The sequence below is a fragment of the Bacteroides sp. AM41-16 genome (genome assembly GCF_003603495.1).
Lineage (GTDB): Bacteria > Bacteroidota > Bacteroidia > Bacteroidales > Bacteroidaceae > Bacteroides > Bacteroides uniformis.
Genome location: NZ_QTNE01000018.1, coordinates 1 through 57,671, shown reverse-complemented (window position 1 = coordinate 57,671; position 57,671 = coordinate 1). Strand labels below are relative to the sequence as shown.

The following is a 57,671-nucleotide window of genomic DNA, read 5'->3' as shown; positions in this document are numbered from 1 at the left end:
TGCAAAACGGATAACCGGGAAATTAATACGTACCGTCGGCCAGTCTCCGTTTGTATTGATATACCCCTTATTGGCTGCATCTTCATACTTAAAGGGATCCATGTATTTATTAATCATAAAACCGGATTCAATATCCGAGCTTGAATAAAAAGCACGGGATTCACCCAAGAATTGAAATTCCTGACCATACTCTAAAACCGTACGAACCAAACGGTCATTACCAGCTCCGTCTTTCAACATCTCTTCGTAAATATCATAAGACGGCTTGTTCTGTCCCCAGCCATTATATTGTCCCCAGCCTTTGTTCTCAAGGACAACTCCCGGAAACTCCGAACCGCCACCTTGAGAGCCACCATTTCCAGGAATAGTCCAAATATACTCTTTATTCCACCATTTAGAGAAATCAGAAGAGAACAACTCTTCATAAGTACCGGCTAAATCACGTCCGTAAGCAGTTTCCAGTTCATTGACCATACTGATTACATTTCCCCATTGTGTAGCATCCCAAGTTGCCCAATAAGCATAAACTTTAGCTTTAAAAGCTACTGCAGCCGCATCGTGCGCGCGTCCTCTATCATTATCTCCATACTCTTCAAAACGGGGCAAATACTCTATTGCCTTGTCCATATCCGAGATAATCAATTTATAATTATCGATGACCGAAGCTTGCTGAGGAGGAATAGAATTGTCATAGCCACCTTCAAAATCTTCATAACGGACAAAAGGTACCCCTTGTGTATCAAGACCGTAACGATAAGCGATCAAGAAATGAGCCCATCCACGAGTGAAGTAAGCTTCACCGAGACTTCTCTTTTCAATATCACTCAAAGTGGTGCTTTTCCCTTTCTTAAGCAACTCTTGTATTACCCAGTTGGAACGTGCCATCACTTTGTACATAGTATCAAAAATAGTACGCAAAGGGGATTCGTCTCCTGTATATTTCAATGTAGCAAGTGTTGGAAAATCACGGGTCTTTCCCCACACAACGTCGCACGCGGCACCTTGTTCCCAAAACAGTTCGCGTCCATATACAGCTTCCTGATGAAATCTTTCATACAATGCATCTACAGCATCAATAGCCTGCAGGTCATTGGTAAAATAAGTCGTTGTAGTAGCATCTCCCTCTGGTTGCACATCAAGGAAGTCACTGCAAGAACTCATAAGCAATGTGGCAGACATCGCAAAAAATAATATATTTTTTTTCATAATCATTCTTCTCTATTAATTATTAGTAAGTCAATTTTACACCAACAGATAATACGCGAGATACCGGATATTTCAAAGCATCCCAGCCACCACATTCAGGATCCATACCAGAATATCCAGTGATAGTAGCAAGATTTTCACCACTGAGGTACACAGACAAACGGCTGTTACGGTCATTCAAATGAGACCACTTGCGGAATACATCGCTTAAATCATAAGAAAGGGTTACATTCTTCAAACGCAGATAAGAAGCATTCTCCAAATACCAATCAGATGCAGTCGTAAAGTTTCCATTCGGGTCATTCTTTGACAAACGAGGAATATCAGAACCGGTATTTGTAGGACTCCAAGCATTCAATATCTCGCTGGAACGGTTAAAGTTTCCTTCTACATCACTCAACAGCATGTACTTTCCTACATATAAAGCTTTTGCTCCACCTACTCCCTGGAACATGGCACTGAAAGAAAGTTTTTTCCACGTCATTCCCAATGTAAAGGCAAAAGTCGTCTTCGGAGTCGCACTACCCATATACTGACGGTCTGCATCCGTAATTTTACCATCGCCATTATGATCCACAAACTTCAAGTCACCAGCCTTGGCATTCGGCTGAATACCTACCCACTCTTTTTCACCATTATCATTGGTCACATATGTTCCATGTTTAGCATTCCACTCGGCAACTTCTGCATCACTTTGGAACAAACCATCTGTCTTAATCAAGTAGAAGGAATTCAGAGGTTCCCCTTCCGTACTCTGCATCATATAAGGGATGCTACGGAACCTTTTATCATTAGGCCACAAACCCGGATTGCCATCCGCATCCTTCACACCTATATCTGATACCCAGTTCTTTAAATACGAGAAGTTACCCGATACGAAATAAGAAAGGTTTTTGTTAATCTTATCGCTCCAATTAGCTTGAATCTCAAAGCCACGGTTACGCACTTCACCTTGATTGATTAACATGGCATCGAGTCCCATAGTAGAAGGCCACCCCATTGATTGTGTCTGAATCAAATTGAAAGTACGTTTATCAAAATAGTCTAATGATACCGACAAACGGTTTTTAAACATCTCAACATCCAAGCCCAAGTCAGTCTGTTCTGAAGTTTCCCAGGTCAAATCAGGATTTAACGCAGAGCCGTTGTAAATCAAAGTATTCCAGATATTATTTGCCTCAGGACCATATTGTGCTTGTTCTGTCCACGAGCTTTTCTTCAACAAAGCAGACTTATAATTAAGCCCTATAGAGCTCAAATTACCTACACGCCCCCAAGAAGCACGCAATTTCAGCAAACTGATAAAATCACTCTTCTTAAAGAATTTTTCATTAGATATTTTCCATCCAAGGGTCACTGCAGGGAAATCACCATAGTTATTTTCCTTAGGCAAACGTCCAGCATAATCACGACGCCAAGATGCAGTAGCAAAATAACGGTCATTATAAGAATAAGCCAAACGGGCAATCAACGACACATTGGCATCAGGTCCAGTCAAATAGTCAGATGCTGTCACTGATCCTGCATACGCCATGTATTGTAAAAATTCCGATTCATCCGCAAAATCCTTACCCGTCACTTCCAGTCCACGCGTTTCAGAATGATCTGCCGTAGTCGAGAACAAGGCACCAACCGTATGTTCACCGAATGTCTTATCATAAGTCAGGGTATTTTCCGTCTTCCAAGCATCTCTACGGTAAGTAGTTTCTTGAAGATTATTCGACAAAGCCGGTTTACCTACTTCATCACGAATAGGATTGAACTTCTTGTAATGATTAGTCTTCATATTATAAGTAAAACGACTCGTAAACTTCAATCCAGGAAGTACATTAGCTATCTCCAAGCTGGTAGTGCTCCATATGTCACTTATCTTGTCATACAAATTCTCTGCTTCCAATAGACGTACCGGATTTACAGCATCCCCGTGGATATCAGAGAAATTCGAACCATATTTTTCAATATAGGCAGGATCTTCCGTAGTCACACCACCATAACTTCCGTCCAACGGATTATAGACAGTGGCACTTGCCGGCATGTAGATAGCCGAAAGGATAGGTCCTGTATAAGCATCGTTATCCGTAGCTTTGGAACGTTGGGTAGTGTTCTGCCATACAAAATCCTCACTGACGCTCACCCACTTGTTCAGCTGCATTTTACCATTATAACGTAATGTAAGATTCTTCTTGAAAGTATTAATCAAAACACCTTCATCATTATCGTAAGCAAAAGATATACGATTTGAAAAATTATCAGAACCTACATTCAACGCTACGTTATGACGTTGGTAGAAGGCAGTGCGGAAAATCTCATCCATCCAATCAGTACGAGTCGTACCTATCCATGGATTTTTGGTAACATCCCAACCGACTGGAAGCGAAAGTCCTGCATTTTGATGAGATATCTTACGCATCTCAATCTGCTGCTCCGCATTCAGTGGTTCTATCAAATTGGTAGCCTGACGAATACCAAAAGTGCCGTCATAAGTCAACGAAGGAGCACCTTGTTTCGCTTTTTTGGTAGTTACCAACACAACACCACCTGCACCAGACTGTGCGCCATAGATAGCAGCAGAAGCAGCATCCTTCAAAACAACGATACTTTCAATATCATTCATGGATGAGATAGGTGCACCGGGAACACCGTCCACAACCCAAAGTACATTGTCTCCATCTTGTGAGCCTTGACCACGAATCACAATGTTAGGAGAAGAAGTTGGGTCGCCACCATCGGCCGTAATGGTAACACCTGCCAGCTGTCCCTGCAGCATGCCTTCGGTAGAAGTTACCGGGCGAGCAGCCAATTCTTCAGTATTACTTACTACACCCACTGAAGCAGACAAGTCCTGCTTACGTGTATTCGCACCATACCCTAATACAACAACCTCATCCAGAAGTTCTGTATCCTCTTTAAGCACAATTACCATTTGTTTTTCTGCCACTGGTACTTCCTGAGTCACATAGCCGACAAAACTGATTACCAATACGCCGTTTTTATCGGCCGAAACATTAAAGTTTCCGTCAACGTCCGTAATCACTCCATTAGTCGTCCCCTTTACTAACACATTGGCACCAATCACAGGTTCGCCAGTCTGATCCTTTACTGTTCCTTTCACAGAAATCTGCTGTGCATAAGCACCTGCCGACAAGAACAGTCCCAACAATAGGGTCAGAATCGTTCGATAGATTCTAAGATTTACTTGTTTCATGCATTCAAAATTTAAAGTTTATAATATAGAAAATTATAATTCCGCCACAAAGGTCAGAAAGCAGAATTACATAGTTATTACAAAAGGAACAATTCCCTAACAGTCCTTATTTATGCGTAAAATAATATAACTGCAAAATATTTATTATTTTCAATCAAACCGTATAGGGATTATTACTCAAGAAGAGCGGCAGCACCCAATAAACTGGAATCCTTTTGATGCGAAGCCACCACACTCACATTATCCGATATAATCTTGTAGGGAAAACTTTGCATTGTTTGTTCCATAGCATTTTTAAAGAAAGGAAAAGCCGATACAATACCGCCTCCTAAAACAATAGCCTGGGGAGCATAGGCAAAAAGAATTGCCTTTATAAGATTACCCAAATGCCTCCCAAACTCTTTCCAAATCTCCAATGCAGCTTGTTCTCCTTGCTGGGCTTTTTCAGCTACTACCGCACCGGTAGTGCCATAACGTTTAAACAAGAAACTACTGCAATAATGTTCAAAATCAGAGTCCAAATAAGGAAATGAGCCTATCTCACCGGCTCCCATATATTGCCCACCATACAAACGACGGCCAATGACAACGCCAGCTCCAATTCCGGTCCCAATAGTAACGCCTACCATGTTGGTATAAGATTTTCCTTCGCCGTATAGGCTCTCCCCCAAAGTGAAACAGTTGGAATCATTATTAATGGCAACTGCCACCTTGAATTCGTTCTCCAAAATCTCCTTCAAGTGTATTTCTTTCCAAGAAGATATATTTGCTACATTATATACAATTCCTTTCTCCGGATCAACAATTGAAGGGACACCGATACCGATACCATCTACCTGCTCATTCATCATATTCCGAATAAGCTGGGAAAGCTGGTTTAGCACAGTAGAAGCATCTTGCTGAGCTAAACATGGAACCGACACTTTATTCAAGCAGTTCCCTTTTTCCACTTGGGCTATTCGAATATTGGTTCCTCCTAAATCTATTGACAGTTTCATAGTATATAACATTAAGGTGTTCAACATGTGCAAAATTAAGAAAATGCTTTTTTTTCAGTATTCCCAATTGCGCATATAAATCTTCATTTTGCGCAAACATTACTGTCAATCAAATATTCCACCAAATCTTTTCCTCCAGGTTCACTGACAAAATCGATAAAAACAATACCGCAATTCCGGCTATTCTTTTGTTTTAAATAGTCAGCAATAGGCTTGTTCACCTTATCAGCAAAGACTTTAGGGGTTCCCAAGGGCAGCCCCGTCGCACTTACAAAAGTAATTCCCCACCGACGTGAGGAAACCGGCTCAGCAGACATCCCTTCAATATTACGGACACAAACCCCTACCTTCTTCCCGGCCTCCTCACCCGATTCATATTGATATTCATCTTCGAGCAAAGCCACTCCTTCCTTACCATCTTTATTGCGAAGAGTGAGCAGGCAAGTACTGTCATCCTCCCAACCTACACATGCTGCTCCAGGATAATTATCCATAGCATGATCCCTATGCAGGAAAAGAATCTTTCCACGGCAATCTTTCAGCGTCAGTTCAGGGCGAAAGTCCATCACGAAATAACTTTGATACTCAGGGCTGCTTAAAGAAACGGACAGCAGAGAAGCATAATCCCGCAATTCTCCCCCTTCCTTTTTCAAGGAAACAATCAAAGTCTCAGAAGGATATGTTTGCAGAAAGTGTATAAAAGCAGGTAAAACATCATCTTCCCAATATATATCCTGAAAGGCATGACTGTGAAACACCCCCAGTTTATTACCCTTCTTTTCCAAACGGATATCGAAAGCACGGATGCCTTGCCGTAATTGAGCAGGAATATCTGTTGCTTGTGTTTTCAACATATGCCCTCCTTTGATACTACCGCTATCGTGTGAACCAGGAATAGAAATCTTACATATAGGAAGCGTATCATGGAGAATCCTCATCCACTCAGGCCGCAGTGCAACCTCATCCCGCGCCTCCGCACAAGTATCCCGCAATCTGGAAGCTGTAGCACAAACCGGAGCATTCAATAGAAATATGGTCAAAGCTAATACAACAACTGTTCTTAATCCGTTTCTCTTCATAGTATATTGCTTTTAAGTTTACTGCATGCAAATGTAGAGAGTTCATTCTTTTCCCTCATCCTAAATTGCGTATTTAGTTCTTCATTTTGCGCAAACATCGAAAGCAACATATAGTAACATCTGAGCCAAACGTAATGTACCTTTTCATTACATAAATGTACCTAACGAAAAATGCCATACATTCTCCGTACTGCGTATCTCATCCCAGACGAAGCCCTCCCAAGAAAAGGATTTCAACTCCTCAGGACACTCCAGACGGTTCTTGACAATAAAACGCGTCATCTCTCCGCGACACATCTTGGCATAGATAACGACAGTCTTCGGCTGTCCGGCCTTCCAAACTTGAAACTCGGGCGTAATAACACGCACCTCTTGCTCCACCCGCTTCCAGTCGAACAAATCTTTCATTTCAGCACTTGCCAAATTAATGAGAACACCGCCACAGTTTTTAATTTCCTCTATGAAGTAATCCGTCAACAAAGGCTTCCAATAATCAAACATGGATATTCCACCTTTTTCGGGCAAACGGACATCTCCTTCCAAACGATAGGGTTTGATACCGTCCAGCGGGCGAAGCAACCCATAAAGAAAAGAAGTGATACGTAGATGTTCTTGCGCATAACGAAAATCCTCCGCTGAAAAATCTTTCGGAAGAATGCGTTTAAAAACAGCTCCCGTGTAGGCGCAAACGGCTGGCATCGAACGATTCTCCTCCGAACAGAAATCATGAAAACGCAAACGGTTCTCGGCAGCAATTTTGGTATTCACCCGAAGAAGCCTTTCCAATTCGGATACTGAATACTGCGACATTTCCAACGCATTCCGCACAGCCTCCGTTTCGAATTTCGGGACTGTGACTTCGGGCACGACAACAGAGCAGCGCGCTGCCATGGTCTTTGCACAAGAGATAAAAACAAGCATAGCGATATTTTTTAATGGATACAAAAATAAAGTTTTTTAGTGGAGAATACATATACTTATAAAGTTTTTCCGCAGAATTCACCTCCGTTTCAAGAGTTTTTCATACCTTTACACCTTGTTGGAGAAAAGTGCACGTATTGCCCCCCTCTACTCCCCCAACATCTTGAGATAGAAAAAGAAAAAATAATATATAAAATGACTCACAAATGGAATTATCAACCCATTACACCCGAACAGGCAGAAGCAAGCCAACAACTGGCCCAAGAATTGGGAATTAGCCCAATATTGGGAAAATTGCTGGTGGAGCGGGGAATAACAACGGCAGCGGATGCCCGGAAGTTTTTCCGCCCCCAACTACCGGACTTATACGACCCATTCCTGATGAAGGATATGGATATAGCCGTAGAGCGCCTGAACAAGGCAATGGGAAAGAAAGAGCGCATTCTTGTTTATGGAGATTATGACGTAGACGGTACCACGGCTGTGGCATTGGTCTACAAGTTTATTCAACAGTTCTATTCGAACATCGACTACTATATCCCCGACCGTTACAATGAGGGGTATGGAGTTTCAATCCAAGGAGTAGACTATGCCGCAGAGAGTGGTGTAGGTTTGATTATTGTATTGGACTGCGGTATCAAAGCCGTCGAAGAAATCACATACGCCAAGGAGAAAGGCATTGATTTCATCATCTGCGACCATCATGTCCCCGATGATGTACTGCCCCCTGCTGTAGCCATTCTGAATGCCAAACGGGAAGACAACACCTATCCTTATGAACATCTGTCCGGATGCGGTGTAGGCTTTAAGTTCATGCAGGCATTTGCCCTCAACAACGGTATCGAGTTCCATCACCTTATCCCTTTACTGGACCTCTGCGCCGTCAGTATCGCATCGGATATTGTCCCCATTATGGGTGAAAACCGCATTCTCGCCTACCACGGTTTGAAGCAGTTGAACAGTAATCCCAGCGTAGGCCTGAAAGCAATCATTGATGTCTGCGGACTGACGGACAAGGACATCACCGTCAGTGACATTGTATTCAAAATAGGTCCCCGCATCAACGCCTCCGGACGTATCCAGAACGGGAAAGAAGCTGTTGACTTGCTTACTGAAAAAGATTTCTCTCTTGCCCTGGAGAAAGCCGGACAAATCAACCAATACAACGAGACACGCAAGGACTTGGACAAGACCATGACCGAGGAGGCCAACAAGATTGTAGCTGACCTGGACGGACTTGCCGACCGACGTTCCATCGTATTGTACAATGAAGACTGGCATAAAGGCGTCATCGGCATCGTAGCCTCCCGGCTGACGGAAATCTATTACCGGCCGGCAGTAGTACTGACACGTACGGATGACATGGCAACCGGATCTGCCCGTTCCGTCTCCGGATTCGATGTCTACAAAGCCATTGAATACTGCCGCGACCTTCTGGAAAACTTCGGAGGTCATACCTACGCCGCCGGTCTTTCCATGAAGGTGGAAAATGTACCGGCCTTTATCGAACGCTTCGAAGAGTTCGTATCACAAAATATCCTGCCGGAACAGACATGCGCCGTCATCGACATCAATGCCGAGATTGATTTCAGAGACATCACTCCGAAATTCTTCAGCGACTTGAAGAAATTCAATCCATTCGGACCGGACAATGCCAAACCCATTTTCTGTACGCACAATGTCTATGATTATGGTACCAGCAAAGTCGTAGGCCGCGACCAGGAACATATCAAGCTAGAACTGGTGGATAATAAATCGAACAATGTAATGAACGGCATCGCTTTCGGGCAAAGTTCCCACGTACGCTTCATCAAGACCAAACGTTCCTTCGACATCTGCTATTCCATTGAAGAGAATACCCATAAGAGGGGTGAAGTGCAGTTGCAGATTGAAGACATAAAGCCGAACTGAAAGCCTCTCCCCTAACCCCTCCCCCACAGGGAGGGGAATAAGAATAGTCTCCTTATATTAAGGAAATGATGAAAATTGGTTGATGCTATAAGATTAGTAATCACTACTATTAGCATAGAGAAGGAAAGAATATCAATTCAACGATAAGAAGTAGCAAGAAAGTTCAATAAGACCATGAGCAGCAGTAGTAACTTCAAAACTCCCCTCCCTATGGGGGAGGGATTGGGGGTGAGGCTTCTGAAGCAATACTGGGGATACGATACCTTCCGGGGAATCCAGGAAGATATCATCAACAGCATTACCGAGGGACGGGACACTTTGGGACTAATGCCCACGGGAGGAGGAAAATCCATCACTTTCCAAGTTCCGGCACTTGCTAAAGAAGGACTTTGCCTGGTCATCACTCCGTTGATTGCCCTCATGAAAGACCAGGTACAAAACCTGAAAAAGCGGGGAATCAAGGCGCTTGCCATCTACTCAGGCATGAGCAGGCAGGAAATCATCGTCACACTGGAGAACTGTATATTCGGCAATTTCAAGTTCCTCTATATCTCCCCCGAAAGGCTCGATACTGAAATCTTCCGCACCAAACTGCAGAAGATGAAAATCAGTATGATTACGGTAGACGAAAGCCACTGCATATCGCAATGGGGCTACGACTTCCGTCCTGCCTATCTGAAGATAGCCGAGATACGCACACTGCTACCCGGTGTACCCGTGCTGGCACTGACAGCCACTGCCACTCCGGAAGTAGTGAAAGATATCCAGGCCCGTCTGCATTTCCGTGAGGAAAATGTGTTCTGCATGAGTTTCGAGCGCAAAAATCTCGCCTATATCGTCCGTAAAACGGAAAACAAGACGGGAGAGCTGTTGCACATCCTGCGCCGTATGCCCGGAAGCGCCATCATCTATGTGCGCAACCGCCGCCGCACCAAGGAAATTACCGAACTGCTGCACAACGAAGGCATCACCGCAGATTTCTACCATGCCGGACTGGATGACGCCACCAAAGACATCCGCCAACAACGCTGGCAAACAGGAGAAAGCCGTGTCATGGTCGCCACCAATGCATTCGGTATGGGTATCGACAAACCGGATGTACGGATTGTCATCCACATGGACCTGCCCGATTCCATAGAAGCCTACTTCCAGGAAGCAGGACGTGCCGGAAGGGACGGACAAAAAGCCTACGCGGTCGTCCTTTACGCCAAGTCGGATAAGGCAACACTGCACAAACGCATTCCCGACACCTTTCCTGAAAAAGAGTATATAAAGGAAGTATATGAGCATCTTCAATACTATTACCAGATGGCAATGGGAGACGGACAAGGCTGTGTACGCGAGTTCAATATAGAAGACTTTTGTCGAAAGTTCAAGTACTTCCCCGTTCCCGTGGACAGTGCCTTGAAGATTCTGACACAAGCGGGATACCTGGAATATACAGACGAACAAGACAATGCATCCCGGCTACTGTTCACTATCCGTCGAGATGAACTTTATAAACTGAGAGAGCTCGGCGAAGATATGGACAAACTCATCCAAACCATTCTCCGCTCCTATACCGGGGTTTTCACAGACCATGCTTTCATCAATGAAGATTCACTGGCCATACGCACTGGACTCACACGCCGGCAAGTGTATGAACAGCTCATCCACCTAGCCAAGCTACATATCGTCAGTTACATCCCCCGCAAAAAGACACCATATATAATATACACGCGAGAGAGGGTTGAAATGCGCCACCTGCAAATCCCTTCCACCGTGTACGAGGAACGCAAAGAGCGATATGAGAAACGCATAAGTGCCATGCTGGATTACGTGAGCAGCGATACCGTGTGCCGTAGCCGGATGCTGCTACACTACTTCGGAGAGAAGAACGAGCATAACTGCGGGCAGTGCGACACTTGCATCAATTTGAAGAACAAGAAACCTTCCGGCCACCTTTCGGAAAAGGAACTTTCTGAAAAGATTCTTCAAGCCCTATCTGATAAACGACAAACTCCAGCCACTTTGGCAGAACAGATAGCAGACGATAAAAACATGCTCATCGATGTGTTACATGGATTGTTGGACGAAGGCAAGGTAATTGCTGTCAACGGAATGCTTCAAATCAAAAAATAATTCATTACTTTTGCCGTTGGAAAAGAATGTCCTGCCGCTGAGAGGAACATCTCCTATCAGCCATGCCCCTCCTTTTCCTTTTTAATTTTTAATTCTTTAATTTTAATCACCTATGGGATTCTTTAAATCTTTTTTCTCCGGCAAGTCAGACAGTCCGGCAAATGAGAAACAAAAAAACGAACAGAAGAATTTTGAGATATTCAAGTATGACGGTATGCGCGCACAACGCATGGGCCGTACAGACTACGCCATCAAATGCTTCACTGAAGCCCTTGCCATTCAGGAAGACTTCGAGACCATGGGATATCTCGCCCAAGTCTACACCCAGACCAGCGAACTGGACGAGGCGCACAAACTACTGGAACGCATGACCGAAATAGAGCCGGAACATATCTCCACCTACCTCAGTCTTGCCAACGTATGCTACATGCAGGAAGACTATCCCGCCATGGCAGGAGCGGCAAAGAAGGCTATCGAAATAGAAGAGGGCAACGCCATGGCACATTACCTGCTCGGCAAAGCAGACAATGGGCAAGGGGACGGCATCATGTGCATCGCCCATCTTACGAAAGCCATCGTACTGAAAGATGATTTCATCGAAGCACGTCTGCTCCGTGCCGAAGCCCTGGTCCAAATGCAGCAATACAAGGAAGCGATGGAAGACATAGACACCATTCTGGCACAAGACCCGGAAGACGAAAGTGCCATCTTGCTCCGCGGAAAGATAGAAGAAGCTACGGGAGACAAAGAAAAAGCAGAAAGCAGCTATCAGAAAGTGACGGAGTTGAATCCCTTCAACGAACAAGCCTTCCTCTACTTAGGACAGCTTTACATCACCCAAAACAAACTGGCAGAAGCCATCGAGCTCTTTACGGAAGCCACAGAACTGAACCCTAATTTCGCAGAGGCCTATCATGAGCGCGGACGTGCCAAGTTGCTGAACGGCGACAAGGAAGGTTCTGCAGAAGACATGAAGAAAGGACTGGAACTCAATCCTAAAGAGATACAGAACTTTAACGGACAATATGGTAACCAACCGGGGGGAAGTACCGGTAATATCCTGGGATTATGACAAATTCAATTATTGCCGCCAATGAAACGAAATTTATTTCTATCAGTACTTTTTGTACTGATGTTCGCACCTGCCCATGCACAGCAAGTGAACATATTGTCCTATAACGTACATAATTGCATAGGTATGGACAAGGAGTACAATTACCGGCGCATTGCCAATGTTATCAGTCAAACTTCTCCGGACATAGTCGCCCTGCAGGAACTTGACAGTGTAACGGTGCGCAACAAAGGAATCCATGCTCTCGGAGAACTAGAAAAACTGACCGGAATGCACGGGACTTATGCAGCAGCCATTCCTTTTCAGGGTGGAAGCTACGGCATCGGAATCCTCTCCAGAGAGATACCCATAAAATACAAAATCATTCCAATGCCCGGACGGGAAGAAAAACGTACCCTCATTATTGCAGAATTTAAAGATTATGTATTTTGTGCCACACACCAGTCCCTCACTCCAGAAGACCAGCTCCTTGCCGTACCATTGATAGAAAAAGCCTTGCAAAACGTCGATAAGCCCATCTTTATGGCAGGCGACATGAACTCTGCACCAGCAAGCGTTCCCCAGCTGGAATTGGCAAAACATTTTGCCACCCTCAATGACACAACCTCTTATACTTTCCCGGCAGACCGTCCCAACCGATGTATAGACTACATCTACGGCTATTCCAAGAATGGGTATCGGTTTGACGTACAATACCGGAAAGTCATAGAAGACACCATTTCATCCGACCATCGTCCGGTTCAAGTCATTGTACAAGTTAAAGGGAAATAAGTTAAATTGCTACTATCCCTAAAAAAAACATTGTTTTTTGTTTGTATATAAAAGAAAAGCATTACTTTTGTCACGTAATTCAAAAACAGAGAATACAAGTATGAAGTCATTTACTTATGCATATTACTTCTTTTTTTACTTTTACTTTAGCCAGAAAGTAGAGCGGGAGTTTGTATGTATCAAGTGACAGTGATGCTTAAGGACTGAATAGAGAAACAAGTAAATATACAGAATCCCGCTCCATCGTATGGAAGCGGGATTTTTTTTATAGCATAACCAAGAAAATAAAAATAATGAAAAAGGTAGCCATTCAAGGAACATTAGGCTCGTATCACGACATCGCCGCACACAAGTACTTCGAAGGAGAAGAAATAGAGTTAATCTGTTGCGCCAACTTTGAAGACGTGTTCGGTGCCATCAAAAAAGACAGTCAGACCATAGGAATGCTGGCGATAGAAAACACCATTGCAGGTAGTTTGCTGCATAACAATGAGCTATTACGCCAAAGTGGCGCACAGATTGTCGGCGAGTACAAGCTGCGTATTTCCCATAGTTTTGTCTGCCTGCCCGATGAAGACTGGGATGATATTACCGAAGTCAACTCCCACCCTATCGCCCTGATGCAATGCCGTGAATTCCTGGGACAACACCCCGGAATCAAAGTGGTGGAAGGCGAAGATACCGCCCGCAGTGCCGAAATCATCCAACAGGAACATCTGAAAGGCCATGCAGCTATCTGCTCCAAAGCTGCTGCAGAGCGTTATGGCATGAAGGTCCTGCAGGAAGGTATCGAAACCAACAAACATAACTTCACCCGTTTCCTGGTCGTAGCCGACCCTTGGCAAGTAGATGAACTGAACCGGCATCGCAGCAAGGACGTCAACAAGGCAAGCATGGTATTCACACTTCCCCATACTGAAGGAAGCCTTTCCCAAGTATTGTCTATTTTGTCTTTCTACCGCATCAACCTGACCAAGATACAATCACTGCCCATCATCGGGCGTGAATGGGAATACCAGTTTTACGTAGATGTCGTCTTCGACAATGTACTGAGATATAAACAATCCATTGCGGCCATCACACCGCTGACCAAAGAGCTGAAAATATTAGGAGAATATGAAGATGGAAAATCAAACGTGTAGAATAAAGCCTGCCGACCGCCTGGCAAGCGTAAGCGAATATTACTTCTCGAAGAAGCTGAAAGAAGTGGCACAAATGAATGCCGAAGGAATGGATGTCATCAGCCTGGGAATCGGAAGCCCCGACATGCCGCCTTCCGAAAAGACAATCCGGACACTTTGCGAAGCTGCCTGCAATCCGGACGGACATGGTTACATGCCCTACGTAGGTATCCCCGAACTGCGCCGCGGTTTTGCGGACTGGTACCAAAAATGGTACGGTGTAGCATTGAATCCCAACACAGAGATACAACCGCTCATCGGCTCCAAAGAAGGCATCCTGCACGTGACGCTGGCCTTTGTCAACCCCGGTGAACAAGTATTGGTTCCCAATCCCGGCTATCCCACCTATACTTCATTAAGCAAGATTCTGGGTGCCGAGGTCGTGAACTATAACTTGAAAGAAGAAAACGGCTGGATGCCCGACTTCGACGAACTGGAACGGATGGACATGAGCCGTGTAAAACTGATGTGGACCAACTATCCCAATATGCCCACCGGGGCGAACGCAACACCGGAACTGTACCGGAAACTGGTGGACTTCGCACGCCGCAAGGACATCGTCATCGTAAACGACAACCCCTACAGTTTCATCCTGAACGAACATCCTATCAGCATCCTCAGCATTCCGGGTGCCAAAGAGTGCTGCATAGAATTCAATTCCATGAGCAAAAGCCACAACATGCCGGGCTGGCGTATCGGCATGCTTGCCTCGAATGCCGACTTCGTGCAATGGATATTGAAAGTAAAAAGCAACATCGACAGCGGTATGTTCCGTGCCATGCAACTGGCAGCCGCCACTGCCCTGGAAGCAGAGCAAGACTGGTATGACGGCAACAACGCGAATTACCGCAACCGCCGTCAGTTGGCAGGAGAAATCATGCATACCTTGGGTTGCACCTACGACGAAAACCAGGTAGGCATGTTCCTCTGGGGCAAAATCCCCGACAGCTGTACAGACGTGGAAGAACTGACTGAACACGTGCTGCATAAAGCCAGAGTGTTCATTACTCCCGGGTTTATCTTCGGAAGTAACGGGAAACGGTATATCCGCATCTCCCTCTGCTGTAAGGACAATAAACTGGCAGAAGCATTGAAGCGTATCAAGGACATGAAATAAATGCTTACAAGTAAGAGATGAACACCCTAAAGCCGGAATCCCGTTTACTAAAACTCCACCGGAGATTTACTAAAACGGGAGGAACGATTTAGTAAATCTTCTCCGACGTTTTACTAAATCTCCGGGACCTTGCTCAGAAAGTCTTCTGAAAAGGAGGAAACGTCACAAGGAAGAAAAAGCATAATTAAAGAATATTATTAAACAAATAAAGAATATGGAACTCGAATTAGAACCTATCACATTACCTGGTGTTGAAGACAAACGCCCTATGGTAATAGCCGGCCCCTGCAGTGCCGAAACCGAAGAACAAGTAATGAGCACCGCCAAACAATTGGCAGACAAAGGCCTCAAGCTATTCCGTGCCGGCATCTGGAAACCGCGCACCAAACCGGGCGGCTTCGAAGGAGTAGGCGTAGACGGCCTTGCATGGCTGAAGGAGGTAAAGAAAGAAACCGGCATGTACGTTTCAACAGAAGTAGCTACCGCCAAACATGTATACGAATGCCTGAAGGCTGGAATTGACCTTCTTTGGGTAGGTGCACGTACCACCGCCAATCCTTTCGCCGTACAGGAAATTGCCGATGCACTGAAAGGCGTAGATATCCCGGTACTGGTGAAGAATCCGGTAAATCCTGACCTGGAGCTGTGGATTGGAGCTTTGGAACGTATCAACAATGCAGGCTTGAAACGTCTGGGTGCCATCCATCGCGGATTCAGCAGCTATGACAAAAAGCTCTACCGTAACTTGCCCCAATGGCATATCCCCATTGAGCTGCGCCGCCGAATTCCCAACCTTCCTATTATCTGTGACCCCAGCCACATAGGTGGAAAGCGCGAACTGGTTGCTCCACTCTGCCAGCAAGCTATGGATTTGGGCTTCAACGGACTGATTATCGAGAGCCACTGCAACCCGGACTGTGCCTGGAGCGATGCAGCCCAGCAAGTCACCCCGGATGTGCTGGATTACATCCTCAACCTGCTGGTCATCCGCAAGGAAACACAAAGCACCGAGAACCTCAGCGAATTGCGCAAGCAGATAGACGAATGCGACAACAATCTTATTCAGGAGCTGGCCAAACGGATGCGTGTGGCACGTGAAATCGGTACATACAAAAAAGAGCATGACATGACCATCCTGCAAACCGGACGCTACAACGAAATCCTCGAGAAACGCGGCTCGCAAGGCGCATTGTGTGGCATGGATGCTGAATTCATCAAAAAGGTATTTGAGGCGATACACGAAGAAAGTGTGAGGCAACAAATGGAAATTATAAATAAGTAATTATTTAATGTGCCAATGTGCTTATTGGCTGCGCAGTGATGCCGCATGGCAATAAGCACATTAGCACATTAGCACATTAAACATCATGAGAATACTTATACTTGGGGCCGGAAAAATGGGCTCTTTCTTTACAGATATATTGAGTTTCCAGCACGAGACGGCTGTGTTCGATGTCAACCCGCACCAACTGCGTTTTGTCTACAACACCTACCGCTTCACTACATTGGAGGAAATCAAGGAGTTCGAGCCGGAACTGGTCATCAATGCCGCTACGGTGAAATACACACTGGACGCCTTCCGCCAAGTGCTGCCAGTACTGCCTAAGGACTGCATCATCAGTGACATTGCTTCGGTAAAGACCGGATTGAAGAAATTTTACGAAGAAAGCGGTTTCCGATATGTATCGACACATCCCATGTTCGGCCCTACTTTTGCCAGTCTCAGCAATCTGAATACAGAGAATGCCATCATCATCAGCGAAGGTGACCACTTGGGAAAAATCTTCTTCAAGGACCTCTACCAGACAATGAAACTGAACATCTTCGAATATACATTCGACGAGCATGATGAGACTGTAGCCTATTCGCTGTCCATTCCGTTTGTATCCACCTTCGTGTTTGCAGCGGTAATGAAACACCAGGAAGCTCCAGGCACTACATTCAAGAAGCACATGGCTATTGCCAAAGGACTGCTGAGTGAAGATGACTACTTGCTCCAAGAAATTCTCTTCAACCCGCGCACTCCCTCACAAGTGGAGAACATCCGCCTGGAACTGAAGAATCTGCTGGAAATCATCAACAACAAGGATGCGGAAGGCATGAAGAAGTATCTGACCAAAATCAGAGAAAAGATTAAATAGAAAAGATGTCCATTGTGAAAACATCAGGTTCCCTCGTCCTCAACGAGGGATTTTTTTTATCTTTGCACTGTTAATAGAACCGCTTTCATGATAGACCAACCCACTATAGACAGAATTCTCGATGCCGCACAAATATACGATGTCGTATCGGACTTCGTTACCCTGCGCAAACGCGGCGTGAATTATGTAGGACTGTGTCCCTTCCACGATGACAAAACCCCTTCTTTCTATGTATCCCCCGCCAAAGGGCTCTGCAAGTGCTTTGCCTGCGGAAAAGGAGGAAATGCAGTGCATTTCATCATGGAGCACGAACAGATGTCTTATCCTGAGGCGCTGAAATATCTCGCAAAAAAATACGGCATTGAAATCAAAGAACGCGAACTATCCAGCGAGGAGAAGATAGCACAGAGCGAACGGGAAAGCCTCTTCATTGTGAACAACTTTGCCCGTGACTACTTCCAGAATATCCTAAAGAACCACGTAGACGGACAGAGTATCGGCATGGCCTATTTCCGCAGCCGCGGCTTCCGGGATGACATCATCGAGAAGTTCCAGTTGGGCTATTGTACCGAGAGCCACGATGCCCTTGCCCAGGAAGCTTTGAAAAAAGGCTATAAAAAGGATTATCTTGTCAAGACCGGCCTCTGCTACGAGACGGACGACCACCGACTGCGCGACCGCTTCTGGGGGCGGGTCATCTTTCCGGTACACACTCTCTCCGGCAAGGTGGTGGCTTTCGGGGGACGTGTGCTTGCCGGCGCCACCAAAGGCGTCAAGGTGAAGTACGTCAACTCGCCTGAATCGGAAATTTATCATAAAAGCAATGAACTGTATGGCATATATTTTGCCAAACAAGCCATTGTGAAACAAGACCGTTGCTTTCTGGTCGAAGGTTATACGGATGTCATTTCCATGCACCAATCGGGCATAGAGAATGTGGTTGCCTCTTCGGGCACGGCATTGACACCCGGACAAATCCGGATGATTCATCGTTTCACCAACAATATGACAGTGCTCTACGACGGTGACGCTGCCGGTATAAAGGCCTCTATCCGAGGTATTGATATGTTGCTGGAAGAAGGCATGAACGTCAAAGTCTGCCTCCTGCCCGACGGTGACGACCCGGACTCCTTTGCACGCAAACACAATGCGACGGAGTTCCAGGCCTTCATACAAGAGAATGAAACGGACTTTATCCGCTTCAAAACCAATCTGTTGCTGGAAGATGCAGGAAAAGACCCCATCAAGCGTGCCGAGCTTATCGGAAACCTTGTGCAGAGCATTTCCATCATTCCCGAAGCCATTGTGCGTGATGTCTATATCAAGGAGTGCGCCCAATTATTGCACGTAGAAGATAAACTGCTGGTTTCTGAGGTTGCCAAGCGTCGCGAAAAGCAAGCCGAGCAACAAGCTGAGCGAGCAGAACGCGAGCGTCGGTCGGCCAATGCCGCAAGAGCCAATGCAGAAGCAGGTGTCAATGGCAGTCATACTGCAGCTACAGCTACCAGCCCCGACGCACAACAAGCTGGCTATCCGTCCGAATCACTGCCTGCCGGTCTCCCTTCCGAAACACCTCCACCTTTTCCACCCGAGGAAGAATATGTATCCTTCATCCCACAGGAGGGCAAGGAGGGCCAGGAGTTCTATAAATACGAACGACTTATTCTGAAGATGGTAGTGCTCTATGGTGAGCGGGTGATGTGCAATGTCACCAATGAAGAGGGGCAGGAAACCCCTATCACTGTAACTGAATATATAGTCAATGATTTAAAAGAAGACGAACTTGCCTTCCACAATCCGCTTCACCGGCAAATCCTGACAGAGGCTGCCGAACGTATCCACAATGAGGGTTTTACCGCCGAACGGTATTTTGTGGCGCATCCCGACCCCGTCATCAGCAAGCTGAGCGTGGAGCTTATCAGCAACCGCTATCAGTTAAGGAAATCACAGATAGAACAAATGGTGACGGACGAAGAACGCCTCTATGAGCTAATTCCACGGTTAATGATAAACTTCAAATATGCCATCGTCTGCGAAGAATTGAAGCATACCCTATTTGCGTTACAGAACCCTGCCATAGCCAATGATGAAACCCAGTGTAACAGCATCATGGAGCGCTACAACGAATTGAACAAAGTAAAAAGCATCATGGCAAAGCGGCTGGGAGACAGAGTCATCCTGAATTTTTAAATTCAATTCGGGGAGTTCTCCGTCAAGAATTATGCCTGATTAAATTCATAAATTCCTCGCGGGTCTTCGCTTGGTTGAATGCTCCGGTAAAATCGGATGTAGTGGTAATGGAGTTCTGTTTCTCTACTCCGCGCATCTGCATGCACATGTGTTTGGCTTCCACAACAACCATAACCCCCAGCGGATTCAGCGTCTCCTGAATACACTCTTTTATTTGGAGAGTCATACGTTCCTGCACTTGCAGGCGGTGAGAGAAAATATCCACTACGCGGGCTATCTTGCTCAGTCCGGTAATGTAGCCGTTAGGAATATATGCCACATGTGCCTTTCCGTAGAAGGGAAGCATGTGATGTTCGCAAAGCGAGAAGAAATCAATGTCTTTCACAATCACCATCTGACTGTATTCTTCTTGAAACTTGGCTGAACGGAGTACCTCGTGCGGGTCCATATGATACCCTTTCGTCAACGACAACATGGCCTTCGCCACCCGTTCAGGTGTCTTCTGCAAACCTTCACGTCCGGCATCTTCACCCAACAGAGTAAGGATGCGGTGATAATGTTCCTTCAATTCATCTAATGAAGGAGATACAATTTCTTCTTTTCCTAACATGATAATTCTTTATAAGGGGATGTTTATCTGCTCTTTCACGATAGAAACTTCCTTGAATACACCAGTAGCCCGCAACTGACGCATCATGGCATCCGCTTCTTCGATACTGCGGAAATCTCCTGCACGGCACAGCCAACGGGGGGGATTGAAAGAGGTATAAACTGTAAGTTCGGGAAAATGTTCCTTGATGCGGGTAGCTACCGCATAAGCTTCGTTCTTGGCCTGACGGGTATTATTCCCTGCATAAACTTGTATGCGGTAACCCGAACTTTTAATCACTTTCTGCTCATCCGAACCGGCAGGAACATACTCCGAACCTATCAATGCCGCAATGCGTGCATCTTGATGGATAGTCACCTTGCCTTGTCCCGGCACATTACGTTCCAGGCTTTTCACAATATTATTCTGCGCTACAGAAATCGTTGCAAAAGCGAAACATGCAACCAAAAGTAAACCAAGCTTTTTCATGAGTCAATATCTTTATATAACGGAAAATGGAAAGCTGAAAATGGAAAACAGTTATGCAGATACGACATGCAATCCATTTTCAACTTTCAGCTTTCAACTATTTAATTAAAGGCATCGATGATACCCTTGAAGTCAGAAACCTTCAAGGCAGCACCACCAATCAGACCGCCGTCAACATCCGGGTTGGCAAACAGTTCCTTTGCATTAGAAGGCTTACAGCTGCCACCATAAAGGATAGAGCAGTTGTCAGCAATTTCCTTACCATACTTTTCAGCAATCAAGGAACGGATGAAAGCGTGGATTTCCTGTGCTTGTTCTGCAGTAGCAGTCTTACCGGTACCGATAGCCCAAACCGGCTCGTAAGCCAAAATAATCTTAGAGAAATCTTCGGCAGACAAAGAGAATACAGAAGCCAGCTGAGCGGCTACCACTTCATTCTGCTTGTTTGCTTCACGTTCTTCCAATACCTCACCGATACAGAAAATCGGAGTCAGACCGTTAGCCAAAGCCAATTTTACTTTTTCTTCCAGAATAGCAACTGTTTCACCATAGTAAGCACGACGTTCAGAGTGACCCAGAATGACATATTTTGCACCAGTAGAAGCAACCATAGCAGCTGATACTTCGCCGGTATATGCGCCTGACTCCTTGTCTGCACAGTTTTCTGCACCTACACCAATCTTGGCAGCGTCTACCAAAGGAGTAACAGATGCCAGGTGGATAAACGGAGTACAGATGATTACATCACAGTTAGGCTTTTCGTTAGCCAATGTTTCATTCAGTTCTTTTGCAAGAGCAATACCCTCTTGGAGGGTTTTGTTCATTTTCCAGTTTCCTGCAACAATGTTTTTTCTCATTTTGTTTTATTATTAAAAGGGTTAATGTATTTACTATTTGACAATTTACTATTTACTATTTGATACTATTGTTGTCTGAGGCGTTGTTTCTCCCGGCGCCTTACGACTAAAATATCGACACAAAGCACCATCATCAGAGGAAGGATGAACCACAACAACACATAGCCTATTGTTTGTAAGTCACTTTCCTGCTTCTGCTTGCCCAATTCCAACTTGTCCAGGCTATCGGTCAGCACATATTCATCAGGCAGCCGGTTGTCACTCCACTTATTCAAAATTGTTCCGTCCTTTACCAACAGCAAACCGGGATTTGAACGGATAATGGTCTTCAGCGTAATATCATCTGTCTGGCAGAAAGGGTATTCTGCTCCAGTCTTGTCACGCCACAATTCTATCTCGTCTTCCGGAGATGAAGTCAAGGCATAAAAGCCATAACCATGCTCCACACTGTAATCGTATATTTCATTGATAAGGTCGATGTTACTGTCGTCCGCTCCTTCTATCCGATGGGCAACCAGCAGAAACGTATATCCTTTATCCGACAGTACGCTGTCCGTTATATCTTCCCATGTATCCAGACTCATCATGGAAAAATCGTGAATGGGAGGTTCATAACCTTTTTCCTTCAGTATCGTACGCGATTCTACAAACGTCCATGTACTGTCCGGATAGTTATCCAATGTAAATTCCTGACGCTTTCCTCCTTTTTCCAAAATGAACCGGCTTTCAAACACGCTTGGTTTAGCACCTTCCGGAATTTCCATGCCCGCCTTGATATTCGCTCCAATTCTGTAAGGTCGGAAATCAAGTATCGGCAAATTCTCCAGGCAATAGAAGGACAACGCAAACACAAATAGAAACGTATACATGGAAATCATCCACTCCATCTTCGGAGTAATGAAACGTACCAGTAAATCCTGCCACTTGAATACAGATACTGCCGCCACCAACAATACTACGTTCTTGCCGAAAGTCTGCCAATTGGTCAATATCCACGCATCACCGAAGCATCCGCAGTCGGATACCGGATTCGCCAAAGCCAGATAAAGTGTCAGCGGAGTCATTACAACCATCAGCAATAATGCCAATGCAGATGCCACCTTCCGGCGTATACCCAAAAACAAGAAAACACCTACACTGAACTCTATGGCAGACAACACTATCCCTACCAGCAAGGGCGCATAAGAAGGAAACCAGGAAATCATGCCGAAAGCCGTCAGGTAATCCTGAATTTTATAGAAGAAACCCAACGGATCAACAGCTTTCACAAATCCGGAAAATATGAACAAAGCCCCCAGCAGAAAACGGCAGAGGTTCACCCAAACTTTCCCGACAATATGTTTCTTGTCAATCTCCAAATTCAATCTTAATTAAGCCGAATACGGAATAGTTAATCATATCCATATAATTGGCATCAATACCTTCCGAAACCAAAGTCTCCCCGGACAAGCTTTCAATCTGCTTTGTCCGGTAAATCTTCATCAATATTAAATCCGTATACGAACTGATACGCATACTACGCCAAGCCTCATCATAATCATGATTTTTGGCAAGCATCAACTCCAAAGAGGTTTTGGCATATTTGTCATACAGCACCAATGCCTCTTCATTGGTCATATCGGCAGCTTCGGCATAACCAAGTTCCAACTGTATCAGCCCTACAATTCCATAGTTGACAATAGCTATGAATTCAGAACGGATGCCTTCGTCTACCAAAGTCACCCCTTTCGTTTCAATACTTCTGATACGGTTGGCTTTGATGAATATCTGATCTGTTACGGAAGACGGACGAAGAATGCGCCACGCCGGACCGTAATCATGAAGTTTCTTAGAGAACAAGTCACGGCAAACCGCAATGACATGTTCAAATTGTTGCTTGGTATCTTTCATTTCCTTTTTTCACAGTGCGCTGCAAAGATAGGAATAATTAAAGAAAAAGAAAAAGAGGGCACTCTAAAATCTATTAAAGTACCCTCTTCTATAGAGATTGTTTACGTTTTTATGAGCAGCGCAATACTTGTCCCGGTCTCAGGATTGTTTTACGCGTAATTCTGTTCAGTTTGCAAAGCTTGTCGATGGAGGTTCCCTGACGTGCTGCAATCCGTCCCAATGTGTCTCCCTTCTTTACCTTATAGAACAGACCTTCACCCGATGCCATGCTACGCGCCGTACCGGAAGAGCCTTTTGTCTTATGGAAAGTATAGGAATCAGCTACGATATCCTGCTTTTCAAAATCAAACATAAGCGCAGGATTGATGGGAATACCCAAGAAACGGGTTTCAAAGTGAAGGTGTGAACCGGTAGAACGTCCGGTATTTCCTCCCAATGCAATCGGTTCGCCGGCTTTTACCAACTGGTTTGTATCAACTAATTGTTTAGACAAGTGTCCGTAAACTGTTTCCAAGCCATTGTCGTGACGAATAACGACGTATTTGCCGTATCCACGACGACCTTGATTCTTGACAACGCGTACTTTTCCATCAAAAGCCGCACGGATTGTATCGCCTACATACACCTTGATATCCAAACCATAATGAGCTCTTCTTCTCCGGGGACGGTAACCGAATACATCTGTGATACGGGTATTGGGAGTAGGCATACAGAAACCGGTCAAATCAAATGTATAGCTCTCAGGCACAATCGCATTGCCATAGGCTTGTACGAATTCGTTATTCCAGTTGGGATACAAATCCAAACCCGGATACAATGATTGTTCCGCACGTATCTGTTTTTGCAAAGCCAGTGAATCTACACTCTTAAGTTTTCTGTCGATGGGGGCCTGGCGGGCAATCAGGTCTTGCGAGAAAGAATTCAAGCTAACCATTGCCGTCGCAGCCAATAAAGCAGTTTTTATCCAATTAAAATTCATCCGTTTCGTCATTCATTTTGATATCCGTTGCAAGCATCTCGGCAAATCAAACACCACTTGTTCTACGCGAATATCCAGATTGATTTTCAAAAATTCTCCCAAAGGTAACATTTCTCTCTGAAAAACGACATCAGTCATTAACTATTTTTTCGAAGAGGAGGAAACTGTAAAGCTCGCAAAGATGTCTTAATCCCCTATAGATAGGAGATTTACAAGCAAACATGTTTTACAACATAAAATGCAATAAAAGTGCATGTTTAACCGTTTTTTCAGCTAATGGCAGCCCAATTAACGTTCGTTTTTCTCAACGCTTTCAGTTGTCGCCACAAGACCTCGTTCTCAGGCAACATGCCATGTGGATCTGCATCCACCACCGTTTGCGCTACTTCACGAACATATTGCAGCAGTTGTCCGTCACGGGCTATATCGGCAATCTTCAGATCGAAAGCAATGCCGCTCTGCTGTGTCCCTTCCAAATCTCCAGGACCACGTAGTTTCAAGTCTGCTTCCGCTATTTCAAAGCCGTCATTAGTCCGCACCATTATCTCCAAACGCTTCCTTGTATCCTCCGCCAACTTGTAGCCGGTAACCAGGATACAATAGGACTGGTCAGCTCCACGTCCTACACGTCCCCGAAGCTGATGAAGCTGGGACAGCCCGAAACGCTCGGCGTTCTCAATCACCATCACCGAAGCATTGGGCACATTTACACCTACCTCAATCACGGTGGTAGCCACCATTATCTGTGCCTCGCCGGATACGAACAATTGCATCTGAGCATCCTTTTCAGCAGGTTTCATCTTTCCATGTACCTTGCAAACCCTACACTCGGGAAACTCTTCACAAACATGCAGATACCCTTCTTCAAGGTTCTTTAAGTCAATCTTTTCGCTTTCCTTAATCAGCGGGTAGACAATATAGACCTGCCGGCCTTCGGCAATCTGCTTGTGCATGGACTGATACAAGCTTATCCGACGGCTATCAAACTGATGAAGAGTGACAATCGGTTTACGTCCGGGAGGCAATTCATCGATGACAGACACATCCAAATCGCCATAAAGCGTCATTGCCAATGTACGGGGAATCGGGGTTGCCGTCATCACCAATACATGGGGAGGCTGCACATTCTTTGTCCACAACCGTGCCCGTTGGGCCACACCGAAACGATGCTGCTCGTCAATCACAACCAAACCGAGCGAAGCAAAATTCACCGTATCTTCAATGACGGCATGGGTACCTATCAGTATATGTATGTCTCCCGTCAACAAACCGACAAGGATAGCTTCGCGCCGCTTGCCCTTAACAGAACCGGTCAACAGTTCCACACGTACCTCCATTCCATACAGCAGCTCACGGATGGTTTCATAGTGCTGGTTTGCCAAAATCTCGGTAGGTGCCATCATGCATGCCTGAAAACCATTATCGAGCGCCATCAACATACTCATCAGTGCGACAAGCGTCTTTCCACTTCCCACATCCCCTTGCAGCAAGCGGTTCATCTGCTTTCCTGAGCCTACATCCTTACGGATTTCCTTCAATACCCGCTTCTGTGCATTGGTCAGTTCAAAAGGAAGATTACGGGAGTAGAAGGTATTGAACACTTCGCCCACCCTTTCAAAAATATAACCGCGATATTTCCGCTGACGGTCTTTTGCATACCTCAGGATATTCAACTGTACGTAAAAGAGCTCCTCAAACTTCAGGCGATACTGTGCCTTACGCAATAAATCCGGATTAGCGGGAAAGTGTATATTGACCAAAGCTTCCGTCAACGGCATCAGATGATGCTCGGCAAGTATAGCGGGAGAAAGGGTCTCGGGCAACGGCTCACGCAACTGCTGCACCACCGTATTCATCATCTTCTCGATGGCATGCGAATTGAGAGAACTCCGTTTCATCTTTTCAGTCGTATTATAATAAGGTTGTAACCCCATGGACGACAATTTCAAATCCGAAGCAGAGTCTATATCCGGATGAGCCATATTTATTCTACCATTGAAGAAGGTCGGTTTTCCGAACACAATATATTCCTGATGCACTTTATACTTCCCTACCAAATATTTGATGCCCTGGAACCAAACCAGGTCCACCACCCCCGTACCGTCCGAGAAATGAGCAATCAACCTGCGCTGGCGCCCTTCTCCAGCCGTCTCAAAACTTAGTATTTCACCTTTCAGCTGAATATAGGGCATCGTCCCATCGATCTCCTGAATATAATAAATCCGACTGCGGTCTACATATTTATATGGAAAGTAATATAGCAAATCGTGCAAGGAGTAAATGCCCAATTCCTTATTGAGCACCGAAGCACGCTGCGGCCCGACGCCCGACAAATATTTTATGTCACGCGTGGCTAAATCGAACATGAACCTATCAGAGCTGTGGCTATTTTTAAATCAAAAGGAGTGGTTATTTTAATGTTTTCCCGATTTCCCGGCGTCAAAAAGACAGATACACCCAATGCCTCCACCACAGAAGCATCATCGGTAAAATGGGGTGTATAGGGCTGCTCGTATGCCGCTTTCAGCAGTTCCGCATCAAAAACCTGGGGAGTCTGCACCAATCTATAATCATCCCTGCCGACAGTCACACTGCTTTCCCCTTCCATACGGCGAACGGTCTCCACCACACCGATTACCGGAATTACGGCCTTTTTCTCGGCTGCCAAGTCATAACAGCGTGCAATCACTTCCCGGGCCACGAACGGACGCACCCCATCGTGCACACCGACCAAAGCAGGTGTCTTGACCAAAGCCAAACCGTTCTTTACGGAGTGGAACCGCGTCTCCCCTCCATCTGCAATGGCATGCGGCAATGAAAAACAGTACTCCCTGCACAGCTGCCTCCAGTAATCCTGCTGGCTGTGGGGAAGCACCAATATTATCCGTATCTCAGCATTGTAGTCATAAAACGCCTCCAGAGTGCGCATCAAAACAGGTTTCCCCCCTATCGGGAGAAACTGTTTGGGGAGTTCGGTCCCCATGCGCAAGCCCTTGCCACCGGCAACAATCAGAGCATACTGAACCATTTATGATTTATGATTTATGATTTATGATTTATGATTTATGATTTTAAATCATAAATCCGTTACGCACATAGCTTCTTTCAGTTCCTGCACCTTCTCTTTGCCTTGCAACAGCTCCACTACGGCCAATGCAAACTCCATGGCAGCGCCCGGTCCTTTACCAGTGATGATATTGCCGTCTCTTTCTACCGGAGCACCCGTACATTCGGCACCTTCCAAATACTGTTCAAAGCCGGGATAGCAAGTAGCCTTCTTGCCTTTCAGCAATCCCAGCTTACCCAATACCATAGGAGCCGCACAAATAGCAGCAATCGGTTTCTGCTCTTGGGCAAAACGCAGTACCAGATTACGCAGTTCTCCACACTTCTCCAAAGTGGACGCACCCGGCATACCGCCAGGCAATAATACAAGCTCTGCATCAAAGAAGTCGCAGTTCACTACATTCTTATCGCACAAGACCGGAACATCGTGTGCTCCCGTCACTATTTCATCAGGGGTTACCGTCACCATTTCTACGTTCAGTCCGGCGCGTCTCATCACATCCACAGAAGTAAAAGCTTCTATTTCTTCAAATCCGTCGGCAAAAAAAACATAAACTGTACCCATAATTGTTCCTCCTCTTATTTTAGATTAAAATAATACGTTATTGTTCCCGTCTGATTGTTCAAGCCGCTTACCGCATTGAAACGGGCTTTCTTGGCAGCATCCTCTGCCGCTTTCCGCAATGCGGGATTGACGGTATTGGTCTGGCGGTTGATGCTGGTTGCTATCACATGTCCGGCAGGGTTCACTGTGATGGTCACCACAACCCTACCTTCATCCTGCACATTATATACCGGCCGCGGCAATCCGCCCTCACCAAGAGAACGTCCGCCCAAATTAAACGAGCCGTAGCCTCCCGTACCCGAAGTGGCTCCGGACGGAGCATTTCCCGTAGGACTTCCTTGAATACCTTCGCCTTCCGTATCGCCTTTACTACCCATTTGGGCACCTTTGCCAAAAGCGCCAGCTACCCGTTTACGGGCAGCTTCCTCGGCTTCCTTACGTTCCCGTTCGGCTTTTGCCGCTGCCAGTTTGCGGGCCTCTTCCGCTTTTTCGGCTTCCGTCTTTTCCGGTTTCTTCACCTCCTCCTTTTTCTTGGGTTCGGCTTTGGGCTTTATGGCAACGGTTTCTTCAGTTTCCTGCGTAATGATGTCCTGCTCCACCGTTTCCTGCACCTGAGGAGCGGTTTCCTCCGGCATGACATCCACCTTTACTAAAGAAGGGTCGGCAGCGCCCAGTGCATCGGGCACCTCTCCCAGCATAACGGGTACACCGCCTTCTTCCGAGGGTTCCGGCAGTGTGAATCCTACCAGTATCAGAAGGGCAATAATGGCAACATGCACCACAAGTGCACCTGCCATACCTATATATTTTCCTTTCTTCTTCTGATTCACCATTGCATTTACAATTTAGCCATGTACAATGTACGATTTAGTTTTCCGGTGGTCGTGTAGCCAGCACCATCTTGAATTTATTCTCGTTTGCAATGTTCAGCACCTTCACGATTTCCCGGTAAGGCACTGTTTCGTCAGCATACAAAGCTATATACATTTCAGGCTCTTTCGCTGCACACGATTGCAGGAAAGGAGTCAGCTCTTCAAGCGTCAACGTCTGTTCCTTGTCATTTCCGAAAGCAGCATAATAATTCAGATTCTTATCTATGATGACTCTCGTCAAAGGCTTTGCGGAAGTCTGTTGTTTTCCCTGCGGCAACAATACCTTGATAGCGTTGGGCGATACCATGGTAGATGTTATCATAAAGAAAATCAGCAGCAGGAAAATCAGGTCCGTCATGGACGCCATGCTGAAGTTGGGTGATATTTTAACTCTACGTTTTAACACGCCTTTATTTTTTAATTCCTAATTCTTTAATCAATCATTTCGCCGGTTCGTTCAGCAAGTCCATGAATGCCATTGTCTTGGCTTCCATCTTGTTGACCACGCCGTCTATCAGCGTCACCAGATAGTTATAGGCAAACATGGCTATGATGCCGACTATCAAGCCGCCCACCGTGGTAATCATTGCCTCGTAGATACCTCCGGAAAGCATCGTTATGTCAATATTGTTTCCGGCATTCGCCATCTGCCAGAACGCGCGCACCATACCGGTCACCGTACCGAGGAACCCAAGCATAGGCGCACCGCCGGAGATGGTAGCCATAATCGTCATGCCTTTCTCCAGCTTGGCAACCTCAAAATTGCCGACATTCTCGATGGCAGCCTGCACATCGTTCACCGGACGTCCCAGACGGCTGATGCCTTTTTCAATCATACGGGCCGAGGGAGTATCCACACTGCGACAATAAGCAATGGCGGCTTTCAGTTCCCCGCCCAGGATATAATCCTTTATCTTATCCATGAACTGGGGGTCTTCTTTCCCCGCCTTCCGGATAACATAGTTGCGTTCGAACAAGATGTAAAAGCAAAGTCCGGACATCAAGCCCAGGACAACCATAATCCAGCCGCCCTTGACGGCCATGCTCCATAAATTCATTTCGTCGGAAGCGTTTACTTGTGTCAGTACCGGATTGGCACCTGCAATAGAGTCAGTCAGTGCCGGAGCCACTTGGGCCAATAACAACATTACATTCATCAGCGAAGACAGTTTTTATATTCCTTGACCGTACGCTCCAATCCCAGATACAGCGCGTCACTAATCAGCGCATGCCCGATGGACACCTCGTCCAGCCACGGAATGTTTTGATAAAAATAATTCAGATTCACCAGGCTCAGGTCATGTCCGGCATTCAGCCCCAGGCCTAAGCTGCGGGCCACCTTGGCAGCCTCGACAAAAGGAGCTACAGCCGCTTCCCGTCCTTTGGGATAAGCCGTAGCATAAGGTTCCGTATATAGCTCCACGCGGTCGGCACCGGCTTTGGCAGCATATTCTATCATTTCGGCATCGGTGGAAACAAATACGGAAGTACGGATACCAGCATTGTTGAACTCATCCAACACTTCGTTCAAGAAGTCAAAATGGGTCTTGGTATCCCAGCCTGCGTTTGAAGTCAGCTGTGTAGGGCTGTCGGGCACCAAAGTTACCTGATGCGGTTTCACCTTCAAGACCAAATCCATAAATTCGGGTGCAGGATAACCCTCGATATTGAACTCTGTCCGCAGCAACGGCCGCAAATCATATACATCCTTACGGCGGATATGCCTCTCGTCAGGACGGGGATGCACCGTAATGCCATCAGCACCAAAGTCTTCACAATCCAGCGCTACCTTCACAACATTCGGGACATCACCTCCACGGGCATTGCGCAGCGTTGCCACCTTATTTATATTAACGCTTAATCTAGTCATAATTCGGTTTATAGTTTGGGACAAAAGTACAAATAATAGTTATATATTGGCAGCATTCTGAGAAAAAAATAGCATCTTTGCACTTCAATCCAACAGAATTGATTATGAAATTTGCCATATTCGGAAATACCTACCAAGCAAAGAAATCCTCGCATGCAGAAAACCTCTTCCGGTTGCTCGGACAGCATAATGCACAGCTCTGCATCTGCCGGGAATTCCATCACTTCCTGACTACCGATTTACATTTAAACATACCTGACGCCGAATTGTTTGACGGAGATGATTTCTGTGCCGACATGGTTATCAGCATCGGTGGCGACGGCACTTTCCTGAAAGCAGCCAGCCGTGTAGGAAAGAAGAATATCCCCATATTGGGCATCAATACCGGCCGGCTGGGTTTCCTTGCCGACATCTCACCGGAAGAGATGGAAGAGACCTTCGATGAAATCTACAACAACCACTATAAGGTGGAAGAGCGTAGTGTACTGCAACTGAGGTGCGACGATGAACGCTTGATGCAATCCCCTTACGCCCTCAATGAGATAGCCGTATTGAAGCGGGACAGTTCGTCCATGATCAGTATCCACGCCGCCATCAATGGCGCTCCGTTGACCACTTATCAAGCTGACGGCCTAGTTATCTCCACACCTACCGGTTCCACCGCCTACTCACTCAGCGTCGGCGGTCCGGTCATTGTGCCCCACAGTAAAACCATTGCCATCACCCCGGTGGCTCCACACAGCCTCAACGTCCGTCCCATCGTCATTTGTGACGACTGGGAAATTACACTTGATGTGGAAAGCCGCAGCCACAACTTCTTGGTTGCCATCGACGGCCGTAGCGAGTCCTGCAAAGAAACGACCCAGTTGCACATCTCACGTGCCGACTATAGCATAAAGGTAGTGAAACGGTTCAACCATATTTTCTTTGATACCCTTCGCAATAAACTAATGTGGGGGGCGGACATCAGATAAGCCTATATCACTTCATTCACTCCAGCAGGATAAGACAGTATTGACAATAAGCCCCTAAACCCATCCATCAGTTTACCACTTCTTATACTGCAAATGACTATTTCTGCCATCCTCCTTCATCGTGGAATATAGAATTGAATAATAATCACACAAAGTATATTTTCAGCAAAAAACTTTTAAATAAATAATAAAAACACCACCTTTGTAGTTCATTCTTTCAGAGTCTATGTGGAATAGTACTTTACTATACAAAGACACTACCATTCAGAATGCGTAAATGTAAGATGAATCAATATGCAGAAAGAAAATGATACTTTATTGGTAGCCAAGTTGAGAGAAGGCAATAAATTTGCCTTTGAAGCATTGTACGAAAAATACAGTGCCAGGCTGTACAACACCATCGTCCTTCTCGTATATGACAAATCATTAGCCAAAGACATCACCCAAAGCAGCTTCATGACGATATGGGAAAAACGCAGTAATCTGGATACCGAGAAAAGTTTTCCGGCATATCTATGCACCATCGCACGCAACATGGTATACAAAGAAACCGAACGAAGATTATTACACAACAAATTTGTAGAAAACAAGCTGAAAACAGAAGCAGAGGCTATCGAGGAAGATACGATGGATATGGACGTCTCCATCATTGAAAAACAGATAGAGCAACTTCTGCAAAGCCTGCCAGAAGTTTCACGGGAAGTCTTTCAGCTGAAAAGAGCAGGAAAACTGTCCAACAAGGAAATCGCCTCACAGCTAGATTTGACGGAACGTGCCGTAGAGGCTCATTTCTACCGTACTATGAAACTACTGAAAGAAGAATTACGCAAATTCATCATGCTTTTCCTCTCCTTCTACTTTCTAAATAATTGTTAAAGCACGAAAATCCGTGAGTGTTTTGGCAGGCATACAGATATATACTACAGAACATGGATAAAAAAGACAGTCATATTGAACTTTTGGATCGTTTCTTTCGAGGACTGACCAGCCCTGAAGAAGATGTACAGTTGAAATCATGGATTAAGCAACCGGATTTTCAACAGAAATTTTCCGCATACTATCAGCAATGCTGGGCACTGGCTCCGGACACGATGGACAAAGCCGTACAAAATGAAATGTTCACCGAACTTTTAAGCCAGATAGACGCAAGTTCCACCACGGAAACGAAGGTCCTGAAAACAAGGAACCGTTTCCTGCGTCAGATTGGGCGCTATGCTGCAGTTGCCTGCATCATATTGGCAGTGGGAAGCGGAGCCTATTATGCAGGAGTCAAACGACCGGCCGATGACGCCAATACAGAAGTCACCATGTCCGTATCCAACGGGCAGAAGGCCGACATCATTTTGGCTGACGGCACAAAGGTCTACATCAATTCCGATTCAAGAATTGTATATGACAACACTTACAACAAGAAAACACGTATGGTCTCCCTGGAAGGAGAGGCCTATTTTGAAGTTGCAAAGGACAAGGAAAAGCCTTTCATCGTGAAAGCAAATGGTATCAATGTACAAGCGTTAGGTACAAGCTTCAATATACGTGCACATAAAGACGATAAATCAGTAGCTGTAATCCTGATAAGTGGAAAGGTTAAAGTAGACGACGGCAGACACGAGGCATATATGAAGCCAAACGAAAGGCTCGTTTGCAACCTGACCAATGGACAGTTCGAAAAAAGCGAGCTTCATCCTAATGCAAGCAACTTACTGTGGAGAAGCAACGAACTAGCACTCTATGGTGAATCCTTTGAAGAAATTTGTACCATGCTTACTCGAATGTATAATTGCAAATTTATATTCAAAAACGAGAAAGCCAAACAATATACTTATCATGGCATCATTAAAAACGGCAGTTTAAACAATGTATTGGAATACATCAGCCAAGCTGGCGGCATTAATTACAAGATAGAATCTGACAATACGATTATAATATATTAGTAGTGTAAAATAGCCCTTTATATTAACTAAAACAAAAAGTATATGGAATAGATTTTATAGGATTTTTACCTCAGACACAATGACCTACTTCTGGCAGCGACAATAAAATTTAAACATTCGAGAAATATAGTTTTAATATACTCTAATAGCTTAATTAGGGTTAGTCTTTGTCGTACCTTCCTTAAAGTAAAAAAGTAATTAACCTGATATGATAAGACATGAGACAAAATAAAATAATTACGCGATTTTCAATATTACTGGGAGTGCTGTTCTTCTGGGGAAATAGCTTTGCCCAAATCAGTTTATCTATAAACCAGCAGACTATCAAGCAGATTATACCTCAAATTGAAAAGACTAGCGGCTACAATGTATTCTATACCGACAAACTGCCCAATCTTGATACCCGAAAAGATTTGCTGGTATCCAATGCCCCACTTGAAGCCACCCTAAAGGAATTGTTCAAAGGGACCAAAATTACTTTCGAAATAAAACCCAACAAGCAGGTTCTACTATTTCAACAAGCCAACAAGCCCTCAGGCAATAGGAAACAAGTACCCAGCAAGTTATTGGTGGAAGCAGAAAGCTTTGACAGAAAGGGGGGATGGGTAGTAGACCAGCAATTCATGGACCTCATGGGTTCACCTTATCTGATGGCTCATGGAATGGGAGTCCCGGTTGAGGATGCCTCCACTACCATTTCTTTTCCTGAAGACGGTACATATTATGTATTTGTACGCACCTACAACTGGACTTCTCCCTGGTATGATGGTAAAGGACCGGGAAAATTCACTTTAGCCGTCGACAATAAAAAGTTGCCAGTGGTTTTAGGGGACGAGGGCAAACAATGGATGTGGCAACCTGCCGGAACAGTCTCTGTAAAAGCAGGAAGCTCTAGTCTGACATTAAAAGATTTGACCGGTTTTAATGGCCGTTGCGATGCCATTTATTTTACTACGGAAAAAGGGCAGCTCCCTCCCGCTCAGGCCACACAACTGACAGATTTCCGTAAAAAGATGCTGGATATTCCAGCCGAACCGGAGCAATACTCCTATGATGTGATTGTAACTGGTGGCGGTATAGCCGGTATGTGTGCAGCCGCAACCGCTTCCAGATTGGGATGCAAAGTGGCATTAATCAACGACCGCCCAGTACTTGGCGGCAATAATAGCTCTGAAGTCAGGGTTCACTTAGGGGGCAATATCGGAGTAGGCCCCAATTCCGGACTGGGACGTATGATAAGAGAATTCGGACATTCTAAAGAAGGAAATGCCAAACCTGCCGCAAACTATGAAGATGAAAAGAAGGAGCTTTTTATCGCCAATGAAAAGAATATCACCCTTTATGCCAACTACCGCGCCATATCTGTAAAGACCGATGGCAACAGAATAGAATCTGTCATCATCAAGCATATAGAGAATGGAAAAGAAGTGGAACTGAAAGCACCATTGTTCTCCGACTGTACCGGAGACGGCACCATCGGGTATCTGGCCGGTGCAGACTACAACATGGGACGCGAATCCCGTACCGAATACGGAGAAGAGCTGGCACCGATTCAACCGGACAAAATGACAATGGGTTCATCCGTACAATGGTACTCTGCAGACAAAGGTAAACCTACCCGTTTCCCTATTTTCTCGTACGGCCTGCAATTCAATGAAAAGAATTGCGAAAAAGTGACGATGGGTGAATGGAAATGGGAAACCGGCATGAACTTCAATCAAATCGACGACTTCGAACGTATACGTGATTATGGCTTAATGGTCATCTATTCTAACTGGAGTTTTCTGAAAAATGAATTAAAGGACAACAAGAAATATAAGAACCGCGCATTGGACTGGGTAGCCTATATTGCCGGGAAACGCGAATCACGCCGATTGTTGGGCGATTATATTCTAAAGCAAGATGATATAGACAAAAATGTCTATCACGAAGATGCCTCCTTCGTCACAACCTGGAGCATCGACCTGCATTTCCCGGATTCACTCAATGCGTCACACTTTCCTGATGCGCCCTTCAAAGCAGCAACCAAACACATCCATATATATCCTTACGCAGTGCCCTACCGCTGCCTATATTCTAGAAATATCGAGAATCTTTTTATGGCCGGCCGCAATATCAGTGTTACCCATGTGGCACTGGGCACTGTCCGCGTAATGCGTACCACCGGAATGATGGGCGAAGTTGTCGGGATGGCAGCTTCCTTATGTAAAAAGTACAACACCACTCCGAGAGGAGTATATCAGAAACACCTACCGGAATTGAAAGCACTGATGAAAGAGGGAGTAGGAAAAAAAGAAGGGATTCCCGATAATCAGAAGTTCAATGAACAAAAATTATTAAAAGAGCCTCGTATATTTATCATTGAAAAAAACAAGAAGTAAGAAACACGTTGATACTACAATTTAAGTATTAATAAAACACGCATATCATGAAAAATATTCTAACATTATTATTTGTCCTTTTCGGAGGATATTCGTTACACGCACAAGATACTTGTTACGGCCGTCTGAAAAATGACACTTTAACCATCGGAAACAGCTTGGTCGAACGTACCTTTTTGTGGAACGGGGGAAATATCATAACTTACCGCCTGACCGACAAGAGTAATGGAAAATCATGGAAGAACCACAGCCTTACTCCAGATTTCAGAGTAACGAAAAATTTGCCGCAACCATCAAACGGTTCACTCAAAGTAGTTCCCGTAAAAGAGACTAAAATATTTCCCGCTTATCTGAAAGTAGAAGTTTCTTTCAGCCTGGAGAAGCTAGATATAAAACGGGTATATCGTATTTATGATGATTGTCCAGCCATAGCCTGCGACACCTATTTAAGAGGAACAGTAAACAGTATTTTCGGAGGCAGAGAAGTTAGTGCAGCCGACCGGAAGAATATTGAATTCGCCGAAGACATGAAATCTAAAGAAGTAACCGCTGTACTAGACCAGTTCCATTTCCAAGGACAACATTGGCACGCTCGCAGCGTGGAATTTTCCGATGTGACCGACTGGCACAACAACCTGGTTTTCGAGAAAGAGATTATTTCCTATCGCAAACTGGGATATCGCGGCAATCTGCTGTTTGCCTTTAATGGCGAGGACAACTGTGGCATCTTCTTTTTAAAAGAGGCTCCCTGCTCTTCGGTACAATTAGCCTATCAAGGAAAGGATTTTCTGACTGATTTCGGGAAGTTTACAGTAACCGGCCTGGGCATTACCGAGAAAGACGTGACTCCCGACCGTTGGACCCAAACATACGGATGCGTATTGGGAATATACGGAGAAGGTGAACTGAGCCGACTACAAGCGCTTCGTTCATATCAGAAGAATATACGTACTTACCGGGCCGACCGCGACGAGATGATTATGATGAACACCTGGGGAGACCGTAGCCAGGACTCAAAAGTAAACGAATCCTTCTGTTTGAAAGAACTGGAACGCGCCGCCCGTCTGGGAATCACCCATTTCCAGATTGATGATGGCTGGCAAATAGGTAAAAGCCCTAATTCAGCTGTAGCCCGCGGTTCATTCAAGAACATTTGGGACAATAAAGACTACTGGAAACCCGACCCGCAAAAGTATCCACGTGGTTTGCATCCCATCGTAAAACGTGGCAAGGAATTAGGTATTGAAATCGGTCTTTGGTTCAATCCCAGCATACAAAATGATTTTGCCGATTGGCAGAAAGATGCGCAAGCACTCATCAGCCTTTATCGCGAATACGGCATCAAAGTATTCAAGATAGACGGACTCACCATTCCCAGTAAAGAAGCCGAAACAAACCTGCACCGCTTATTCAACAAAGTGCTGGAAGAGACGGACGAGGAAGTGATTTTCAACCTTGATGCGACAGCCAGCCGCCGCGGAGGCTACCACATGTTCAATGAATATGGAAATATCTTTCTGGAAAACCGTTATACCGACTGGCAGAACTACTATCCTTACTGGACTTTGCGTAACCTCTGGATGCTTTCCAAATATGTTCCGGCAGAAAAGCTGCAAATAGAGTTCCTGAACAAATGGAGAAATACGGATAAATATAAAGGAGAAGTCTTCGCTCCGGAAAACTATTCATTTGAATATCTGTTTGCTACGACTTTAGCAGGACAGCCGCTTGCCTGGATGGAAGGTACCAATCTACCCGAGGAAGCATTTACATTACGAGAACATACAGAAGCCTACAAGAAATTTCAGCATGACATGCATTCCGGCACTATCCTACCCATAGGAGATGAACCGTCGGGACGCTCTTGGACCGGCTTCCAGTCTCTAAAGAAAGATAGAGGATACTTGATTGTGTACCGTGAAAATCATCCAGAAGGGACTACAGAAGTCGAAACCTGGCTGCCAGAAGGTGTCACAGTAAGATGTATCCCACTGATGGGACACGGCAAAGCTATGACAGCAGTAACCGGAAAGAAAGGAAGGCTGGAAATCTCTCTGCCATCAATCAATGACTATGTTGTCTACAAGTATGAAATTAAAAACAAACGCTAAAATAAATAACGACATGAGAACACTTTTCTTACTCACAACATTGCTTTTCATCATCCCGAACATGTTCGGACAAAAAGAATATCGCCTAAACTCACCGGACGGCAAGTTAGAGGTTACCTTATATATAGGTGACCGGATTACTTACGAGCTGACGGAAGAAGGGCATACATTGGTAGCCCCCTCTCCCTTATCAGTACATCTGGATAATGGGACAGTCTGGGGCAACGGCTCCCATCTTAAGAGAGTCAGCCATCGCCAGGCAAATGAGGTGATTCCCTCTCCTTTCTACAAGCGCAGTGAAGTAAAGGATGTCTATAATGAAATGACGTTAAGTTTCCGGGAACATTTCAACCTCATTTTCAGAATGTACAATGAAGGAATGGCATACCGGTTCGCAGCGACCGGAAACAGACCGTTCAAAGTTACAAACGAAGAAGCCGCCTTCAACTTCAACAAGGACTACAAATCGATTGTTCCTTATGTAAAAGATGGCGATAAACAACCGATAGAAGCCCAGTTCTCCAACTCTTTTGAAAACACCTATACACATATAGAGCTATCCGGACTGAACCCCCAAAGACTGATGTTTACCCCCGTAGTAATAGAGCAGGAAAACGGCCGTAAACTTTGTATTGCCGAATCCGACGTGGAGAGCTATCCGGGCATGTTCCTCATCAACAGAAACGGGGGAACAGCACTCACTTCCGCTTTTGCCGCCGTCCCCAAAACAAAAAAACAAGGCGGGCATAACCAACTGCAAATATTAGTCACAGAGCGTGAAAACTACATTGCTTCCTGCCAGCCGAAAGCCAAACTACCCTGGCGCATCATTGTTGTGGCAAGAAATGACAAGGAGCTGGCAGATAACGATATGGTTTATAAGCTGGCTGCTCCATCACGCATGAAAGACATCTCATGGATACGTCCGGGCAAAGTGGCCTGGGAATGGTGGAACCATTGGGGAATCAAAGGCGTGGATTTCGAAGCTGGAATAAACAATGAAACATACATGCACTATATCGACTTCGCCTCCCGGCATGGCATCGAGTATGTGATTCTGGATGAAGGCTGGGCTGTCAACCTCAAGGCTGACCTTTTCCAAATTGTACCGGAAATTGATTTAAAAAAGCTCACGGCCTATGCCAGGCAAAAGAATGTAGGACTCATCCTTTGGGCAGGTTACCATGCCTTTGCCCGCGACATGGAACATGTATGCAAGCACTATTCCGAAATGGGCATCAAAGGATTCAAGATTGACTTTATGGATAGGGATGACCAGGAAATGGTAGACTTCCACTACCGGGCTGCCGAAATTGCCGCTAAATATAAGTTGATGGTAGACTTTCACGGCACGTACAAACCTACCGGGCTGAACCGCACTTATCCCAATGTCATCAACTATGAAGCCGTTCACGGGCTGGAACAGATGAAGTGGAGTGACATCCATACCGACCAGGTAACCTACGATGTCACCATGCCATTCATCCGTATGCTGGCCGGACCAGTGGACTATACACAAGGCGCCATGCACAATGCCAACAAACGGTGTTACCACTCCTCAATGGATACCCCAATGAGCCAGGGAACCCGTTGCCGCCAATTAGCTGAATATGTAGTATTTGAATCACCATTGAACATGTTGTGCGACAGTCCCACCAATTACGACCGTGAAGAAGAATGCACGGAATTCATCGCTACCATCCCTACCGTTTGGGAACAAACAATAGCCATGAACGGAGAAATTGGAAAATACATTACAATGGCGCGCAGGAAAGGAGATGTCTGGTATGTCGGCTCCCTAACCAATTGGGATGCACGTACTCTGACACTGGACCTTTCTTTCCTCGGTGCAGGCAGATGGAAAGCGGAAATGTTTCATGACGGAGTGAATGCCAACCGCCTGGCTTCCGACTACCAAAAGACCGTCACAGATATTCCTGCATCCCGTAAACTGACCGTCAAAATGGCACAAGGAGGCGGATGCGCATTGAAAATATACAAAGAATAATTCATAGGCTTTTTAAACGTTAACTGATACATACGATTTATGAAAATTAAAAGATTAATGATTACTTGTTTGCTCGCAGTGTCTGTACTGGGAGGCAAGTCACAAGCACAAGACTTATTGTCCAATGTTTACGGACGCGATTACCAGCTACTGAATGGGAAGTGGGGAGTCATTGTAGACCTTTATGACCAAGGAGAAAGGATGCAGGTGTACAAAAACAGAAAACCTCAGGACAACAAGCAATTTTATGAATACTCTTTCGACGGAGGTTTGGTCTTGAATGTACCTGCCGATTTCAATTCACAAATGCCCGAGTTGAAATTTTATGAAGGAACAGTATGGTACGGACGCTCTTTCGATACCCCAAAGACTGACGGCAAACGTTTGTTTCTCTATTTCGGTGCGGTAAGTTACCGTAGCAAAATATATCTGAACGGGGAGAAAATAGCCAGTCATGAAGGCGGATTCACTCCCTTCCAGGTGGAAATCACAGATAAGGTAAAGCAAAAGGACAACTTCCTGGTGGTGAAAGTCAACAATACCCGCACCACGGATGCCATCCCTGCCATGTCCTTTGACTGGTGGAATTACGGCGGCATCACACGCGATGTAATGTTGGTAAGCGTTCCACAAAGCTACATCAAAGACCATTTCATCCAGTTGGACAAGGTACAATCCAACCTGATTCGTGCCAAAGTAACCTTATCCGAAGCAAAGCCTGGCATCAACGTGCAAGTCGCCATCCCCGAATTGGGCATCAGACAGAACATGACTACCGATGCCAACGGAATTGCCCAGGCCACTATCAAAACCAAAAAACTGCAACGTTGGTCACCGGATGCTCCAAAGCTGTATGATGTAACCATCACTTCGGAAAGTGACCAGCTCAACGAGCAAATTGGTTTCCGTAACCTTTATGTAAAAGGCGAAGATATCTATCTGAACGACCAGCCCATCTTCCTGCGCAGTATCAGCTTCCACGAGGAAATTCCGCAACGCCGCGGGCGTGCCTTCTCTGAAGCGGACGCAACAATGCTGTTGTCCGAAGCCAAAGAGCTGGGTGCCAACATGATTCGTCTGGCACATTATCCACAAAATGAATATACTGTCCGCCTAGCAGAAAGAATGGGATTTCTTTTATGGGAAGAGATACCTATCTGGCAAGGGATTGACTTCAAAAATACCGCTACCCGTGAGAAAGCAGGCAGAATGATTAAAGAGATGGTGATGCGCGACAAAAACCGTTGTTCCGTTGCCTTTTGGGGGATTGCCAATGAAACAGCCACTTCCGCCCCGCGCAATGAATTTCTGAAACACATGAAACAATGTTGCCTGGACATCGACTCAACCCGTCTGATTACGGCCGCCTTCGATTTGGTACGCTTCAACCGCGAAAGCCGGAACTTTGAGATGAATGACTCCATTATCAACATCCTGGACATGGTAGCCATCAACAAATATATGGGATGGTATCATGACTGGCCACTGGCTCCGGACCAGGCTGTCTGGAATGTAGCTCCCGGCAAACCTCTTTTCATTTCCGAGTTCGGAGGCGAAGCGCTCTATGGCAAACATGGCGACGCGGAAGTCAAGAGTTCTTGGAGTGAGGATTATCAGGCACAACTCTACAAGGACAATCTGGAAATGTTCAAGCATATCCCCAACCTGCGCGGAACATCGCCGTGGATTCTTTTTGATTTCCGTTCTCCCTTCCGTTTCCATCCACACCAGGGAGGGGAATGGAACCGTAAAGGACTGGTTTCCGACCAGGGACAACGCAAAAAAGCATGGTACATCATGCGTGATTACTATAACCAAAAGAAAAAAGAACAATGAAGCACAAAATAAAACACTACATGGCTGCCCTCCTCCTGACCTCTATGGTCTGGAGCGGGCATGCCCAAGAAAAGAATGAAATGGACTTGTCTGGTGAATGGGCATTCCAGACAGATGTCATGGACTTCCGGAGAGGTTCACTGGACGTACGTTACTGCCATCGCCTGCAGGAAAGCATCGTTCTGCCGGGAATTACAGATGACTATAAAATAGGCTACAAATCTCCTTACCGCCACCTGGATAGGCTGACCCGTGTCTACGAATATATGGGCCCCGCATGGTACCAGCGAGAAATAGAAATTCCTGCGGCATGGAAAGGCAAACGCATTTTCCTCTATTTTGAACGTACACACTGGCTCAGTTCGGTATATGTAGGCAAAGAAGAAGTGAGTAAAATAGACTACATCAGTATTCCCCACAACCACGAACTGACCCAATGGCTACATCCAGGCAAAAAAGAACTGATAACTTTCTGTATAGACAACCGCTACCAGTACGATACCCATAAATGGGACCATGCCCACTCCGAATTTACCCAAATAAACTGGAACGGAGTATTGGGCGAAATTAAGCTGGTAGCTGTAGATCCAGTCTATGTAGATGACATGCAGGTCTATCCGGACATCAAGAACAAAAGCATCAAAGTCAAAATGACTGTCCGCAACTGTACAGAACATACCGCCAGCGGCAAAATATCCTTCCACGTGACAGGAAAGGACTATAGACTACAAAAGGAAGTACCAGTAACAGTGACCGATTCCATTACTTATATCGAGGAAGAAATGTTTTTGGGTAAGGATATCCATTTGTGGAATGAGTTCCATCCCAATCTTTATACGTTGGACTGTAAGTTGACTTCCAGTGTAGAGGGCCAATCCTATGCGCATGAGAAAAGCACAACTTTCGGTATGCGCGAAGTAGAGGCTGGTGAGGACCATATCATCCTTAATGGCGAACCCATACACCTGCGCGGTACCGTTGAAAACGCAGTGTTCCCCAAGACCGGCTATGCTCCCGTGGACGATGCCTCTTGGGAACGTGTACTCCGTATCCTAAAAGAATATGGTATGAACCATATGCGCTTCCACTCCTGGTGTCCTCCTGCCGCTGCGTTCCGTATGGCAGACAAGCTGGGTGTCTATCTGGAGGTGGAAATGCCGATGTGGGGTAAAGATGCCCAACCCGATGAGAAGCGCTGGAATTTCTTCCGTCGCGAGCTGCGGGGTATCTTGAAAGAATATGGGAATCACCCTTCCTTCATTCTCTACTGTAACGGAAACGAAATTACCGGCGATTTCAGTTTCATAGAAGAGCTTACCGCCACGGCCCGCCAGTTGGATAACCGCCGTCTATACAGCGGTTCCACAGCCCGCACACGTGTCAAATCAGACCAGTTCTACATTACCCATCAGACTACCAAAGGACACATGGCCATCTACGAAGGACGTCCTTATACAAACTGGGACAAAAACAAGGAACTGGGAGTAGGCCTGCCCATCATCTCGCATGAATCCGGACAGCGGTGCATCTATCCCAATTTCGAGGAAATAAAGAACTTCACCGGCCCCGTACAAGCGCGTAATTTCGAGATATTCCGTGAACTGCTGGACAAAAACCACATGCTCGACCAAGCACATGACTTCTTCCGTGCTTCTGGAGCCTTGACCGCCATAGAGTACAAGGATGTCATAGAAGCCCAGTTGCGCACTTATCTGAAAGGCGGTTTCCAATTACTGTCTCTGAATGATTTTACCGGACAAGGATATGCACCGGTAGGCATTCTCGATCCTTTCTGGAATACCAAAGGGCTCATCACACCGGAAAAGTGGCGCGAGTTCTGTGCACCGACTGTTGTGTTGCTCCGTTTCGACAAACGCGCACTTTACAATGATGAAGTATTTGAAGGAAAAGCGGAAATATACAATTATGGACCTACCCTATTGAAAAACGCAAAAATCAATTGGAGTATCACCGACAGCAACGGTAAAACCCTTAAGAGCGGAAAACTGAAAACACAAACTGTCGGAAAGAACGGGGTATTTCCACTTGGCAGTTTCAGTTATGCATTGAACAATATCACTGAACCACAGAAGCTGACGGTCCATCTTTCTGTTGCACACGTAAAAAACAGCTGGGATATCTGGGTATATCCCCGTCATAGCAACTTAATGCAGTCCACTAGTGAAGTGCTCTACACCACAGTATTCGATGAAAAAGCAAAACAACACCTTGCCGATGGCAAGAAAGTGGTACTCTGCCCCAAACCTTCCAAAGTAAAAGGTCGTAAATCCGTGTTCCACAATCACTTTTGGAATCCGATAATGTTCAAATGGCCTCCTATGACCATTGGCTGTCTGATTCATGACGACCAGCCTATATTCGAGCATTTCATAACTTCCTACCATACTGACTGGCAGTGGTGGGACATTCTGGAAAATGCCAAGGTTATTGAGATGAAAGATGCTCCGGCAGCACTGCGGCCTTTCATACAAGTAATAGACCATTACGACAATAATGAAAAGCTCGGTATTGGTTTCGAAGCAAAAGTGAAGAAAGGCAGTCTACTGGTACTAGCCGTAGATACCCAGAAAAACATCAACGAACGTCCTGCCACCCAGCAATTGCTGGAAAGCATTGACCGCTACGTAAAGAGTGACAAATTCGCTCCGCAAATTACCGTTGACGAGTCCTACATTGAATCATTCTTAAAGAAATAAATAAAGGAAATATGATGAAATTATTCTTGCTTTGGGCTCTTTTGTTGCTGCCGGTCGGACCGGCAGCAGCACAAGAGATAAAAATGTCACAAACAGCTCCATTGGAACAAGTTTATGGAGAAACTGTAGAAGATGATGCCTTACTGCCCATGAATGAACTGGATATGGATTTTGGCTATGCCCTCTATGAGACAACCGTTGATGTGGAAGAGGAGAATCCCACACTAACTATTGAAAACGTACGGGATTATGCTGTGGTCTATGCAGACGGCAAACTGCAAGGATATTTAAAAGATAGCAGTAAAAGCTTGAAAACCAATCTACCGATAGGTATACACAAACTTAGTATCTATACTGAAAATATCGGACGTATTACCTATGGTCCTGAAATTCTGGACAATTCAAAAGGTATCTACGGCAGCATAACATTGGGAAAGACAGATTTAGAAGGCTGGAAGATGACCCCATTGGAAATTAAGGAATGCGATGTGGCCGGAATAACTTTCAAAGAAGGTACCTCCTCCATCCCTTGCTTCCGTAAAGGTTGTGTCACAGTAAGCAATCCGGCACAAGAGACCTTTCTTGACGTGTCTGGCTGGGGAATGGGAGAAGTCTGGATAAACGGGCAATATTTGGGTGCCTACTGGGAAGAAAATGCAGAAAAGACCCTGGAGATACCTGCTGGTGCTCTGATAGCAGGTAATAATGAAATAGTGGTATTTGAACTAAAAAATAACGAACAAGCTTCCATGACACTAACCGATAAGCCTATTTTCAAATAAGCCCTTGCATGTACTTGTTTATATTCCTTAAAAAAACGACCTTTGTGTAGGAGCAGATTCCGAAAAACGTGTCTTATTTAATGAGAATAGCATAATTATATATATCATGAAGAAACTAACATTTATCAGTTGCCTCCTTTTAAGTGGTTGCCTGGCCGGAGCAATGGCTGCAAACAAAAAGCAACCCATCTACAAAGATGCCAAAGCTCCCATTGAGGAGCGTGTGAATGACCTGGTCAGCAGAATGACGCTGGAAGAAAAGGTACAACAACTCAACCAGTACACTTTGGGGCGGAATAACAACGAGAACAATCGTGGTGAGGAAGTAAAAAAAATTCCTGCCACATTAGGCTCCCTCATTTATTTTGATGAAGATGCCAATCTGCGTAACGAGGCTCAGAGAAAAGCAATGGAAGAATCACGTCTGGGTATCCCCATCCTTTTCGGATACGACGTCATCCACGGGTTCCGTACCATTTATCCCATCTCTTTGGGACAAGCATGTTCTTGGAATCCCCAATTGGTAGAACAGGCATGTGCCGTTGCCGCCCAGGAAGCACGCATGTCCGGGGTAGACTGGACTTTTTCCCCTATGATTGACGTGGCAAGAGACGGACGCTGGGGACGCGTTGCAGAGGGCTATGGCGAAGACCCTTATACCAATGCTGTATTCGGTGTCGCATCTATCAAAGGATACCAAGGTGAAGACATGTCCGACAGCAAGCGAGTAGCCGCCTGCCTTAAACATTATATCGGATACGGCGCTTCTGAAGCAGGACGTGACTATGTTTATACGGAAATCTCCAATCAGACTCTGTGGGACACCTATATTCCTCCCTATGAAGCTGGCGTAAAAGCCGGTGCCGCTACTTTAATGAGTTCATTCAATGACATCAGCGGCACTCCCGGAAGCGCCAACCATTACACGATGACAGAAATTCTGAAGAACCGTTGGAAACACGACGGCTTTGTTGTTTCAGACTGGTCTGCAGTACCGCAACTTATTGACCAGGGCCATGCTGCCGACCGCAAAGAAGCTGCCCGTCTGGCTTTCAACGCCGGCCTGGAAATGGACATGATGGGGCATTGCTATGACAAGCATATGGCAAAGCTGGTGGAAGAAGGTAAAATAAGCATGCAACTGGTGGACGATGCAGTGAAACGCGTGCTCCGTATCAAATTCCGCCTTGGACTTTTTGACAATCCCTACACCCCGACATCTACAGAAAAAGAGCGCTTCCTCCTTCCACAAAGCCTGGCTATTGCAGAGAAACTGGCAGAGGAGACCATTGTTCTACTGAAGAATGAAAACAAGGTACTCCCTCTGGCAAACGGGAACAAGCCAACTATCGCCGTCATGGGGCCTCTGGTAGAAAACTGTGCCGAGCTCCTGGGGTCATGGTATGGACATGGACATGCAGAAGATGTCCTCCCCATCAAAAAGGCGCTGGATGCAGAATTTGCAGGCAAGGCTGAACTGATTTATACCGAGGGTTGTGGTTTCGACGGTAACGACACTTCCAAATTCAGTGAGGCACTGGCTGTAGCCCGGAAAGCAGATGTCATTCTACTCTGCATGGGTGAAAAGAAAAAGTGGAGTGGCGAAAACGCATCGCGTTCCATCATAGAACTGCCTGCCATTCAAGAGGAATTCATTGCTGAAATGAAGAAAGCAGGCAAACCGATTGTTCTGGTACTGGCTAACGGACGTCCTTTGGGACTCTCTAAAGTGGAACCTCTCTGTGACGCCATCGTTGAAATGTGGCAACCGGGAGTACCTGGCGGTAAACCATTGGCAGGTGTCTTGTCCGGCCGGGTAAATCCTTCGGGCAAGCTTTCCATTACTTTTCCACGTTCCACCGGACAGATTCCAATCTATTACAATCAGCGCAAAACAGCCCGTCCACAAAGTGGCAAATATCAAGACATCTCCTCTTCCCCACTGTATGAATTCGGATACGGCTTGAGTTATACCACCTTTAATTATGGTAATATCAACTTGCCCAAAGAAACCATCAGACGCGGTGAAAAGTTGGTAATGGAAATCCCAGTCACCAATGTAGGCAAACGTGACGGTGCAGAAGTGGTGCATTGGTTTATCTCAGACCCATTTAGCACGATTACCCGTCCATGCAAAGAATTGAAGCACTTCGAAAAGCAACTAATTAAAGCAGGTGAAACACATATATTCCGCTTTGAAATAGACCCGATGCGTGATCTTGCTTTTGTAAATGCCAATGGTGAACATTTCCTTGAAAATGGAGAATATTATGTAATAGTGAAAGACCAGAAAGTAAAATTCACGGTTATAGATTAATCTTCTTTTTATATTACAGGCCATCCTCCTTTCATCATTCTAAAAGACAGATGGCCTGCAATTTCTATTTTAGAACAAATAAGTATACTGTTCTCCTAAAAATTTCTTGATATGCTTCAAGGCTTTGGTTATTTGGGCCTCCACCGTCTTGACAGAAATCCCCATTTCCCCGGCAATTTCTTGATTAGTCTTCCCTTCCTCCCTACTTTTGCGATAAACCTGCCCACATTTGTCCGGAAGGGAACAAACAGCTTCTTCAATCAATCGGTTCAGTTCTTCCATCTCCACCGAAGTATCAGCCGCAAGAGCATATCCATATTCTTCTCCTCCCTCGATGGGAACCGTATCCTTTTCATCGCGTAAAGCATTCAGGCAACGATTGCGTGCAGACTGGAAAAGATAAGCCTTGAATGAGATTTTAAGAGTCAAGTCGGCCCTACCCTCCCACAAATTCATAAAGATGGAAAGGGCCAGTTCTTCTATCTCCTGCTTGTCTCTCAGATAAAGGGACATGAAGCGGCAGAGTGAAACAAAATAAGTATCGAAAAGGTGCTTGAAAGCCTTCTCGTCATCTTGTTTGATTAACTGTAACAATAGGATATCATCTTCTGCAGGCATATCGAAGTTATATTAGATAAGGGCTTCTTGAGCGGCAAAGATACTAATATTATTTGTTCCTCGAAATTTATTAAAAAAATAATTGGAATTGGAATAAGGGTTAAACCCAAGTGATGTGTCATATAAGTGAAGGCCTATAAAAACATCATGATCATGAAAAAAAGTGTTCCTTGGAATTTAATCATTCCTAAGTTGAAACAGGAAATTTCCGCAGACGAAGAGCGGCAATTGGAGACTTGGTTACGCAGCAGTAACAACGAAGCGTTATTCAAGGAATTGCAACTGTTATGGGAAAAAATTCAGGCAAATGTAGAAAACTACACGCCCAATACCGAATATTATTGGAATGAACTTGTCAACCGTATGCACGCCAGCGAGCCTAAGCAGACTGAAAAACCTGCAAAGAAACGCTTCGAACTGAAACAGATATACCGCTACGCAGTAGCTGCATGTATAGCTGTTGCCATCGGTTGCTCATTCTACATAGGATTCCTTAACGGACAGCCTGAAGCCATGCCGCAGTTATACTCTAATTTGTCGGGTAAGTCTAAGGTTCTCCTTCCTGACGGAAGCGAAGTATGGATGCATACAGAGACCTCTTTGCAATACGGATCACAAATGAATAAGGATGAGCGTATCGTAAATGTAACTGGTGAAGCTTACTTCGATGTAGCACACGATGCTGACAAACCTTTTATTGTGCAGACAGAAGGTATGCGTATCGTAGTTCACGGAACCAAATTCAATGTCGATGCATTCCCCGGTTCGGAAAATACATTGGTGAGTTTGGTAGAAGGGTCCGTCTCTTTGGAAACCGAGACAGAGAACCGTTTCCTCAAACCGGGCGAAACAGCTACTTTTAATCGGAAAACCCTTACACTTAAGGTAGAAAAAGATGATGTACATTTTGCCTCTTCGTGGGCAAATACACAACTCGTATTCAGAAACCGTTCATTGGGAGACATTTGCAAACTGCTTTCTAAATGGTATCGGGTAAAGATAGACGTGGATCCTACATTATCCAATAAATATTTCTATACGTTTACGTTGCGTAGCGAACCGCTGGACGAAATACTCCGCATCATGGCACGCATCCAACCTATGAAATATACCTTTAACGAAGAGAATGAGTTGACAATTTCGTTTGCAGACACAAAACAAAAAGTAAAATGAAACAGTAACAAAATTAAAAACTTATGCCAAACAAACAAATGAGAAATGCACATTATTTAATAATTAACGAAAAGTAAACACCTACATTAATCTTTAAATTTAAGACAATTATGGATATAAGAAAACAACTCATCATTCTTATACTGGTACTTCTATGTGCCCCGGTTTCTGCACAAAAGAAAGAGAAACTGATCACACTGAAGTTCACAAATATCCCATTATCAGAGGCTATGCCAAAAGTGGAAAAGCAAAGTGGATACACTTTCTTCTATGAATCGCAGCAAATAGACATCAAACAGAAAGTCAGCTTGAATGTTAAGAATGAAACTATTAATAAGACAATAGCAGCCTTATTGAAAGGGACCAATGTTAAATTTGAAATCGACGCAACACACATTATTTTATATACCGGAAAGAATAACAAGGCAATATCCGGACAACCACAGAACATCTCTGGTACAGTAATTGACGAAAGTGGTGAACCGATTATCGGAGCAAATGTCATGGTGGAAGGAACCAGTACTGGTGTCATTACAGATCTTGACGGAAAATACACAATCAACGCACCGGCAGGGAGTAATCTCAAAATCTCCTATATCGGTTATGTGACACAGACTGTAAAAGCTGGTAGAAACAGTACCGTAAAGTTAGTGGAAGACAGTAAAACACTGGCAGAAGTCGTGGTAATCGGCTATGGTACACAGCGTAAGTCCGACCTGACTGGAGGTCTGGTATCAGTAGACCAGAAGAAACTGAACATGATAAATAGCAGTAACTTGATGGACCGTCTTGCAGGACAAATCCCGGGCTTAAGCGTAACTACTGGTGATGCGAAACCGGGTGCAGACCAAACCCTCCGTGTACGTGGTGAAAACTCATTAAGTGCTGACAATGCACCGCTCATCGTATTGGACGGTATTCCTTACAACGGTTCTTTGAGTGATATTGACCCAAACATCATCGAAAGCCTTAGTGTCTTGAAAGATGCTTCCGCAGCAGCTATCTACGGCTCACGCGGTTCCAATGGTGTCATCTTGATTCAATCAAAGAAAGGCAAGAAAGGTGCACCCCAAGTTACATACAAAGGGCAGTTCAGAATGTCGCAACCCCAACAGACCATTGATGTGATGACTCCAGACGAATACATCACATTTAAACAAGACATTGCACGCCTGAAAGATGGATGGAGCGGTGACCAATTGGCTCCTGAGAATATTCTGAGTGCCAGCGAACTTATAAATTACAAGAAAGGCGTTACAAACGACTGGCAGGACTATATTTTCCGCAATGCATTTACCATGGAACATCAAGTAGGCATTTCCGGAGGTACTGAAAGCACCACTTATATGGGGGCAGTTTCCTATCTGGATCAAGAAGGTGTAGTCTACAACTCCGCCATGAAACGTTACAATATCAATTTGAGTGTCACACAAGTATTAAATAAATGGCTGACTATCGGTATACAGACCCAATTTATTCAAAGAGATGGCGGTGGTATAACCCCGAATATTGAACATGCTGTAAAGCAAAGTCCTTATGGTATCTACAAAGATGAAAACGGCAAGTATTATGAAGAACCTATGGACCAATCTCTGATTATTAACCCGATGGCCAATGTCAATGCCGATCAAGATCAAACAAGACGTAACTTCTTCATCAACACCTATGCTGACATTCTGTTGCCGGTAAAAGGTCTTTCAGCCCGTACAACCTTTGGTTACAACTATCGTAGCGACTTTACCGGCACATACTATGGCCGTGACACCAAAGACGGTAGAACAGCCAGCGGAAAAGCCAGCATCAACAATGAACACTACTGGGATTACACTTGGGAAAATCTGCTCAAATATAATCGTGAATTTGGCAAGCACCGTTTCGACGCTACAGGTTTGTTCAGTGTACAACAAACTCAGAAAAAGACTTCCAAGTCAAGTGCCGAAAGTTTTGTAAACGATGATTCCAGTTATCATAACATCAATGCAGGTGAGAAAAATAAGACTGTAGGATCCGGTTTATCAGAAACCTCGATGTTGTCTTATATGCTTCGCTTGAACTATTCATATGCAGGGAAATACATGCTGACTTTGACCGGACGTTCCGACGGTTATTCTGCCTTCGGTGCAAACAACAAGTATGCATTCTTCCCGTCAGTGGCTGCTGCATGGAACATTGCTTCCGAAAGTTTTATGGAAAATGCACAAAACTGGCTGGACCAATTGAAGCTCCGCGTATCTTATGGTTCTAACGGTAACCAAGCCATCAACCCCTATCAGACATTGGACCGTCTGCACCTCACAAACTATATCTGGGGTGACGGTGGAGCAGGTGTCAACGGTGCTTATCTGGCCAACGACGGTGTCGGAAATCCGAATCTAAAGTGGGAAACAACCCAAACATTCAACGTCGGTATCGACTATTCATTCTTCAACGGCCGTATCAACGGTAACATTGAAATGTATGTCGCCAACACAAAAGACTTGCTGATGAAACGTACTGTTCCTATCATGAACGGCTATAAAACCATTTGGGATAATGTGGGTAAAACACGCAATAAAGGTGTTGAATTTACCTTGAACACCGTCAACATACGTAATAAGGACTTCGAATGGAGCACCGGAATCATCTTTTCACTGAACCGTGACAAGATTGTAGACCTACGTGGTGACAAAAAAGATGATATCACCAATAAATGGTTCATCGGCAAACCCTTGCGAGTTTACTACGACTATGACGTCGACGGCATCTGGCAGGAAGGTGACAAATTCACCTATACCGCAGCAGACGGTACAGAAAAAGAGATCCAAAAAGGTGCCAAACCAGGTTCTGCCAAAGTGAAAGATGCAGACGGAAACGGTTATATTGACTCCAATGACAAAGTTATCATCGGTTCAAAGAATCCAAGCTTCCTCATGTCTATGAGCAATACATTGACTTACAAGAACTTTTACTTGTCATTCCTACTGAATGGAACCTTCAAAGTTACACGTGAGTTGAACGAAGCCAATATCGGAAGTTGGAGTTACAACTTATACAACTATCTGCATAATGCCGATTACTGGACACCGGAACACACCAATTCCAAATATGCTTCTCCAGCATATAACAACTTCGACGGACACAGCTATTACAAAGACTTTACATACATCCAAATAAAGAATATCACTTTAGGATACAATTTTGAAAAGAATTTTGTAAAGAAATTGGGACTGAGCGGTTTGGGAGTCAATATCAGTGTGGAGAATCCTTATACATTCTGTGACATACGCAGCGTATTGAACTATGACAACAGTTGGTTTGCCTCTTACCCGACTGCACGTTCCTACGTACTTGGACTGAACTTATCATTCTAAACTTACTTAAATATATATACAATGAAAAATTATATATCAAAAGCAACTCTAGCTCTGTTAGTAGCTCTGTCTGCTACCGGTTGCTCTGACTTTCTGGATGAGAAACTGAAAAGTGAACTAGCTCCGGACAACACATATACAAGTTCCTATGGTTTCGAAGTAGGTTCTACCGGACTTTATGCCGAAGCACGCTCTGAATACAACACTTGGGGTGAAAACGGTGCCTTCATGCACAATGCCGCTTGCCCTTACGAAGCATTGCAGATTGCCACTGACCTTGCTACCATGGGTACCAAAGACGGTTCTATCCAACCGTTCGGTTTCTTGACATTAACTCCAAATACCGGTATTGTAGGCTCCTACTGGAACTGGGCTTATAGTCTGATTGCAGGAGCCAATGAGATGTTGAAATACTCGGAAATAAACACGAACTGGGATAATAGCACAGACAAGGCGCTCTATCAGGCAGAATCACGTTTTTTCCGCGCCTATGCATACCGTACATTGGTTTATCTGTATGGAGACGTTCCTTATGTAGACAAGATTCAAGATCAGTTCAGAATCGATTTTACCCGTACACCGAAGGAAGAGGTTATTGCCCACATGGTAGAAGACCTTCAGTTTGCTGTCGAGAACCTGCCTACTGACCCTGATGCCGTAAAAGTCGGCAAGCTGACCAAATGGGCGGCAGAACACTTACTAAGTGAGGTTTACTTGATGCAGGGTGATTATGCAAAGGCTGAAACTGCCGCAGAGAATGTCATCAACAGCGGATATTTCCACTTGATGGAAGACCGCTTCGGTGAAAAGGCAAAAGCAAACGGCGATGTGTTCTCCGACCTATTCGTTGAAAACAATCAAAATCGCACATCCGGCAATATGGAAAGCATTTGGGTCATGCAGTTTGAATATAACACTACTGGTGGCGGTACAAATTCCGATGACTGGACACGCCGTGCCTGGGAACCCAAATACTTCGAAATTACCGGTTTTGTTTTGGCAGACTCACTGGGTGGCCGCGGCTTGTCGCAATTGGTACCAATGAAATGGTGGATTGGAGAAGATACCGGTTTCTTTGATGAAGAAGACATTCGTAATTCCGAATACAACATCAAACGTAACTGGTATTACAACAACGAGAACATGCCCGACCTTTATGGTAAAAAAGCCACGATTACAGACGAAACATGGTTTACCACCTTCCGTCTTTATCCGGCTCTGACAAAATTCTTCTATGGCCGTTCCGAAAACCTTTCTTTGACCGGTTCCTACCGTGACCGCATGAAGTTCCGTTTGTCCGAGACTTATCTCTTACTCTGCGAAGCAAGGTTGGGGTTGAACGATATTTCAGGTGCCCGCGAAGCAATCAATGTTGTACGCCGTCGCGCACATGCTCCTGAAATTACGGACAGTGAAATGACCATGGACTTCTTGCTGGACGAACGTATCCGCGAGTTGGTAGGTGAAGAATCACGCCGCTTTACCTTATGCCGTACCGGCAAATTATTGGAGCGTACCCGCAAATACAATACAGAATCGGGGCCCGTTATGCGTGATTACCACACATTATGGCCGATTCCTCAGAGCATAATCGATTCAAATACGGGTGCAGAATTCCCGCAAAACGAAGGATATTAACAGCACAAAGACAAAATAAAACACGAATAAAGGTAAAAAGATAGTTTTCAAGATTCTCATAAAGGGAATTGTCCGCGTCCATTGAGAACAAAGGCAATTCCCTTAATTTTATCAATAAACAATCATGAAGATACACAGACAATTAACAGCAGCAGCCTTTCTGTTTATCAGTATGGCAATCATGGCACAAGTGCCATTCAGCAAAAAGGAAGTAAAAGAGAAAATGAAGCAAGTGGCAGACTGGCAAATTTCCAATCCTAACACTGCCCACGAACACCACGACCTGGATTGGACCAATGGAGCACTTTATGTAGGTATGGTAGATTGGGCTAAACTAGCAGAAGAGGAGTACAATGACAGCACCTACTATCAATGGCTCTATAAAATAGGAAGACGAAACTGCTGGCAACCCCATCAGCGGTTGTACCATGCAGACGATATAACCGTTTCCCAATCATTCATTGACTTATACCGTAAATATAAAAAAGAGGAAATACTGGCTCCTACCCTGGCACGTACGGAATGGATTGTCAACCATCCATCCAACGGTACATTCAAACTGGAGTATGGTGACAACAAAACCCTAGAACGCTGGACCTGGTGTGATGCCTTGTTTATGGCCCCCCCGGTTTATGCCAAGCTATACCGTGAAACCAACAACCGGAAATACCTCCAATTCATGGACAATGAATACCGGGCTACCTACGAATACCTATTCGATAAGGAAGAGAACCTTTTCTACCGCGATTGGCATTATTTCGGTAAAAAAGAAGCCAATGGCAAAAAGGTGTTCTGGGGACGTGGAAATGCCTGGGTACTGGCCGGTCTGGCAGAAGTATTGCAGGAGTTGCCCAAAGGCTTGATGGAACGCGCTTATTACGAAGAACTGTTTATCCGGTTATGCACACGTATCGCCGGATTGCAGAACGAAGACGGTTATTGGCATGCCAGCCTTCTGGATCCGGCTTCTTATCCTTCTCCCGAAACCAGTTCCACCGGTTTCTTTGTATATGCGTTGGCCTATGGCGTAAATGCGGGACTCTTGAATGAAGACGATTTCATGCCAGTCATTATAAAAGGCTGGAAGGCACTGACCGATGCTGTAGATGCAAGCGGTAAACTTGGCTGGGTACAGCCTATCGGTGCCGACCCCCGTAAAGTGACGCGTGACATGACAGAAGTTTACGGTGTCGGTGCGTTTCTTGCAGCAGGATGCCAGATATACAAGATGGCTGTAGATACGGAAGCTGATTATATAAAAATCTGGCCAGACAGAAAAACCATGCAGGGAAACCCTTTAAGTGGTTGGGTTGTTTATGCAAATGAGAATGTCAGCGATGACTTCTGGAAGAAATACGACCATATCTATGTACCGGAAAAAGGAACAACCGTGAAAATCTCCGATTATGCACGCACACTCTATATCCGTACGCATTGGAGTACCTTCAATCCCGCCGAAGGAGTCTACGGCTGGGATACCAACGAAAAGTTGAAAAAAGTAATTCAAGGGGCACTCGACAGAGGTATGCGTCTCTCTTTCCGTGTAGTTGTCGACAGCCGCGACCGAAAAAATGAAGCCACTCCGGCCTATGTATTCGATGCAGGAGCCAAATACTATACAGACAATGGAAAACGCTCTCCCTATCCTGATGACCCTATCTTCCAGGAGAAATATGCAAAGTTCATAGAAGCATTTGCCCAAAAATACAATGACCCTGACCTGGTGGAATTTATAGACGGCTACGGTCTTGGCAAATGGGGTGAGGCACACACTATGAAGTACATTGACCCCAAGAACCGGGAAGCTGTGTTCAATTGGATTACAGACCTCTACGTCAAACACTTCACCAAAGTACCTTTAGTTATCAACTACCATCGTTGGATGGGTGCAGGCAAAGACTGGGCAGGTGAGGAGAATTTTGATCCCGATAGTAAACGCTTGTTGGACAGCGCTTGCGAGAAAGGCTTTTCCTTACGTCATGATGCTTTCGGAATGAGAGAGTATTACGGCCAGTGGGAGCGAAACTATGTGAAACCTTGGATTATGAAACGCCCGGTTCTACTGGAAGGTGGATGGATTGTGAGCAAGCACCCTTATCACAATGACCCGAGCGGTTACAAAACAGCCAAAGATGTGCGTATCGGAGAATTTGAAGACGGTCAGGAAGCTCATGTCAACATGATGGATTTCCGTGTAGGAGACGAAACCATGAGTTGGTTCCGTGATGCCTATCCTTTGGTTGAGCGTTTCATCTCCGAAGGAGGTTATCGTTTATATCCCGATTCCATTGTAGTTCCCAAAGAAATGAAGAGTGGTTCAAGAATAAAGATAGTACATCGCTGGAACAACTTAGGCTGGGGATATTGCCCAACCAATATACCACAATGGAACCAAAAGTATAAAGTAGCTTTCGCATTATTGAACCAAGACAATCAAGTAGTCTACTCTTATCTGGACAACAATACTGATTTATCCGTCTGGATAAAAGGCTATCCCACTTCCTATGAGTTCACTCCCAAACTTCACGGGGTAAAAAAAGGAACCTATACCTGGGCAGTAGCTTTAGTCGATACAACCAAAGGCAATGGAAGCAATGTTAAGGGGCTGGATATCTCTGCCAAGGGAACCTTCACTAATTCTGGTTGGTTAAAACTGTCAGAAGTAACTGTAAAATAAATAAGACACCCCATCGACTTTGGCAGTATCCATAATTTTGTGTAAATAGAAACGGGATTCAGTTA

At 45.2% G+C, this 57,671-nt stretch carries 41 protein-coding genes and 1 pseudogene (1 of these 42 running past the window's edge); 23 read left to right on the top strand and 19 right to left on the bottom strand.

Annotated features, from left to right (window positions below; translation table 11 throughout):
- The 5 genes from DW896_RS15290 to yaaA all read right to left on the bottom strand — a co-directional run.
- Positions 1-1,206: the 5' portion of a RagB/SusD family nutrient uptake outer membrane protein gene (locus DW896_RS15290; RefSeq protein WP_005833325.1), read on the bottom strand. The gene continues 432 nt to the left of window position 1, outside the view; 1,206 of the gene's 1,638 nt are visible here — the first part of the coding sequence; it begins with the start codon at positions 1,204-1,206; the stop codon falls past the left edge of the window.
- A 22-nt stretch (positions 1,207-1,228) separates the two neighbouring features.
- A complete protein-coding gene (locus DW896_RS15285) occupies positions 1,229-4,411 on the bottom strand; it encodes a TonB-dependent receptor (protein WP_119993505.1) in 3,183 nt (1,060 codons plus the stop codon).
- Positions 4,412-4,584: 173 nt separating this feature from the next.
- The gene (locus tag DW896_RS15280; protein ID WP_005833328.1) at positions 4,585-5,409 is read right to left on the bottom strand and encodes an ROK family protein; all 825 of its coding nucleotides are present in this window, start codon (positions 5,407-5,409) and stop codon (positions 4,585-4,587) included.
- 83 nt (positions 5,410-5,492) lie between these two features.
- Entirely contained in the window at positions 5,493-6,488 is a 996-nt protein-coding gene (locus DW896_RS15275; protein WP_119993502.1) for a phosphatidylinositol-specific phospholipase C, read from the bottom strand.
- Between the two features lie 147 nt (positions 6,489-6,635).
- A complete protein-coding gene (gene yaaA / locus DW896_RS15270) occupies positions 6,636-7,409 on the bottom strand; it encodes a peroxide stress protein YaaA (RefSeq protein ID WP_005830017.1) in 774 nt (257 codons plus the stop codon).
- 195 nt (positions 7,410-7,604) lie between these two features.
- Between yaaA and recJ the strand changes: the two genes are divergently transcribed.
- From recJ to dnaG, 9 genes are all read left to right on the top strand, one after another.
- Complete coding sequence (gene recJ / locus DW896_RS15265; protein ID WP_005833333.1) at positions 7,605-9,320, top strand: single-stranded-DNA-specific exonuclease RecJ; 1,716 nt, start codon at positions 7,605-7,607, stop codon at positions 9,318-9,320.
- A 210-nt stretch (positions 9,321-9,530) separates the two neighbouring features.
- A complete protein-coding gene (locus DW896_RS15260; protein ID WP_008664190.1) occupies positions 9,531-11,441 on the top strand; it encodes an ATP-dependent DNA helicase RecQ in 1,911 nt (636 codons plus the stop codon).
- A gap of 112 nt (positions 11,442-11,553) precedes the next feature.
- On the top strand, positions 11,554-12,513 hold the full coding sequence (locus tag DW896_RS15255) for a tetratricopeptide repeat protein (protein WP_005830011.1): 960 nt from the start codon (positions 11,554-11,556) through the stop codon (positions 12,511-12,513).
- Between the two features lie 21 nt (positions 12,514-12,534).
- Positions 12,535-13,284 carry an endonuclease/exonuclease/phosphatase family protein gene (locus DW896_RS15250; protein ID WP_005830009.1) on the top strand — a complete coding sequence of 250 codons (750 nt, stop codon included), beginning with the start codon at positions 12,535-12,537 and terminating at the stop codon, positions 13,282-13,284.
- 293 nt (positions 13,285-13,577) lie between these two features.
- A complete protein-coding gene (locus DW896_RS15245; protein WP_005830004.1) occupies positions 13,578-14,426 on the top strand; it encodes a prephenate dehydratase in 849 nt (282 codons plus the stop codon).
- Complete coding sequence (locus tag DW896_RS15240; RefSeq protein WP_005830000.1) at positions 14,401-15,582, top strand: pyridoxal phosphate-dependent aminotransferase; 1,182 nt, start codon at positions 14,401-14,403, stop codon at positions 15,580-15,582. Before DW896_RS15245 ends, DW896_RS15240 begins: the two co-directional genes overlap by 26 nt.
- Positions 15,583-15,796: 214 nt before the next feature.
- Positions 15,797-16,864 carry a bifunctional 3-deoxy-7-phosphoheptulonate synthase/chorismate mutase type II gene (locus DW896_RS15235; RefSeq protein WP_005829998.1) on the top strand — a complete coding sequence of 356 codons (1,068 nt, stop codon included), beginning with the start codon at positions 15,797-15,799 and terminating at the stop codon, positions 16,862-16,864.
- 85 nt (positions 16,865-16,949) lie between these two features.
- Entirely contained in the window at positions 16,950-17,723 is a 774-nt protein-coding gene (locus DW896_RS15230; RefSeq protein ID WP_008664194.1) for a prephenate dehydrogenase/arogenate dehydrogenase family protein, read from the top strand.
- An 87-nt stretch (positions 17,724-17,810) separates the two neighbouring features.
- Positions 17,811-19,913: a DNA primase gene (gene dnaG, locus DW896_RS15225; RefSeq protein ID WP_098032161.1), complete on the top strand. Its 2,103-nt coding sequence runs from the start codon at positions 17,811-17,813 to the stop codon at positions 19,911-19,913.
- Between the two features lie 22 nt (positions 19,914-19,935).
- Here dnaG and folE read toward each other — a convergent pair whose 3' ends face one another.
- From folE to DW896_RS15160, 13 genes are all read right to left on the bottom strand, one after another.
- Positions 19,936-20,523, bottom strand: coding sequence for a GTP cyclohydrolase I FolE (gene folE / locus DW896_RS15220; RefSeq protein WP_005829983.1), 588 nt, complete (start codon positions 20,521-20,523; stop codon positions 19,936-19,938).
- 9 nt (positions 20,524-20,532) lie between these two features.
- Positions 20,533-20,991: an SPOR domain-containing protein gene (locus tag DW896_RS15215; RefSeq protein ID WP_005829980.1), complete on the bottom strand. Its 459-nt coding sequence runs from the start codon at positions 20,989-20,991 to the stop codon at positions 20,533-20,535.
- Positions 20,992-21,092: 101 nt separating this feature from the next.
- On the bottom strand, positions 21,093-21,848 hold the full coding sequence (gene tpiA / locus DW896_RS15210) for a triose-phosphate isomerase (RefSeq protein ID WP_005829974.1): 756 nt from the start codon (positions 21,846-21,848) through the stop codon (positions 21,093-21,095).
- 65 nt (positions 21,849-21,913) lie between these two features.
- Complete coding sequence (locus DW896_RS15205; RefSeq protein ID WP_117589420.1) at positions 21,914-23,206, bottom strand: BT_3928 family protein; 1,293 nt, start codon at positions 23,204-23,206, stop codon at positions 21,914-21,916.
- A complete protein-coding gene (locus DW896_RS15200; protein WP_005829969.1) occupies positions 23,196-23,738 on the bottom strand; it encodes a DUF1599 domain-containing protein in 543 nt (180 codons plus the stop codon). The genes DW896_RS15205 and DW896_RS15200 overlap by 11 nt, the downstream gene beginning before the upstream one ends.
- Before the next feature lie 109 nt (positions 23,739-23,847).
- A complete protein-coding gene (locus DW896_RS15195; protein ID WP_005837478.1) occupies positions 23,848-24,717 on the bottom strand; it encodes a M23 family metallopeptidase in 870 nt (289 codons plus the stop codon).
- 269 nt (positions 24,718-24,986) lie between these two features.
- On the bottom strand, positions 24,987-27,083 hold the full coding sequence (recG, locus tag DW896_RS15190; protein ID WP_035450091.1) for an ATP-dependent DNA helicase RecG: 2,097 nt from the start codon (positions 27,081-27,083) through the stop codon (positions 24,987-24,989).
- A complete protein-coding gene (locus DW896_RS15185; protein WP_009037872.1) occupies positions 27,071-27,745 on the bottom strand; it encodes a 2-C-methyl-D-erythritol 4-phosphate cytidylyltransferase in 675 nt (224 codons plus the stop codon). The genes recG and DW896_RS15185 overlap by 13 nt, the downstream gene beginning before the upstream one ends.
- A gap of 48 nt (positions 27,746-27,793) precedes the next feature.
- On the bottom strand, positions 27,794-28,348 hold the full coding sequence (locus DW896_RS15180) for a DJ-1 family glyoxalase III (RefSeq protein ID WP_005829959.1): 555 nt from the start codon (positions 28,346-28,348) through the stop codon (positions 27,794-27,796).
- A gap of 14 nt (positions 28,349-28,362) precedes the next feature.
- The gene (locus DW896_RS15175) at positions 28,363-29,181 is read right to left on the bottom strand and encodes a TonB family protein (RefSeq protein ID WP_035450093.1); all 819 of its coding nucleotides are present in this window, start codon (positions 29,179-29,181) and stop codon (positions 28,363-28,365) included.
- Positions 29,182-29,215: 34 nt separating this feature from the next.
- Complete coding sequence (locus DW896_RS15170; protein WP_009037870.1) at positions 29,216-29,626, bottom strand: biopolymer transporter ExbD; 411 nt, start codon at positions 29,624-29,626, stop codon at positions 29,216-29,218.
- Between the two features lie 34 nt (positions 29,627-29,660).
- Positions 29,661-30,377 (bottom strand): MotA/TolQ/ExbB proton channel family protein, encoded by a 717-nt coding sequence (locus tag DW896_RS15165; RefSeq protein WP_009037869.1) that lies wholly within the window; start codon positions 30,375-30,377, stop codon positions 29,661-29,663.
- A complete protein-coding gene (locus tag DW896_RS15160; protein ID WP_005829949.1) occupies positions 30,377-31,090 on the bottom strand; it encodes a pyridoxine 5'-phosphate synthase in 714 nt (237 codons plus the stop codon). The genes DW896_RS15165 and DW896_RS15160 overlap by 1 nt, the downstream gene beginning before the upstream one ends.
- A gap of 104 nt (positions 31,091-31,194) precedes the next feature.
- Here DW896_RS15160 and DW896_RS15155 point away from each other — a divergent pair, with 104 nt between their 5' ends.
- From DW896_RS15155 to DW896_RS15110, 10 genes are all read left to right on the top strand, one after another.
- Positions 31,195-32,064, top strand: a complete 870-nt coding sequence (locus DW896_RS15155; protein WP_009037868.1) for an NAD kinase — start codon at positions 31,195-31,197, stop codon at positions 32,062-32,064.
- A 294-nt stretch (positions 32,065-32,358) separates the two neighbouring features.
- A complete protein-coding gene (locus DW896_RS15150; protein ID WP_005829818.1) occupies positions 32,359-32,940 on the top strand; it encodes an RNA polymerase sigma factor in 582 nt (193 codons plus the stop codon).
- Positions 32,941-32,993: 53 nt separating this feature from the next.
- Entirely contained in the window at positions 32,994-33,998 is a 1,005-nt protein-coding gene (locus DW896_RS15145; protein WP_009037867.1) for a FecR family protein, read from the top strand.
- A 218-nt stretch (positions 33,999-34,216) separates the two neighbouring features.
- Positions 34,217-36,379, top strand: coding sequence for an FAD-dependent oxidoreductase (locus DW896_RS15140; RefSeq protein WP_117589422.1), 2,163 nt, complete (start codon positions 34,217-34,219; stop codon positions 36,377-36,379).
- A 47-nt stretch (positions 36,380-36,426) separates the two neighbouring features.
- Complete coding sequence (locus DW896_RS15135) at positions 36,427-38,490, top strand: alpha-galactosidase (protein ID WP_009037865.1); 2,064 nt, start codon at positions 36,427-36,429, stop codon at positions 38,488-38,490.
- A 13-nt stretch (positions 38,491-38,503) separates the two neighbouring features.
- Entirely contained in the window at positions 38,504-40,498 is a 1,995-nt protein-coding gene (locus DW896_RS15130) for a glycoside hydrolase family 97 protein (RefSeq protein ID WP_009037864.1), read from the top strand.
- 39 nt (positions 40,499-40,537) lie between these two features.
- Positions 40,538-42,334 (top strand): glycoside hydrolase family 2 protein, encoded by a 1,797-nt coding sequence (locus DW896_RS15125; RefSeq protein ID WP_009037863.1) that lies wholly within the window; start codon positions 40,538-40,540, stop codon positions 42,332-42,334.
- Positions 42,331-45,051: a glycoside hydrolase family 2 gene (locus tag DW896_RS15120; RefSeq protein WP_009037862.1), complete on the top strand. Its 2,721-nt coding sequence runs from the start codon at positions 42,331-42,333 to the stop codon at positions 45,049-45,051. The genes DW896_RS15125 and DW896_RS15120 overlap by 4 nt, the downstream gene beginning before the upstream one ends.
- 11 nt (positions 45,052-45,062) lie before the next feature.
- Complete coding sequence (locus DW896_RS15115; RefSeq protein ID WP_009037861.1) at positions 45,063-45,833, top strand: hypothetical protein; 771 nt, start codon at positions 45,063-45,065, stop codon at positions 45,831-45,833.
- Between the two features lie 106 nt (positions 45,834-45,939).
- Positions 45,940-48,150 carry a glycoside hydrolase family 3 N-terminal domain-containing protein gene (locus tag DW896_RS15110; RefSeq protein ID WP_009037860.1) on the top strand — a complete coding sequence of 737 codons (2,211 nt, stop codon included), beginning with the start codon at positions 45,940-45,942 and terminating at the stop codon, positions 48,148-48,150.
- 69 nt (positions 48,151-48,219) lie between these two features.
- Here DW896_RS15110 and DW896_RS15105 read toward each other — a convergent pair whose 3' ends face one another.
- Entirely contained in the window at positions 48,220-48,768 is a 549-nt protein-coding gene (locus DW896_RS15105) for an RNA polymerase sigma-70 factor (protein WP_005829791.1), read from the bottom strand.
- A gap of 153 nt (positions 48,769-48,921) precedes the next feature.
- On the opposite strand from DW896_RS15105, the gene DW896_RS15100 reads away from it, so the two are divergent.
- The 4 genes and pseudogenes from DW896_RS15100 to DW896_RS21750 all read left to right on the top strand — a co-directional run.
- The gene (locus DW896_RS15100) at positions 48,922-49,941 is read left to right on the top strand and encodes a FecR family protein (protein ID WP_005833380.1); all 1,020 of its coding nucleotides are present in this window, start codon (positions 48,922-48,924) and stop codon (positions 49,939-49,941) included.
- A gap of 110 nt (positions 49,942-50,051) precedes the next feature.
- Complete coding sequence (locus DW896_RS15095; RefSeq protein WP_005829787.1) at positions 50,052-53,291, top strand: TonB-dependent receptor; 3,240 nt, start codon at positions 50,052-50,054, stop codon at positions 53,289-53,291.
- Between the two features lie 21 nt (positions 53,292-53,312).
- Positions 53,313-54,929: a RagB/SusD family nutrient uptake outer membrane protein gene (locus DW896_RS15090; RefSeq protein WP_009037857.1), complete on the top strand. Its 1,617-nt coding sequence runs from the start codon at positions 53,313-53,315 to the stop codon at positions 54,927-54,929.
- A gap of 124 nt (positions 54,930-55,053) precedes the next feature.
- A pseudogene (locus DW896_RS21750) lies at positions 55,054-56,163 on the top strand (glycoside hydrolase family 105 protein); the annotation flags it as partial.
- Positions 56,164-57,671 lie beyond the last annotated feature (1,508 nt).

What these genes read in the sequence shown, in the direction of transcription:
- DW896_RS15250 (WP_005830009.1), top strand. Translation starts at nt 12,535, where the DNA reads ATGAAACGAAATTTATTTCTATCAGTACTTTTTGTACTGATGTTCGCA.
- DW896_RS15135 (WP_009037865.1), top strand. Translation starts at nt 36,427, where the DNA reads ATGAAAAATATTCTAACATTATTATTTGTCCTTTTCGGAGGATATTCG.
- DW896_RS15150 (WP_005829818.1), top strand. Translation starts at nt 32,359, where the DNA reads ATGCAGAAAGAAAATGATACTTTATTGGTAGCCAAGTTGAGAGAAGGC.
- yaaA (WP_005830017.1), bottom strand. Translation starts at nt 7,409, where the DNA reads ATGCTTGTTTTTATCTCTTGTGCAAAGACCATGGCAGCGCGCTGCTCT.
- DW896_RS15130 (WP_009037864.1), top strand. Translation starts at nt 38,504, where the DNA reads ATGAGAACACTTTTCTTACTCACAACATTGCTTTTCATCATCCCGAAC.
- DW896_RS15110 (WP_009037860.1), top strand. Translation starts at nt 45,940, where the DNA reads ATGAAGAAACTAACATTTATCAGTTGCCTCCTTTTAAGTGGTTGCCTG.
- DW896_RS15105 (WP_005829791.1), bottom strand. Translation starts at nt 48,768, where the DNA reads ATGCCTGCAGAAGATGATATCCTATTGTTACAGTTAATCAAACAAGAT.
- DW896_RS15245 (WP_005830004.1), top strand. Translation starts at nt 13,578, where the DNA reads ATGAAAAAGGTAGCCATTCAAGGAACATTAGGCTCGTATCACGACATC.
- DW896_RS15260 (WP_008664190.1), top strand. Translation starts at nt 9,531, where the DNA reads ATGGGGGAGGGATTGGGGGTGAGGCTTCTGAAGCAATACTGGGGATAC.
- DW896_RS15165 (WP_009037869.1), bottom strand. Translation starts at nt 30,377, where the DNA reads ATGAATGTAATGTTGTTATTGGCCCAAGTGGCTCCGGCACTGACTGAC.
- DW896_RS15090 (WP_009037857.1), top strand. Translation starts at nt 53,313, where the DNA reads ATGAAAAATTATATATCAAAAGCAACTCTAGCTCTGTTAGTAGCTCTG.
- DW896_RS15120 (WP_009037862.1), top strand. Translation starts at nt 42,331, where the DNA reads ATGAAGCACAAAATAAAACACTACATGGCTGCCCTCCTCCTGACCTCT.
- DW896_RS15175 (WP_035450093.1), bottom strand. Translation starts at nt 29,181, where the DNA reads ATGGTGAATCAGAAGAAGAAAGGAAAATATATAGGTATGGCAGGTGCA.
- DW896_RS15200 (WP_005829969.1), bottom strand. Translation starts at nt 23,738, where the DNA reads ATGAAAGATACCAAGCAACAATTTGAACATGTCATTGCGGTTTGCCGT.
- DW896_RS15115 (WP_009037861.1), top strand. Translation starts at nt 45,063, where the DNA reads ATGATGAAATTATTCTTGCTTTGGGCTCTTTTGTTGCTGCCGGTCGGA.
- DW896_RS15285 (WP_119993505.1), bottom strand. Translation starts at nt 4,411, where the DNA reads ATGAAACAAGTAAATCTTAGAATCTATCGAACGATTCTGACCCTATTG.
- DW896_RS15230 (WP_008664194.1), top strand. Translation starts at nt 16,950, where the DNA reads ATGAGAATACTTATACTTGGGGCCGGAAAAATGGGCTCTTTCTTTACA.
- DW896_RS15100 (WP_005833380.1), top strand. Translation starts at nt 48,922, where the DNA reads ATGAAAAAAAGTGTTCCTTGGAATTTAATCATTCCTAAGTTGAAACAG.
- DW896_RS15240 (WP_005830000.1), top strand. Translation starts at nt 14,401, where the DNA reads ATGAAGATGGAAAATCAAACGTGTAGAATAAAGCCTGCCGACCGCCTG.
- DW896_RS15195 (WP_005837478.1), bottom strand. Translation starts at nt 24,717, where the DNA reads ATGAATTTTAATTGGATAAAAACTGCTTTATTGGCTGCGACGGCAATG.
- DW896_RS15215 (WP_005829980.1), bottom strand. Translation starts at nt 20,991, where the DNA reads ATGAAAAAGCTTGGTTTACTTTTGGTTGCATGTTTCGCTTTTGCAACG.
- recG (WP_035450091.1), bottom strand. Translation starts at nt 27,083, where the DNA reads ATGTTCGATTTAGCCACGCGTGACATAAAATATTTGTCGGGCGTCGGG.
- DW896_RS15180 (WP_005829959.1), bottom strand. Translation starts at nt 28,348, where the DNA reads ATGGGTACAGTTTATGTTTTTTTTGCCGACGGATTTGAAGAAATAGAA.
- DW896_RS15160 (WP_005829949.1), bottom strand. Translation starts at nt 31,090, where the DNA reads ATGACTAGATTAAGCGTTAATATAAATAAGGTGGCAACGCTGCGCAAT.
- recJ (WP_005833333.1), top strand. Translation starts at nt 7,605, where the DNA reads ATGACTCACAAATGGAATTATCAACCCATTACACCCGAACAGGCAGAA.
- DW896_RS15255 (WP_005830011.1), top strand. Translation starts at nt 11,554, where the DNA reads ATGGGATTCTTTAAATCTTTTTTCTCCGGCAAGTCAGACAGTCCGGCA.
- DW896_RS15095 (WP_005829787.1), top strand. Translation starts at nt 50,052, where the DNA reads ATGGATATAAGAAAACAACTCATCATTCTTATACTGGTACTTCTATGT.
- DW896_RS15185 (WP_009037872.1), bottom strand. Translation starts at nt 27,745, where the DNA reads ATGGTTCAGTATGCTCTGATTGTTGCCGGTGGCAAGGGCTTGCGCATG.
- folE (WP_005829983.1), bottom strand. Translation starts at nt 20,523, where the DNA reads ATGTTAGGAAAAGAAGAAATTGTATCTCCTTCATTAGATGAATTGAAG.
- DW896_RS15145 (WP_009037867.1), top strand. Translation starts at nt 32,994, where the DNA reads ATGGATAAAAAAGACAGTCATATTGAACTTTTGGATCGTTTCTTTCGA.
- DW896_RS15140 (WP_117589422.1), top strand. Translation starts at nt 34,217, where the DNA reads ATGAGACAAAATAAAATAATTACGCGATTTTCAATATTACTGGGAGTG.
- DW896_RS15155 (WP_009037868.1), top strand. Translation starts at nt 31,195, where the DNA reads ATGAAATTTGCCATATTCGGAAATACCTACCAAGCAAAGAAATCCTCG.
- dnaG (WP_098032161.1), top strand. Translation starts at nt 17,811, where the DNA reads ATGATAGACCAACCCACTATAGACAGAATTCTCGATGCCGCACAAATA.
- DW896_RS15125 (WP_009037863.1), top strand. Translation starts at nt 40,538, where the DNA reads ATGAAAATTAAAAGATTAATGATTACTTGTTTGCTCGCAGTGTCTGTA.
- DW896_RS15280 (WP_005833328.1), bottom strand. Translation starts at nt 5,409, where the DNA reads ATGAAACTGTCAATAGATTTAGGAGGAACCAATATTCGAATAGCCCAA.
- tpiA (WP_005829974.1), bottom strand. Translation starts at nt 21,848, where the DNA reads ATGAGAAAAAACATTGTTGCAGGAAACTGGAAAATGAACAAAACCCTC.
- DW896_RS15235 (WP_005829998.1), top strand. Translation starts at nt 15,797, where the DNA reads ATGGAACTCGAATTAGAACCTATCACATTACCTGGTGTTGAAGACAAA.
- DW896_RS15275 (WP_119993502.1), bottom strand. Translation starts at nt 6,488, where the DNA reads ATGAAGAGAAACGGATTAAGAACAGTTGTTGTATTAGCTTTGACCATA.